Source organism: Lysinibacillus sp. NPDC092081 (genome assembly GCF_044755845.1).
In the GTDB taxonomy this organism is placed as follows: Bacteria; Bacillota; Bacilli; order Bacillales_A; family Planococcaceae; genus Lysinibacillus.
This window is the reverse complement of the sequence record NZ_JBIVRU010000005.1, coordinates 115,344-172,184: the sequence shown is the minus strand read 5'-3', so window position 1 is coordinate 172,184 and position 56,841 is coordinate 115,344. Positions and strand designations below refer to the sequence as shown.

63 protein-coding genes, 1 pseudogene and 1 riboswitch (2 of these 65 running past the window's edge) are annotated in these 56,841 nt (G+C 35.3%); of the genes and pseudogenes, 41 read left to right on the top strand and 23 right to left on the bottom strand.

What is annotated here, in order from left to right; translation table 11 throughout:
* From ACIQLB_RS11110 to ACIQLB_RS11085, 6 genes are all read left to right on the top strand, one after another.
* A protein-coding gene (locus ACIQLB_RS11110; RefSeq protein WP_400725195.1) for an alpha/beta fold hydrolase crosses the window boundary here: on the top strand, positions 1 to 137 show its 3' end. 292 nt of this gene lie to the left of the window's left edge; 137 of the gene's 429 nt are visible here — the last part of the coding sequence; the start codon falls outside the window, past its left edge; the stop codon is at positions 135 to 137.
* A 4-nt stretch (positions 138 to 141) separates the two neighbouring features.
* Entirely contained in the window at positions 142 to 660 is a 519-nt protein-coding gene (locus ACIQLB_RS11105) for a hypothetical protein (protein WP_400725192.1), read from the top strand.
* Between the two features lie 116 nt (positions 661 to 776).
* On the top strand, positions 777 to 1,082 hold the full coding sequence (locus ACIQLB_RS11100; protein ID WP_400725189.1) for a monooxygenase: 306 nt from the start codon (positions 777 to 779) through the stop codon (positions 1,080 to 1,082).
* A gap of 186 nt (positions 1,083 to 1,268) precedes the next feature.
* Positions 1,269 to 1,646: a GntR family transcriptional regulator gene (locus tag ACIQLB_RS11095; protein ID WP_400725186.1), complete on the top strand. Its 378-nt coding sequence runs from the start codon at positions 1,269 to 1,271 to the stop codon at positions 1,644 to 1,646.
* On the top strand, positions 1,646 to 2,503 hold the full coding sequence (locus tag ACIQLB_RS11090; RefSeq protein ID WP_400725184.1) for an ABC transporter ATP-binding protein: 858 nt from the start codon (positions 1,646 to 1,648) through the stop codon (positions 2,501 to 2,503). Before ACIQLB_RS11095 ends, ACIQLB_RS11090 begins: the two co-directional genes overlap by 1 nt.
* Positions 2,504 to 2,507: 4 nt before the next feature.
* A complete protein-coding gene (locus tag ACIQLB_RS11085; protein ID WP_400725181.1) occupies positions 2,508 to 3,125 on the top strand; it encodes an ABC-2 transporter permease in 618 nt (205 codons plus the stop codon).
* Between the two features lie 23 nt (positions 3,126 to 3,148).
* Here ACIQLB_RS11085 and ACIQLB_RS11080 read toward each other — a convergent pair whose 3' ends face one another.
* Together ACIQLB_RS11080 and ACIQLB_RS11075 are read right to left on the bottom strand one after the other, a co-directional pair.
* On the bottom strand, positions 3,149 to 4,783 hold the full coding sequence (locus ACIQLB_RS11080; protein WP_400725178.1) for a hypothetical protein: 1,635 nt from the start codon (positions 4,781 to 4,783) through the stop codon (positions 3,149 to 3,151).
* A 2-nt stretch (positions 4,784 to 4,785) separates the two neighbouring features.
* Positions 4,786 to 5,562: an ABC transporter ATP-binding protein gene (locus ACIQLB_RS11075; RefSeq protein WP_400725175.1), complete on the bottom strand. Its 777-nt coding sequence runs from the start codon at positions 5,560 to 5,562 to the stop codon at positions 4,786 to 4,788.
* Between the two features lie 359 nt (positions 5,563 to 5,921).
* On the opposite strand from ACIQLB_RS11075, the gene ACIQLB_RS11070 reads away from it, so the two are divergent.
* From ACIQLB_RS11070 to ACIQLB_RS11060, 3 genes are all read left to right on the top strand, one after another.
* Positions 5,922 to 6,623 (top strand): class I SAM-dependent methyltransferase, encoded by a 702-nt coding sequence (locus tag ACIQLB_RS11070; RefSeq protein ID WP_400725172.1) that lies wholly within the window; start codon positions 5,922 to 5,924, stop codon positions 6,621 to 6,623.
* A gap of 263 nt (positions 6,624 to 6,886) precedes the next feature.
* Entirely contained in the window at positions 6,887 to 8,335 is a 1,449-nt protein-coding gene (pdxR, locus tag ACIQLB_RS11065; protein ID WP_400725169.1) for a MocR-like pyridoxine biosynthesis transcription factor PdxR, read from the top strand.
* A gap of 4 nt (positions 8,336 to 8,339) precedes the next feature.
* Entirely contained in the window at positions 8,340 to 9,248 is a 909-nt protein-coding gene (locus ACIQLB_RS11060) for a D-alanine--D-alanine ligase (protein WP_400725167.1), read from the top strand.
* Between the two features lie 191 nt (positions 9,249 to 9,439).
* Here ACIQLB_RS11060 and ACIQLB_RS11055 read toward each other — a convergent pair whose 3' ends face one another.
* Together ACIQLB_RS11055 and ACIQLB_RS11050 are read right to left on the bottom strand one after the other, a co-directional pair.
* Entirely contained in the window at positions 9,440 to 10,279 is an 840-nt protein-coding gene (locus tag ACIQLB_RS11055) for a YitT family protein (protein ID WP_400725164.1), read from the bottom strand.
* A gap of 485 nt (positions 10,280 to 10,764) precedes the next feature.
* Positions 10,765 to 11,034, bottom strand: coding sequence for a hypothetical protein (locus ACIQLB_RS11050; RefSeq protein ID WP_400725161.1), 270 nt, complete (start codon positions 11,032 to 11,034; stop codon positions 10,765 to 10,767).
* Between the two features lie 217 nt (positions 11,035 to 11,251).
* On the opposite strand from ACIQLB_RS11050, the gene ACIQLB_RS11045 reads away from it, so the two are divergent.
* The 3 genes from ACIQLB_RS11045 (at position 11,252) to ACIQLB_RS11035 (ending at position 12,436) form a co-directional block, all read left to right on the top strand.
* Positions 11,252 to 11,497, top strand: a complete 246-nt coding sequence (locus tag ACIQLB_RS11045; RefSeq protein WP_400725159.1) for a hypothetical protein — start codon at positions 11,252 to 11,254, stop codon at positions 11,495 to 11,497.
* A 12-nt stretch (positions 11,498 to 11,509) separates the two neighbouring features.
* Positions 11,510 to 11,731, top strand: coding sequence for a helix-turn-helix domain-containing protein (locus ACIQLB_RS11040; protein ID WP_082337327.1), 222 nt, complete (start codon positions 11,510 to 11,512; stop codon positions 11,729 to 11,731).
* A 141-nt stretch (positions 11,732 to 11,872) separates the two neighbouring features.
* Entirely contained in the window at positions 11,873 to 12,436 is a 564-nt protein-coding gene (locus ACIQLB_RS11035) for a cupin domain-containing protein (protein ID WP_400725155.1), read from the top strand.
* A gap of 73 nt (positions 12,437 to 12,509) precedes the next feature.
* Here the strand turns inward: ACIQLB_RS11035 and ACIQLB_RS11030 are convergent, their stop codons facing one another.
* From ACIQLB_RS11030 to ACIQLB_RS11015, 4 genes are all read right to left on the bottom strand, one after another.
* Positions 12,510 to 13,985 carry a serine hydrolase domain-containing protein gene (locus ACIQLB_RS11030; protein WP_400725152.1) on the bottom strand — a complete coding sequence of 492 codons (1,476 nt, stop codon included), beginning with the start codon at positions 13,983 to 13,985 and terminating at the stop codon, positions 12,510 to 12,512.
* A gap of 7 nt (positions 13,986 to 13,992) precedes the next feature.
* On the bottom strand, positions 13,993 to 14,490 hold the full coding sequence (locus ACIQLB_RS11025) for a hypothetical protein (RefSeq protein ID WP_400725149.1): 498 nt from the start codon (positions 14,488 to 14,490) through the stop codon (positions 13,993 to 13,995).
* Complete coding sequence (locus tag ACIQLB_RS11020; protein ID WP_400725146.1) at positions 14,487 to 14,828, bottom strand: PadR family transcriptional regulator; 342 nt, start codon at positions 14,826 to 14,828, stop codon at positions 14,487 to 14,489. Before ACIQLB_RS11020 ends, ACIQLB_RS11025 begins: the two co-directional genes overlap by 4 nt.
* Positions 14,829 to 15,171: 343 nt before the next feature.
* Complete coding sequence (locus tag ACIQLB_RS11015; RefSeq protein WP_400725143.1) at positions 15,172 to 16,902, bottom strand: ABC transporter substrate-binding protein; 1,731 nt, start codon at positions 16,900 to 16,902, stop codon at positions 15,172 to 15,174.
* A gap of 98 nt (positions 16,903 to 17,000) precedes the next feature.
* Between ACIQLB_RS11015 and ACIQLB_RS11010 the strand changes: the two genes are divergently transcribed.
* The 6 genes from ACIQLB_RS11010 (at position 17,001) to ACIQLB_RS10985 (ending at position 22,063) form a co-directional block, all read left to right on the top strand.
* A complete protein-coding gene (locus ACIQLB_RS11010; protein ID WP_400725140.1) occupies positions 17,001 to 18,281 on the top strand; it encodes an MDR family MFS transporter in 1,281 nt (426 codons plus the stop codon).
* Between the two features lie 26 nt (positions 18,282 to 18,307).
* Positions 18,308 to 18,832: a GNAT family N-acetyltransferase gene (locus tag ACIQLB_RS11005; RefSeq protein ID WP_400725137.1), complete on the top strand. Its 525-nt coding sequence runs from the start codon at positions 18,308 to 18,310 to the stop codon at positions 18,830 to 18,832.
* A gap of 31 nt (positions 18,833 to 18,863) precedes the next feature.
* Positions 18,864 to 19,208, top strand: coding sequence for a YunG family protein (locus ACIQLB_RS11000; RefSeq protein WP_400725134.1), 345 nt, complete (start codon positions 18,864 to 18,866; stop codon positions 19,206 to 19,208).
* Between the two features lie 618 nt (positions 19,209 to 19,826).
* Positions 19,827 to 20,420 carry an NADPH-dependent FMN reductase gene (locus ACIQLB_RS10995; protein ID WP_387084601.1) on the top strand — a complete coding sequence of 198 codons (594 nt, stop codon included), beginning with the start codon at positions 19,827 to 19,829 and terminating at the stop codon, positions 20,418 to 20,420.
* 81 nt (positions 20,421 to 20,501) lie between these two features.
* Positions 20,502 to 21,440: a ring-cleaving dioxygenase gene (locus ACIQLB_RS10990; RefSeq protein WP_400725131.1), complete on the top strand. Its 939-nt coding sequence runs from the start codon at positions 20,502 to 20,504 to the stop codon at positions 21,438 to 21,440.
* Between the two features lie 14 nt (positions 21,441 to 21,454).
* A complete protein-coding gene (locus ACIQLB_RS10985; RefSeq protein ID WP_400725128.1) occupies positions 21,455 to 22,063 on the top strand; it encodes a flavin reductase family protein in 609 nt (202 codons plus the stop codon).
* A gap of 44 nt (positions 22,064 to 22,107) precedes the next feature.
* Here ACIQLB_RS10985 and ACIQLB_RS10980 read toward each other — a convergent pair whose 3' ends face one another.
* The 3 genes and pseudogenes from ACIQLB_RS10980 to ACIQLB_RS10970 all read right to left on the bottom strand — a co-directional run.
* Positions 22,108 to 23,043, bottom strand: coding sequence for an aldo/keto reductase (locus tag ACIQLB_RS10980; RefSeq protein WP_400725125.1), 936 nt, complete (start codon positions 23,041 to 23,043; stop codon positions 22,108 to 22,110).
* A gap of 132 nt (positions 23,044 to 23,175) precedes the next feature.
* Positions 23,176 to 23,928 carry an IclR family transcriptional regulator gene (locus ACIQLB_RS10975; protein ID WP_400725122.1) on the bottom strand — a complete coding sequence of 251 codons (753 nt, stop codon included), beginning with the start codon at positions 23,926 to 23,928 and terminating at the stop codon, positions 23,176 to 23,178.
* A 13-nt stretch (positions 23,929 to 23,941) separates the two neighbouring features.
* Positions 23,942 to 24,943: pseudogene (locus tag ACIQLB_RS10970) on the bottom strand (MFS transporter); the annotation flags it as partial.
* Positions 24,944 to 25,001: 58 nt separating this feature from the next.
* On the opposite strand from ACIQLB_RS10970, the gene ACIQLB_RS10965 reads away from it, so the two are divergent.
* Entirely contained in the window at positions 25,002 to 25,583 is a 582-nt protein-coding gene (locus tag ACIQLB_RS10965; protein ID WP_400725119.1) for a TetR/AcrR family transcriptional regulator, read from the top strand.
* Positions 25,584 to 25,941: 358 nt separating this feature from the next.
* The gene (locus tag ACIQLB_RS10960) at positions 25,942 to 27,342 is read left to right on the top strand and encodes an amino acid permease (RefSeq protein ID WP_400725116.1); all 1,401 of its coding nucleotides are present in this window, start codon (positions 25,942 to 25,944) and stop codon (positions 27,340 to 27,342) included.
* A gap of 96 nt (positions 27,343 to 27,438) precedes the next feature.
* Here ACIQLB_RS10960 and ACIQLB_RS10955 read toward each other — a convergent pair whose 3' ends face one another.
* The gene (locus ACIQLB_RS10955; protein ID WP_400725113.1) at positions 27,439 to 27,828 is read right to left on the bottom strand and encodes a RidA family protein; all 390 of its coding nucleotides are present in this window, start codon (positions 27,826 to 27,828) and stop codon (positions 27,439 to 27,441) included.
* Positions 27,829 to 28,264: 436 nt separating this feature from the next.
* Between ACIQLB_RS10955 and ACIQLB_RS10950 the strand changes: the two genes are divergently transcribed.
* The gene (locus ACIQLB_RS10950) at positions 28,265 to 29,317 is read left to right on the top strand and encodes an AI-2E family transporter (RefSeq protein ID WP_400725110.1); all 1,053 of its coding nucleotides are present in this window, start codon (positions 28,265 to 28,267) and stop codon (positions 29,315 to 29,317) included.
* Between the two features lie 362 nt (positions 29,318 to 29,679).
* On the top strand, positions 29,680 to 30,135 hold the full coding sequence (locus tag ACIQLB_RS10945; RefSeq protein WP_400725107.1) for a GNAT family N-acetyltransferase: 456 nt from the start codon (positions 29,680 to 29,682) through the stop codon (positions 30,133 to 30,135).
* Between the two features lie 74 nt (positions 30,136 to 30,209).
* Here ACIQLB_RS10945 and ACIQLB_RS10940 read toward each other — a convergent pair whose 3' ends face one another.
* Both ACIQLB_RS10940 and ACIQLB_RS10935 read right to left on the bottom strand, forming a co-directional pair.
* Positions 30,210 to 31,559, bottom strand: coding sequence for an MATE family efflux transporter (locus ACIQLB_RS10940; RefSeq protein WP_400725104.1), 1,350 nt, complete (start codon positions 31,557 to 31,559; stop codon positions 30,210 to 30,212).
* Positions 31,546 to 32,013 carry a GNAT family N-acetyltransferase gene (locus ACIQLB_RS10935; RefSeq protein ID WP_400725101.1) on the bottom strand — a complete coding sequence of 156 codons (468 nt, stop codon included), beginning with the start codon at positions 32,011 to 32,013 and terminating at the stop codon, positions 31,546 to 31,548. Before ACIQLB_RS10935 ends, ACIQLB_RS10940 begins: the two co-directional genes overlap by 14 nt.
* A gap of 220 nt (positions 32,014 to 32,233) precedes the next feature.
* On the opposite strand from ACIQLB_RS10935, the gene ACIQLB_RS10930 reads away from it, so the two are divergent.
* A complete protein-coding gene (locus ACIQLB_RS10930; protein WP_400725098.1) occupies positions 32,234 to 33,064 on the top strand; it encodes a MerR family transcriptional regulator in 831 nt (276 codons plus the stop codon).
* Positions 33,065 to 33,454: 390 nt separating this feature from the next.
* Complete coding sequence (locus ACIQLB_RS10925; protein ID WP_400725095.1) at positions 33,455 to 34,630, top strand: DUF4272 domain-containing protein; 1,176 nt, start codon at positions 33,455 to 33,457, stop codon at positions 34,628 to 34,630.
* A gap of 105 nt (positions 34,631 to 34,735) precedes the next feature.
* Here the strand turns inward: ACIQLB_RS10925 and ACIQLB_RS10920 are convergent, their stop codons facing one another.
* The 3 genes from ACIQLB_RS10920 to ACIQLB_RS10910 form a co-directional block, all read right to left on the bottom strand.
* Positions 34,736 to 36,160 carry an erythromycin esterase family protein gene (locus tag ACIQLB_RS10920; protein WP_400725093.1) on the bottom strand — a complete coding sequence of 475 codons (1,425 nt, stop codon included), beginning with the start codon at positions 36,158 to 36,160 and terminating at the stop codon, positions 34,736 to 34,738.
* 177 nt (positions 36,161 to 36,337) lie between these two features.
* Positions 36,338 to 36,691: a hypothetical protein gene (locus tag ACIQLB_RS10915; RefSeq protein ID WP_400725090.1), complete on the bottom strand. Its 354-nt coding sequence runs from the start codon at positions 36,689 to 36,691 to the stop codon at positions 36,338 to 36,340.
* A 23-nt stretch (positions 36,692 to 36,714) separates the two neighbouring features.
* The gene (locus ACIQLB_RS10910) at positions 36,715 to 37,410 is read right to left on the bottom strand and encodes a DUF2225 domain-containing protein (RefSeq protein ID WP_400725087.1); all 696 of its coding nucleotides are present in this window, start codon (positions 37,408 to 37,410) and stop codon (positions 36,715 to 36,717) included.
* Positions 37,411 to 37,955: 545 nt separating this feature from the next.
* Here ACIQLB_RS10910 and ACIQLB_RS10905 point away from each other — a divergent pair.
* Positions 37,956 to 38,729, top strand: coding sequence for a Cof-type HAD-IIB family hydrolase (locus tag ACIQLB_RS10905; protein WP_400725084.1), 774 nt, complete (start codon positions 37,956 to 37,958; stop codon positions 38,727 to 38,729).
* 103 nt (positions 38,730 to 38,832) lie between these two features.
* A complete protein-coding gene (locus tag ACIQLB_RS10900; RefSeq protein WP_400725081.1) occupies positions 38,833 to 39,429 on the top strand; it encodes a DedA family protein in 597 nt (198 codons plus the stop codon).
* 56 nt (positions 39,430 to 39,485) lie between these two features.
* On the opposite strand, the gene ACIQLB_RS10895 is transcribed toward ACIQLB_RS10900, so the two are convergent.
* Entirely contained in the window at positions 39,486 to 40,223 is a 738-nt protein-coding gene (locus tag ACIQLB_RS10895) for a cyclase family protein (protein ID WP_400725078.1), read from the bottom strand.
* A gap of 98 nt (positions 40,224 to 40,321) precedes the next feature.
* Positions 40,322 to 40,427: riboswitch (SAM riboswitch) on the bottom strand.
* Positions 40,428 to 40,637: 210 nt separating this feature from the next.
* Here ACIQLB_RS10895 and ACIQLB_RS10890 point away from each other — a divergent pair.
* The 3 genes from ACIQLB_RS10890 to ACIQLB_RS10880 all read left to right on the top strand — a co-directional run bounded on the left by ACIQLB_RS10890 (position 40,638) and on the right by ACIQLB_RS10880 (position 42,652).
* Complete coding sequence (locus ACIQLB_RS10890; RefSeq protein WP_400725075.1) at positions 40,638 to 41,177, top strand: MarR family winged helix-turn-helix transcriptional regulator; 540 nt, start codon at positions 40,638 to 40,640, stop codon at positions 41,175 to 41,177.
* A gap of 105 nt (positions 41,178 to 41,282) precedes the next feature.
* A complete protein-coding gene (locus tag ACIQLB_RS10885) occupies positions 41,283 to 41,780 on the top strand; it encodes a hypothetical protein (RefSeq protein WP_400725072.1) in 498 nt (165 codons plus the stop codon).
* The gene (locus tag ACIQLB_RS10880) at positions 41,777 to 42,652 is read left to right on the top strand and encodes an SDR family NAD(P)-dependent oxidoreductase (protein WP_400725069.1); all 876 of its coding nucleotides are present in this window, start codon (positions 41,777 to 41,779) and stop codon (positions 42,650 to 42,652) included. Before ACIQLB_RS10885 ends, ACIQLB_RS10880 begins: the two co-directional genes overlap by 4 nt.
* 46 nt (positions 42,653 to 42,698) lie before the next feature.
* On the opposite strand, the gene ACIQLB_RS10875 is transcribed toward ACIQLB_RS10880, so the two are convergent.
* Positions 42,699 to 43,109 (bottom strand): YuzC family spore coat inner layer protein, encoded by a 411-nt coding sequence (locus tag ACIQLB_RS10875; RefSeq protein ID WP_400725066.1) that lies wholly within the window; start codon positions 43,107 to 43,109, stop codon positions 42,699 to 42,701.
* Positions 43,110 to 43,281: 172 nt separating this feature from the next.
* Positions 43,282 to 44,466 (bottom strand): MFS transporter, encoded by a 1,185-nt coding sequence (locus ACIQLB_RS10870; RefSeq protein ID WP_400725063.1) that lies wholly within the window; start codon positions 44,464 to 44,466, stop codon positions 43,282 to 43,284.
* A 110-nt stretch (positions 44,467 to 44,576) separates the two neighbouring features.
* Here ACIQLB_RS10870 and ACIQLB_RS10865 point away from each other — a divergent pair, with 110 nt between their 5' ends.
* Entirely contained in the window at positions 44,577 to 44,960 is a 384-nt protein-coding gene (locus ACIQLB_RS10865; protein WP_400725051.1) for a winged helix-turn-helix transcriptional regulator, read from the top strand.
* Between the two features lie 68 nt (positions 44,961 to 45,028).
* On the opposite strand, the gene ACIQLB_RS10860 is transcribed toward ACIQLB_RS10865, so the two are convergent.
* On the bottom strand, positions 45,029 to 45,874 hold the full coding sequence (locus tag ACIQLB_RS10860) for an aldo/keto reductase (RefSeq protein WP_400725048.1): 846 nt from the start codon (positions 45,872 to 45,874) through the stop codon (positions 45,029 to 45,031).
* Between the two features lie 228 nt (positions 45,875 to 46,102).
* Between ACIQLB_RS10860 and ACIQLB_RS10855 the strand changes: the two genes are divergently transcribed.
* From ACIQLB_RS10855 to ACIQLB_RS10810, 10 genes are all read left to right on the top strand, one after another.
* Complete coding sequence (locus ACIQLB_RS10855) at positions 46,103 to 46,381, top strand: hypothetical protein (RefSeq protein ID WP_400725045.1); 279 nt, start codon at positions 46,103 to 46,105, stop codon at positions 46,379 to 46,381.
* Positions 46,382 to 46,809: 428 nt separating this feature from the next.
* Complete coding sequence (locus tag ACIQLB_RS10850; RefSeq protein ID WP_400725043.1) at positions 46,810 to 47,109, top strand: GNAT family N-acetyltransferase; 300 nt, start codon at positions 46,810 to 46,812, stop codon at positions 47,107 to 47,109.
* An 81-nt stretch (positions 47,110 to 47,190) separates the two neighbouring features.
* Entirely contained in the window at positions 47,191 to 47,637 is a 447-nt protein-coding gene (locus ACIQLB_RS10845; RefSeq protein WP_400725040.1) for a VOC family protein, read from the top strand.
* Between the two features lie 269 nt (positions 47,638 to 47,906).
* The gene (locus ACIQLB_RS10840) at positions 47,907 to 48,575 is read left to right on the top strand and encodes a response regulator transcription factor (protein WP_400725037.1); all 669 of its coding nucleotides are present in this window, start codon (positions 47,907 to 47,909) and stop codon (positions 48,573 to 48,575) included.
* Positions 48,572 to 49,924, top strand: a complete 1,353-nt coding sequence (locus tag ACIQLB_RS10835; RefSeq protein WP_400725035.1) for a HAMP domain-containing sensor histidine kinase — start codon at positions 48,572 to 48,574, stop codon at positions 49,922 to 49,924. The genes ACIQLB_RS10840 and ACIQLB_RS10835 overlap by 4 nt, the downstream gene beginning before the upstream one ends.
* A 216-nt stretch (positions 49,925 to 50,140) precedes the next feature.
* Positions 50,141 to 51,052 carry an ABC transporter ATP-binding protein gene (locus ACIQLB_RS10830; RefSeq protein ID WP_400725032.1) on the top strand — a complete coding sequence of 304 codons (912 nt, stop codon included), beginning with the start codon at positions 50,141 to 50,143 and terminating at the stop codon, positions 51,050 to 51,052.
* Entirely contained in the window at positions 51,049 to 51,759 is a 711-nt protein-coding gene (locus tag ACIQLB_RS10825) for an ABC transporter permease (protein WP_400725029.1), read from the top strand. The genes ACIQLB_RS10830 and ACIQLB_RS10825 overlap by 4 nt, the downstream gene beginning before the upstream one ends.
* Complete coding sequence (locus ACIQLB_RS10820; RefSeq protein ID WP_400725026.1) at positions 51,759 to 52,493, top strand: ABC transporter permease; 735 nt, start codon at positions 51,759 to 51,761, stop codon at positions 52,491 to 52,493. Before ACIQLB_RS10825 ends, ACIQLB_RS10820 begins: the two co-directional genes overlap by 1 nt.
* Positions 52,494 to 52,616: 123 nt before the next feature.
* Positions 52,617 to 53,879, top strand: coding sequence for an erythromycin esterase family protein (locus ACIQLB_RS10815; RefSeq protein ID WP_400725023.1), 1,263 nt, complete (start codon positions 52,617 to 52,619; stop codon positions 53,877 to 53,879).
* A 191-nt stretch (positions 53,880 to 54,070) separates the two neighbouring features.
* Positions 54,071 to 54,229, top strand: coding sequence for a DUF1540 domain-containing protein (locus ACIQLB_RS10810; RefSeq protein WP_082172635.1), 159 nt, complete (start codon positions 54,071 to 54,073; stop codon positions 54,227 to 54,229).
* A 45-nt stretch (positions 54,230 to 54,274) separates the two neighbouring features.
* Here the strand turns inward: ACIQLB_RS10810 and ACIQLB_RS10805 are convergent, their stop codons facing one another.
* A complete protein-coding gene (locus tag ACIQLB_RS10805) occupies positions 54,275 to 54,520 on the bottom strand; it encodes a group-specific protein (protein WP_400725019.1) in 246 nt (81 codons plus the stop codon).
* An 80-nt stretch (positions 54,521 to 54,600) separates the two neighbouring features.
* Positions 54,601 to 55,938 (bottom strand): aminotransferase-like domain-containing protein, encoded by a 1,338-nt coding sequence (locus tag ACIQLB_RS10800; protein ID WP_400725016.1) that lies wholly within the window; start codon positions 55,936 to 55,938, stop codon positions 54,601 to 54,603.
* A gap of 115 nt (positions 55,939 to 56,053) precedes the next feature.
* On the opposite strand from ACIQLB_RS10800, the gene ACIQLB_RS10795 reads away from it, so the two are divergent.
* Positions 56,054 to 56,841, top strand: the 5' portion of a protein-coding gene (locus ACIQLB_RS10795; protein ID WP_400725013.1) for a DMT family transporter. The gene runs 124 nt beyond the window's last position; 788 of the gene's 912 nt are visible here — the first part of the coding sequence; it begins with the start codon at positions 56,054 to 56,056; its stop codon lies off the right edge, out of view.

Sequence of the window (56,841 nt, the reverse complement as noted above, 5' to 3'; positions counted from 1 at the left end):
CAGGTTATGGCTTTAGTGACATTACAGATTCTGACCGTGATATTAATACTATTTTACAAGAAACAAGAGATTCTCTATTAAAATCAGGTGTTGAAGGGCCATATATTTTATTCCCTCATTCGATGTCTGGGAATTGAGGCATTGTATTGGGCTCAAGTCTATCCGAATGAAGTTAAGGCAATTATAGGATTGGATATGGCTGTTCCTACTGCATATAAAGATTATGATATAAATATGCCTCTAGTTCATTTAAATGCCTTTGCTGCTAATATTGGTTTTACTAGATGGTTTCCAAGCCTTTCTGAAAGTGATGCTATAAAATATGGGACTTTGACAGATGAGGAAAAAGAATTGTATAAAGTGATTTTTTATCGTAGAACAGTAACTAAAAATATGGTGAATGAAATTAAGCATATTAAGGAAAATGCCGAAAAGGTAGGAGCGGCTGGAATCCCAGATGTTCCAATGCTCTTGTTCTCTTCAAATGGTCAAGGGACAGGTTGGAATGAAGATGAGTGGAATGGATTTCAAAAGGAGTTCATCAGTAAGCATAAAGACGGCACATTAATAAAATTAGATTGCTCACACTATATTCATGATATTGAATTTAAGCGAATAGCTGATGGATCAGAAAAATATATAGAGAGTTTAAATCGTTAGGCTCATGGGATCCCCAGGGAAGCGTCCAGTCGTAACGGAAATCAACCACACGTTATGGTGAAGAGCCATAAAAATTGCTAATTGTTATAGAAAAAATCAAAAAGGGAGTTTTAATCATGAAATATTTATTACAAGTTGATTTTACAATGGACGGGCCATTCGGTGAAGAAATGTCTGAGGCATTCGTTGATTTAGCGCAAAGTATTAACGAAGAGTCAGGTATGATTTGGAAGATTTGGACCGAGAATGCGGCGACTAAAGAAGCTGGTGGGATATATTTATTTGAAACCAAAACAGATGCTGAGCAATATTTAACTATGCATTCAGAACGATTAACAAGTTTCGGTATTACCGATATTCGTGGGAAGATCTTCGAAGTGAATGAAGCATTATCAACAATTAATAAAGCTCCAATTAAGTAGTTGGCTAAAGCTAATTGGCAGTATGATCAACTAAATATTCAGAATTGAAAACATGGGATTGTGATTTAACAGTCTCATGTTTTTGTTTTGTTGAGCTCAATAATAATTTATTGCTTGCAAAATAAGTTTAATGTGTATATATTGTATATAGAGTATATATACAATATGTCACGAAGAGGTATTTGCATGCAAATTATTATTTCAAACAGTTCAAAAGAGCCGATTTATGAGCAAATTTATGCTCAAATTAAAAAACTTATTTTATCAGGTGAATTACAAGAAGGTCAGTCATTGCCATCTATGCGTCAGCTCGCAAAGGATTTAGAAATTAGCGTTATTACTACAAAACGAGCTTATGAAGAGCTTGAGAAAAACGGATTTATTTATTCTATTGTTGGAAAAGGTTCGTTCATCTCTGAGCAAAATAAGGAAATGATGAGAGAAAGAAAAATAAAGGTAATCGAAGAAAATCTGTCGGTTGCCATTCAAAACGCGAAGGAATTGGACATTAGCTTAGCAGAGCTCAAGGAAATACTTACTTTATTGTATACGGAGGATGAATGATGGAAAATGTTATTGAATTACAGCATATTCATAAATCTTTTAAAGGATTTCAGATGAAAGATCTTTCTATTAACGTTAAGAAAGGCTATGTAACTGGATTTATCGGAGGAAATGGTGCAGGTAAATCAACAACAATCAAATTGATTATGAACTTATTACAGCAAGATGGTGGTACTGTTTCATTGTTTGGTATGAATTATAAGGGACATGAAAAAGAAATAAAGGAACGTATTGGTTTTGTCTATGATGAAAATGTCTTTTATGAAAATATAACTTTAAAGGATATGAAAAGGATTATTAAACCAGCCTATAAAAACTGGGATGATAACGTTTTTCAACGGTATGTTGATCAGTTCGAACTACCGCTGAATAAAAATATGAAGACCTTTTCGAAGGGAATGAAGATGAAAGCCTCGTTAGCTATTGCTTTAGCTCATCATGCAGAATTAATTATTATGGATGAGCCAACTGCTGGACTCGATCCGATATTTCGTAGAGAATTACTAAATATTTTACATGAGTTAATGCAGGATGAGGAAAAAACAATTTTCTTTTCGTCACATATTACAACAGATTTAGATCGGATTGCGGATTATATTACTTTTATTCATAATGGAGAACATATCTTTACGAAAGAATTTTATAAGATTGAAGAGGAATATGCCATTGTCAAAGGGACATTGGATTTATTGGATCGTGAAACGGAACAAGAGTTTATTTCAATCCGAAAAACGAACTCTGGCTTTGAAGCATTAACAGCTGATAAAAATCGTGTGGCAAACATCTTTGGGGATTCTGTTATTGTGGAAAAACCAACGCTTGAAGATATTATGTACTATACGAAAAAAGGATGGTAATTGTATGATTAACCTTATACTTAAGGATGTTTTAATACAAAAGAAAATTATATTATTTTATATTGTTACTATAATACTCTACTTATTGTCAGGTATATCCTCCCTAATATTATTAGGATTTGTTTATAGTGTAGTATTCATAATGAGTGCTTTTTCTTATGATGAAAAAGATAACGCGAATATTCTTCTTAATTCGTTACCGTATACGAGAAAAGAGATTGTCAGTTCAAAATATATAGGTTCACTGATATTTGCAACAATATTTATATTCATTGTTTATATCGGTGATTTCCTCTTGAATGGAAAAGAAGTATTGTTTATATGGAAGGAAATGCTACTTATTTTTAGTCTTGTAATGGTTGCTATTTCCTTTATGTTTCCAATCTCTTATAAATTTAAAACGCAATACTTAATGATTGTTTCAGGTGCTTTATTTGGTATCTATTTGTTAATAATTAATACCTTTATTCCTAATTTTAATGATAAATTAAGAGAATTAATACAAAGATTCCTGACTTTACAAGAAACGGAAATGTATCTCATAGCTATCCTTACAATCATTATTTTATATATAGGGTCGTGGTTACTATCTATTCGTATATATGAGAGAAAAGCTTTTTAAAATAAAACGGCTTGAGCTCAGGCTCAAGCCGTTTCCGTACGCTTAAAAGCAAGCTTCCATAGAATGAAATTCGTGATGACAAGCACGATTAAGTAAATGATTGCCCCATAAGTAGTATGAGTAGTCAGGAAGTAATGTAGTCCCGCTAGAGCACCTAATGGGATAAGCAATATAAGAGTTTTCCAGCTCTGGGCATCGCCAACTTCGTTATAGGGCTTTGTGAAAGGAATCTTGCTTCCCATGCCGATGTAACAAATGACGGTGAACATGCAGCTTGCCACTAAAACACTCAGTAAATCTGGGATAATTCTCGTACCAAAAATGAAGCAGAAAATGATGCTTAGAACAATATATAACGGACTATACAACTTAATCAAAAATGCTTTTAAGCTACCTTTTTTCAAGTCTGTATAATCTTTGAGTGGAAAGACTTTATAGATCCAAGCGGCTTTATATTTTCCCGAATATCCGAGCAAAAGCACAGCTGACGGAATAATTAGCATGCTGAAATAAATATTTAGATAACTCATGCTAACGGAATAATCAACAACTTCGGACCTTGAAAAAGAATACATAAAAATAAAAGGGATGACAAAAGAATAGCCTAAAGACGGATATACTTTCAGTTTAAACTCGCGCTCTTGTTTCATCATAAGAGAGGAGAAGCGATAGAAAGCTCTTTCTTCATTAGTTCTACAAATGATTGTTAACAAAAGGGTCTTAAGTCGATTGTTCTTCTCTTTTTTCGATTTGCTTGTGTTTAATAGTTTTTGTAGATTGCGTTCAAAGGTTGGAATCAGCTGTAGATAAAGCCATATCGAAATAATTGGCATGACAACAGCAAAGCTACTACATACCACTGTAAATAAAGATCCGTTACCATTTAGCAGCAGCTCATAAGGAGCGGCAAACCACATAGGAATTAGAAAAATACTCCACCAATGAAACGTGACTACCATATCAAAATCGACAAGTTCAAAGGACCTAATAAGAACTTGATAGCCAATCATCAGCATTAATGATAAGCCAATTTGCACATAATTGATGATATCTTTCAGCTTTTCTCCATCAAAGAATCTTAAAATAGCAATATATAAAATAGCGGTTAAAACAACAATAAAAATATTAATTAAAATTAGTAAGAGCACAGTTAAAATAAAAAATACAATTCCTTGATTATATAGGCCTACCATAAGGGGGATGGCCGTAAATGCAATCGTTAAATACGTCAAGTAGATGAAAATATGCATAAACTTGGCCGCATTGATCGTTCTAGCAGAGATTGGCTTGGTAGAGAGGATGCTTCTGTCTCGTACATCCAAAAGTACGGAAGAAAAATCAGAAATCAATGATGTCATGATGATAAAAATGATCATGGCATAAGCGATACTCATCTGGAAAAGATAGTTTTGACCGAATCCAATAAAAGGAATTAACATAAGCCCGAATAAAACATAAATCCATAAAGATTTGATGTAGCCGTATTTTTGTCCTTCCTTATTTTTCTTTGATGATTGGTTAAATAATGTCGGTACTTTACGCTCATCCATTGTTAGTTTAATATGGAGGATATTTCTCATGATTTCGTAATCGATGCCCATTTTCACAAAAATAAATTGAATCTTATCAAGCAGTTGTAGAGTTTTGAAATCTTTCATCATTATACCTCTTGTACAATAGAAACAAATTTCTCACCAATTTCCTGATGATCATGGAAGCCTGTCAATTGGTTGAAAATCTTTTCCAGAGTCCCTTCGGTATTGTCTGCTTGAAGCTGGGTAAATGTCCCATCTGCAGCAATTTTCCCATCATTCAACAGGATGATCCGACTACTGATTTTTTCGACAACATCCATGATATGAGAGGAATAAAATATCGTTTTTCCTTGGGCAGCCAGCTGAGTCAAAATTTCTTTGAAGATCATCACACTATTCGCATCTAATCCATTGATCGGTTCATCTAAAAATAACAAATCGGGATTATGTATAAGGCTAGCGATAATTAATAGTTTTTGCCGCATCCCTTTTGAATAAGAAGATATCCTTGAATGATACGCTTCTCCAACACCAAACAATTCCATTAAGGATTTTGATTTATCCGCAGCGACTTCTAATTCAAGGCCATAAAGCTGGCCGATAAAGGTTAAATACTCATAACCAGTTAAATTATCATAAACATCTGCTATTTCAGGTACATAGCCAATTCTTCGTTTATATTCAATGCTGTCTTTTCCGATATTCTCTCCGAACAGCTTAATTTCCCCAGCGTAATCGCCCTCAAGCCCTAAAATAATTTTGACTGTTGTACTTTTACCAGCACCGTTCGGACCGATATAACCAATTATTTCTCCTCTCGAGACGTGCAAGTCGATTCCTTTTAATATTTCTTTGCTACCATAACTCTTCGTCAAATTCGTAATCGTCAAGATTTCTTCCATGTTGCAACCCCTTTCTGTTGATCCCTCATGAACGGGCAGTAATTTATCTGTACCGAAAGTGAAGAAGGTAGATAGGAAATTAACTGCCCGTAAAAGACCAATTCGTGAAAACTAATAAACGATGGAGGATGAAGAAAACCCCACTGATTAAAGTTTCAATTTATCTTATGTTTAGTGTAAACGATTTAGATAAAATATCCATAAATATAATATAACATTTAAAAATGTGGAAATATCTCTTTTTAAAATGAAACTGGTTCATTTCCTGTCTTGCCTAACTTTAAAAGAGGGGAGGTAATGCCTTATAATGAAGAGATAGAATATTTAGTTTTTGGACAGATGCAAAATGGCGGCGTAAAATGCTAATCAAATCAAATGAACAATTGCTAGTTGTATTAGATAAATTATTACGTGAACCGCAAAATTTTTGGGATGGATTTTATGATCAAACATTTAAAAAGGTACCTTTTTTTGTTAATAAACCTGATGAAAATCTAGTAAGCTATTGTGAAAAAAAGGTGATTCGGCCAAATAGAGTTTTAGAGTTAGGTTGTGGCGCAGGACGAAATGCCATTTACTTAGCAAAGCAAGGTTGTTCAGTTGTTGGTGTTGATATATCGGATCATGCATTGCAATGGGCACAAAAAAGGGTTGATGAAGCAGATGTTAATGTAGATTTCATTTGTGCTAATATTTTTGAATTAAATCTACAAGAAGAGAGCTTTGATTTTATTTATGATTCAGGTTGTTTTCATCATATAGCACCTCATCGTCGTGTGACGTATATTGAATTGATTCATAAATTATTAAAGCCTAATGGTTATTTCGCTTTATGCTCATTTGAGGAACATGGCACATATGGTGGTTCTGCCATCTCAGATGAAGAAGTCTATATAAAACGTAGCTTAGAAGGAGGATTAGGGTATACCAAAAATCAACTAAAAGAAATATTTCAATCATTAGAAGAAATTGAATTACGGAAAATGATAGCCATGTCTGATGAAGATCAATATTTCGGTTTAGAAGGATTTTTAGTAGGTTTATTTAAAAGGAATTTATGAGGAGGTAAGGGAGGCTAGGTCCTTTCAATTATTCCCGGGAAATAAATACGTTTAACTTCTTAAAGAACTGGCTGATAGAAAGGACTTCAAAATGTATTTTAATCCTCAATTATAATTAGCCTATTATAGGTGCAATTCTTCATTTTGAAGGATTGCCTTTTTTGAGAGCTAGAAACCATACCACTAGGAATGAAAAATCGATAAACTGTGGACCTTTTGAGTGAGATACAGTTATGCAAAAATAAAGCAAGGGGGTCAAGGAAGTGTTTAATGATTTTAAGCTTATAGGTAATCATCCAGTTTATATTCAATTAAAAGATTATTTAAAAGAAATGATTATGAAGGGACACCTGCTGGAGCATCAGAAGCTTCCATCTACCCGTGAACTTAGTAAATTATTATCGGTCAGTAGAAATACGGTACTGAATGCATATGCAGATTTAGAGCAAGAAGGCATGATCTATGCAGTGAAAGGAAAAGGGAATTTTGTAGGGAAAGTCGAAACGTTGAAAGCTTCCACTGTCGAATTTAATTGGAAGGAGAGGCTGAATAACGTTACCTTGTTGGCTGATGAATTAGATTTAAGGAAGCAAGATATTCACTGGGAAAAAGGCATGATTTCCTTCAATAGCATTGCCCCCGAAGAAAAGCTTTTTGATGTTGAAAATTTTAAAAGAGCTTTTTTGTCCCGGATGTCCCTAGAAGGAGATATCGTTTTGAATTATGGATACGCAAAGGGCTATAAACCTTTAATCGAGTACCTTCTTCACTATATGGAAATGAAGGGTGTAGATATTTCCAATAAGGATATTTTGATTACGAATGGCTTTACCGAGGGACTGGATATTTTATTATCTTCCTTAGCAAAAAGATCTGGACGTGTTATTTGTGAAAATCCTACTCATCATGCAGCATTAAAGCTTTTTCGCTTACATGGATTTGACATCCACGGAATCGACATGAAAGATGACGGTATCGATATTGAACAAGTTGAGAAAAGCTTATCGGAAAAGGAATTTGATTTTGCCTACTTAATCCCGTCCTATCATAATCCGACAGGCATTGTTACATCCTCTGAAAAAAGGGCTGAAATTATTAGGCTTTTTTCACAATATCAAATTCCGATTGTGGAGGATGGCTTTAATGAGGAATTACGTTATTCAGGCTCGCATTTAGCGCCGTTAATGACTTTTATCGGTGCAGGTAACAATGTTATCTATATTAGTAGCTTTTCTAAAATTCTTTTTCCAGGCTTACGTGTTGGGTGGATATTAGCAGATAAGGAACTCATCCACTGTTTGGAAAGTATGAAAAGAGCCCGTACAATTCATACATCGACATTAGATCAGGCAGTACTTTATCAATATTTACAGGATGGTTATTTTGAAAAATATTTAAAAAAGGCCAAGTTCGTATATAAGAAAAAATATGAACTAGCCCATCAAGCCTGCCATCAATACATTCCTTTTAAAAGAATGACAGGAGATGGTGGACTTCATCTCTTTATTGAGCTAGAAAAAGGAATGAATGCTCGTGCACTATTGGAAAAGTGCTATCAAAAAGGAGTCGTCTTTTATCCTGGTGATGTTTTTTACAGCAATGGCGAAGGTAGTAACACATTTCGATTAGGATTTTCTCGGCTCAAAGAAGAAGATATTGTGCGTGGTATTAAGATTATTGGTGATACTTTGAAAAATGAAATGGGGAGTTGAACATATGAGAGTTGGCGTTATTATGGGGGGCGTTTCCTCGGAAAAGCAGGTCTCTATTATGACAGGTGAAGAAATGATCGCTCATTTAGATAAGAGTAAATACGAAGCGGTAGCTATTAAAGTAAATGAAAATGACAAGGCAGAGCTTATTGAAAAGGTGAGAAATATCGATATTGCTTTATTAGCACTACATGGCAAGTTTGGAGAGGATGGCACGATTCAAGGTGTACTAGAAACTATGGGCGTTCCATATACAGGTAGTGGTATACTTTCAAGCAGTATTTGTATGGATAAAAATATTTCAAAAAAAATTCTACGTTATGAAGGCATTGAAACACCGGATTGGCTCCATCTTTCGAATATCGAGGAGCTTCAGTTCGGTGAATTAGACAAAATGGGATATCCGTTAGTAGTAAAACCTAATTCGGGTGGTTCCAGTGTAGGGGTAAAAATAGTAAACGATAAGGATGCCTTACTAACAGCACTTGCGGAAGTATTCAAATGGGATGCTGAAATCATTATTGAAAAATATATAGAAGGTGAAGAAATAACATGCGCCATTTTGGATGGGAAGATATTACCGATTATTTCAATTCGACATACAGCGCAGTTCTTTGACTATAAGGCGAAATATGAGGATGCCGCTACGATAGAGGAGGCTGTAGAACTTCCACCTGCCGTACATGAACGTGTCGCTGAAGCCGCAAAAGCCTGCTACAGCGCATTAAAATGTAGTGTTTATGCCAGAATCGATATGATGATCAAGGATGGAAACCCATATGTCATGGAGGTTAACACGTTGCCAGGGATGACAAAAAACAGCTTACTACCAAAAAGCGCATTCTCGGCAGGAATGTCTTATACACAACTTTTAGATACGATTATAGAAACTTCCTTACAGGTTAGGGAATAAAGGGTTCATTACTAAAATTTAGAATGAACCGTGCATATAAGTCGGAACGGAAATCAACCACTCGATATGGTGATAATCGAAAATGGATAAGTATGAGTAGCTCATAGTTTCAATAGAAAAAAACACCTCTATGTTGATTTTTAAAGGGAACATCCCCACTTTCAACAAAAGGTGTTTTCTCAGTTTCTTAATTAAGCCTTAGATAATTCAATAAATCCATGTCCAAAAACATCTCGTACATCATGAATAGCAATAAAGGCATCCGCGTCTATTTCTTTGACGATTTTCTTTAGTTTGACAACTTCCTGTTTACTAATGACAATATACAGAATTTCTTTTTGTTCCTTCGTATAATGGCCATGGCCTGATAGGACCGTCACGCCTCGATTCATAAAACCATTCACATGACTGGCAATCTCTTCTGGCTTTTTCGAAATAATCGTAACTGCCTTTTTCGGGTTTACACCTTCAATAACAAACTCCATCACCTTTGTTCCAACATAAAGCATAATGACAGTAAGCATTAATGCTTCTGCTCCGATAATAAAGTAAGATGAAAAAGCAACTATTAAATCAAAAAACAATAAACCGTAACTAATACTCCAGCCTAAATATTTGTTCGTCATTCTAGCTAAGATTGTTGAACCTGCTGTTGTTCCACCAACTCTTATAATTAGGCCTATACCAACTCCAGCAAACACACCGCCAAAAATAGCATTCACAATAATTTCATTTGAAGAAATCGACCACGATTCTGTTAAATGTAAAAACAGTGAATGAAGGGATACTGCGATAATCGTATAAATAGTCGTTTGCCTACTTAAAAACCTATAGCCAACTACTAATAAAGCTGCGTTTAGCGCAAAGCTCACAATACTTGGCGACCATCCAAACAAATAATAGGAGATAATTGTTAAACCTGTTACGCCACCTTCACCTAAATCATTAGGTATAACAAATAAGTTTACAGCCAGTGCAAAAAGCAGCGCTCCGACCGTAATCATTAAAAGATCCATAATGAACTTCTTCATATATACACCACCAAAACAAATTGATTTTTTCCTAAATACATACTATATCAAGTTCTAAACATTTTATATACTTTTTGGAATGTTCGTTTATGATAAATCTATAATTGTTAGTATGTCCTTAATTAGAGCAAAAGTCGAATAGAAAAAATAGTTCATGAAGCTGCTATTAAATTTGTTATGTGGAATCATGCTGAAATCAGCTTATAATATATACTATATCCGAAACTTAAAGTTATTTAAGAAGTAATCTTTAAAAACAAGCGCGTGAAATAATTGGGGAAGGAATATCTTTAAAGAACAAATAATAAGGGGTGTTAGAAGCAGTTATGGATCAATCGTTAGCAATTCGTAATATTAAAATGAGTTTGAGAATAATCAATTATGCCTCGGCATAATTGCGTCCGGAATCGGCTTTGTGCTTGCACAAAGCACTCCTTTCCGATTCCGTGACATCCGCCGGAGGCTTTAGGCCAACACGAAGTTGGTCACTCAGTCGTTGCCACAGGACGTGGCGCTCTTAGACTGAGTTCCTCTATTTCAGCGGATGTTTGGACACCCACTGAAAAGGGACTTAAAACCGCATTCATCTCACCACCTATAGAGGTGGAAGACTTCTGCTGAAAGAAGTTAAATGTATTATTAATATCTACTATAGTAATCATTTCTTCATTGATCTTATTACTTTTTGGTTTATTCGTTGTAGCTTTAACAGTCTCTGGTGAGAAAATTAGTAAACTAGTTTTAAATTCTAACATTGACATTTCTTTTAAATTTAATGGAATAACTATTTTTTTAAATAAAGATATAATGAGTAATTTTGTTTATGATAAAAGTGAAACAATCGTATTAATTTTACTCTTGAGGATCTTTACTTTAATTTTCTTGTCAATTTTTATTTTACTATGAAAATTTGTAAAATCAGTAATTGAAGGGAATGTATTTACTCTTAGAAATAGTAAAAGAAGAGAGTTAATGGGATATAGTTTATTAATTTTAAGTTTTTTAAGTAATACGGTTCAAGCATACTTAATTTCAACGGTATTACATATGTTTTTAAACAATAATGAATTAGACAATATTGAATGGATTCAATCTGTTTCTTTTAGATTTTTTGATATAAATTGGAGCATACTACTATGTAGTTTTATAGTTTGGACAATTGGTAGGATATTTAGATATGGCTCTTTTTTACAAGAAGAGTATGATGCAACAGTATAGGAAGTGAAGAAATTGGCGATTATCGTAAGATTGGATCGTGTATTAGCTGATAGAAAAATGCAATTAAGTGAGCTTGCAGAAGCGGTAGATATATCGATTGTCAATTTATCGAATTTAAAAACGGGAAAGGTAAAGGCAATACGCTTTTCCACGTTAAATGCAATTTGTAAAGTATTGCATTGTCAACCAGGAGATATTTTAGAGTATGCTGAGGATGAGGATACCTTTGAGTAAAAAAAATATATTGTTTTTTCTAAAATGGCTTCAGTATTTTACTGAGGTCATTTTAGATTTTATAGGATGGAAATGCGTATACGTACATTTTTTGAACAAGTTGCATAGGATAACCTTATAATGTGTGAGGGGATTGAGAAAATGTACTACATTCCTTATTACGAAAATATGCCTATGTATAACTATGGAGATCAGCTTGTTTATTGGACACCTCCTTATCAGATAGGGTATGCGAACAGAGCTGAACCTTCTCGTTTTTCCAATGGTGGAAATATTGTATTAAAAGATTATGGAGCTCAGCCACTTGTCATCAATCTTGAAAATGCGGCTAAGCAAAACGATACGTATCGTACGGCTCTGTGGACGGGAAAGAACTCACAAATTACTTTAATGAGTATAAATGTTGGTGATAATATCGGATTGGAAGTACACCCAAATGTGGATCAAATTTTATATATTGTACAGGGTGAGGGATTTGCTCAAATGGGCCCAAGTAAAGACAATCTAAACTATGAAAAAAATGTCTATGAAAATTATGCCGTTGTAGTGCCTGCTGGAACATGGCATAACGTTACAAATACAGGGAATGTGCCATTAAAGCTTTATTCGATATACGCTCCTCCAAACCATCCATTCGGTACAGTACATGTTACAAAAGCAGACGCTGAGGCCTCGGAGGCAGGCTACGGTCAGGGCAATCAATAATAGATTTTAGATATTTTGAAAGGTTGAAGCATTTCCTTTAAAATGCAACCATACCAGAAAAGACAACTCCTGCTTAGAGAAGTTGTCTTTTTTGTCGTCGTTTAAATGAAATATATATAGATAATAAGCCATTCAATGTTAAAAGAGTAACCAGTGATATCGCTAAAAATGCAATATCAGGAGCAAAATATCTAATAGTGTGCCAAGGTGATCCTGTACTATAACTTAATAATGGAATGGAGATAGTGGCCAAAACTAAAAGTATAAAACCGAAAATACCCGACATATCCCTTTTATTAGCTTTTTTAGCTTTAACTTTTATTAAAAGATAAATAAACATCACAAAAAGTAAACATAAAATAGCAATTGCTATGACTTGAAATGTAGGTTTATATTTAGGTGCGTCAACGGGCTCTTGTCCATTTAAAATGTTGATAATCCCTTCTTTCAAGTAAAGAAGTGACTTTTCCTCTAATATATGACTTTTGTTAGTGAGAATCACACCGCCCCAATCGGTTTCTGGTAGATAAAATACTTCTGAGCGTGCGTCAGGATTTGAACCAGAATGCCATATCATTTCTTCTTTAGATTCTGGATAGGAGATTCGTACACCAAGACCATAATATCGATGTTTACTAGTTTGAACAAACGGCGATATATAAAGGTTCATCGCATTTTTACTTAAAAAATTGTTATGTTCAGGGTGACTAAGAAGTTTAATGTACTGCACCATATCTGATGCACTTGCAGTAATGTATCCATATGGTGTCCCACCATTATCATATGTGACTGCGCTTTTTACAGGGTGACCAAGCCAGGATTGATAGCCAGATAAGTATCCTTTTTCATAGGCCATGCTACTATTAGCAGCTGCATTTTTCATTCCTAATGGAGAAAAAACTTGTTCCTCCATATATTCAGAAAATGTTTGATTGGTTACTTCTTCGATGAGAGCCCCAAGAATAGAAAAGTTAGCATTGCTATACTGATGCTTTTCTCCAGGAGCAGCAGTCAGCTTCACATCCGATAAACTTTTTACATTTTCCTTTATAGCACTCAAATCATTAGATTCGTTATCCGATATAGATAAGCCAGAATAAGTGCTTATCCCACTTGTTTGCGTAAGAAAATGTTTGATCGTTATTTGAGAAGCGGCTTGTTTATCTTTCAGGGTAAACCACGGCATATACTTTTGAACTGGATCATCTAATTGAATAATACCTGCATCAACTAATCTCATGATGGCTAAGCCTGTTAGTGATTTACTAATAGAGCCGACTACAAATGGAGTTTCAGCAGTTACCTTTTCTTCAGATTCTCCCGTTACGCCCCACGATTTGGAATAAAAGATAGCATTTTTATGAACAATAGCAATAGATGCCCCAGGAATTCGCTGCTCTTTTAAAAAGTTTTCAACATACTTATCTATAGTACCCTTAACGTCTTGTTCTGCGGCTTCTGCGGAGATTTGTGAGATTGGTTGAAATAGATAGAACGGAATTAATAATAAACAAACTAATATAGCTTTATATATTGGTTTTTTTTTCATTGTTGTTTCACCTATTTCCTCCGAAAATTTTTATTGCAAGTATAGACATTAAAGAAGAAATAGAAATACTAATTAAAATCAGTAAGAAATTCCACCAAGCAACATTAGAAATCTGATAAACAATATTATAATCGAATGTTGCAATAGTTTTTTGCGGATTAAAGGAATCCGTCAAAAACATCGATAGTATTAGCTGACAAGCTAGGTAGGCAATAATAAAAGTGCAAAACCCAATAACTAATGATATTCCAGGTCGACTTTTTCGCATGTGTTTTATTTCCGAATAAAGATCTATATCTTTAATCTCTAAAAAATCTTTAATAAATGTAGTAGTATCTCCCAAATCATTTATACTATCAATTCCACTATCACGAGATTCTTGAATATGCTCTAAAAGTTGTTGTTTTATATTCTTTCTTTCTTTTGAGCTGATACGATACTGTTTTAACTCCTTTAGAACTTCGGTTAAATATTGTTTTTCTGCTAAACTCAATTCCATACTCATTCAAAAAGTTCTCCTTTCAGACCGCTTTGAAGTAGGGATTTTATATCTTGTTGCAACTCCAACCATTCATCGATTTTTTTTTGAAGATAAACTTCTCCTTTTTCATTGATTTCATAATAAACTCTGACTTTCCCGTTTTCTGTCATTTCACGGTAAGTATCAACCCATTCTTGATCTTTTAGCTTAGTCAAGATGGGATAAATGCTTCCTACTCCCTTCAATTTTAAATTGTGTTTTTCTAACTCCTTCATAATTTCATAGCCATAACTTTTTTTCTTTGACAATATAGACAATACGCACATTTCTAAATGACCTTTTATTAAACTTGTTCTATCCATAGGATAAATTTAACAAAAATATATACTTCTTTCAAGTATATATTTTTGTTATGAATACTTTTGAGAGGATATTGATGAAATAACATATGATACTTTACAAATGATGATCATATTAAAACCTATAGCAGAAATGTAAAATTTATACCAATATCTTTGAACGTCCTAACACATTTGTTAAAGCAAGATTGGTTGAATCTAGGCTCAATAGGGGATCTAGAATTTCGAAAGCATCTTCAATAAAGGCTTCAGCTCAATTAATCGATATGGAGCTTTTTTTAGTACATGAAGATTTTTATAAAAAAAGCTCCATTTTGATTAATATTTAACCAAAATGGAGCTTTCACTATTTAATCCAAAGCTTTCGAAAATCTACATAGCCGAATGAATCAAATTGGATATCCTTAATCATAGGATGGAAGATACGGCTCTTAATAGGATGATTTAAATATAAAAATAAATTCTCTTGTCGTATATAACATTCAGCCTCGTCAATCCAAAATTCTCTTGTCTGCCAGTCTGTTGCTTGCTTTATTTTTTCAAAATAGATATTCAAATTTTCTAAGTGAGCATTAGATAAAAAACGATTAAAAATAAGTGCTTTATTTAAAAATGCACCTAAAAAAGATAAGTGATGATCCATTGAAGCAACTTCACCCATCATTAATAAATCGGCTTCTTCAAGTGAAGGATCGTAGTAATCTGATATCGAGTAGGCTTTAACATCTAAATGAAGACCAAATTTACGAGCTTCTTGTTTGAACCACTCGGCTTCCTCAACGCAGTTTTGTTTGTCCAACGTATATACGGTTATTAATTCTCCTTGATATCCGGCATCTTCTAGTAATGATTGAACACGTTGAATATCCTTTTTCTGGTGTTTAAATTTCCAAAAGAAATAGCTAGAAGCTTCTTGAAGATTGCTACGGCCTAAATCAGTCCACAATTTCTGTACATCCATAAGATGATAAATAGCCTCTCGAAACGCAGTGTTATGAACAATAGTATGGCGATTAAAATTGAATGCCAAAAAGCGAAAGCCCACTTCAATGTCTTGTTTATGTTGGTAAGTTGTAATCGTTTCATTTTGATTTTGCACTTCATACATAGCTGAGTGAGCTGTTTCTATTGGTACACGATAAATTTCAATTTCATCTAATAAGGGTCTAGTATGAAAGTAATTGTCGAACGCTTGGAGGACGAGTAAGTTATTCGTCCGTTTCTTCATTTGAAAAGGACCTGTTCCTATCCACTTATTTTCGTCGAATGGCTCATTGACAGGCAATATAACGAGATTGTGGAAGCTCAGAAATCTAGGGAAAAGTGCATTTGGTTTAAATAGCTTAAAACGAATCGTAAAAGGGGAAAGACACTCTATTTGGTCTATATCCTCCACAAGCCAAGAATGTGGTGAAGAGCTTGTTTTAAAACGATCAAACGTATAGCGCACATCTTCACTAGTTAATACGTGCTGATTATGAAAGCGGACTCCTTTTCTTAAGTAAAAAGTCCATGTTTTCCCTTCATTTTCACTTTCCCAGTTGTGTGCTAGGTGAGGGATTACTGTGTCTTGTTCTTGATTATAGGTTACGAGTGTATCCCCTAGTTGATGAATAATAACGGTCTCAAAAGTAATAGAGGTATGTAATGGATCCAGTGTTGTTAATTCTCTAGTTCGAGCAGTCCGTAACACATCCCTTGGTTGTCCGGAGGATTGAATACCGAATAAACTTTGAATTTCTTGTGATACATTGGAGATCCAGGTTTTCGGAATAGGCAATTGCAATAGTAAAATAACGTCCTCCAATTGATCGCGTTGAACTAGCTGCTTTACGGTATCCTCTATTTCTTGCTGAAAGGGTTTATAAAATACAATTTGTGATGGATTTCCTCTCCCTTTACCCGGAGTATAGATTAACTTGCCTTCCTCTCCGAACTGCTTTAGCCTGCGTTTAACACTTTTTTGTGTACAAAACCATAAGCTCTCCATTTCATAAAGTTTGCATGCAGCACTCTGTTGCTCTTCTCTAGGATATAAAAAAGCCCTCATCTGGAAATAAGAATAATTCTTCATCATCAGTCTCTCCTTATCCACTTAAAAGGGGACATTTATGATTGGATTATACCCTTTTTTTCCACTTTTGAACAAAGCATAATGAGGTGGGGGTGGAAGTAATGTTCAAAAATTTACATCGTAATATTCAAATAAGAATCTACACATCTTTTTTGAGCCGAGTTGTCGGTTCAATGGTTTTTCCTTTCATGGCTATTTATTTTGCAAAAGAACTGAATGCTGTCTATGCAGGAATTCTTCTTTTAATCCAATTGATTGTTCAATTTATCGCAAGTTTATATGGGGGTTACTTAGCTGACTCAGTAGGCAGGAAAAAAATGATGGTCATTGGGGAATGGATGAAAGTCCTAGCATTTGCAGGTATGATTGTTGCCAATTCACCAGTCTTTACATCTGCTTGGGTAGCTTTTTTAATGCTGTTGGTAATGAGTATTTCTACTGGCTTTATTAATCCTGCAGCTGAAGCAATGCTGATTGATGTCAGCACAAAAGAAAACCGGGCTTTAATGTACTCCATCAATTACTGGGCTGTAAATTTATCCATTATGCTCGGATTAATTATTGGCGGTTGGTTTTTCCAAACACACTTTTTTCAACTGTTAATCTCATTACTGATTATTTCCCTTGTAACGTTGTGGATGACGAAGGCGTTGATCCAAGAAACTTTCAATGTCACAGCAGTTGAGGAAAAAGGAAGAGAAAATTCCTATGACATAAAATCTATTATACAAAGCTATCAAACTGTTATTACCGATGTGCCTTTTGTGTTATTTACGCTCGGAGGTATTGCTATTCTTTCAATTGAATTTCAACGTAACAATTTTATCGCAATAAGATTGGAAGAGGAATTTCCTACACGGGTTGTGACATTATTGGGTGAGATGAATATTGCACTGGATGGGGTAAAGCTTTTAAGTCTATTAACAGTGGAGAATACGTTGATAATTGTATTTTTTACAGTAGTCTTCACAAAATGGCTTAAAGGAAAATCAGTACAAAAGGTTATGTATTTCGGATTTTTATTATTCGGATTAGGCTATTCAATTCTTGCTTTCTCAAATAATTTGACGCTTTTGTTTATTGGTGTTGTGGTGCTTTCAATCGGTGAATTAATGTATGTACCTACAAGGCAATCCTTGTTGGCGGAAATTGTAGATGATTCTCGTCGAGGTGCTTATATGGCTTTTAATGGATTTGTCTTTCAAATTGGAAAAATGGTTGGTGTTCTCGGAATCATGGTAGGAGAAGTATTGAACGGGATTGGAATAGGGATTGTCTGTGTACTTTTCGCTTTTCTTGGAATGGTCTTTTCTCGATGGGCACTGATGAAGCGTGATAGTAAGCAACAAGTAATTTTAAGTTCTACTGAGAAGTTTACTTAAAAAGATTGCATTGGAGGGTAATATGAATGGACTATAAACTATTCGATGATGAAATTGAAGATTTGGTGGAATTATTAACTCAAAACAAGCGGAAATATCATATCGACCAAAATTTAAAAGAGGACTCCATTCGAAAAGCATATACAGAAGGATACTATCACAGCGATCGCGAAACACATTGGATAATTGATAATGAAGGAAAGGTCGGAATTATTATCATTCATGACATAAGTGATACGATCCCGTTATTCGACATCCGTTTAGATACACGTTTTAGAGGAAAAGGATACGGAGTCAAAACACTCCTTTGGTTACAAGATTACCTGTTTGGAGAAAAAGGTAAGATTCGTATCGAGGGTTATACGAGAGTTGATAATATTGGAATGAGGAAATGTTTTGCGAAAGCTGGTTTTGTAAAAGAGGGCTATTTAAGAAATGCTTGGGAAAACACAGATGGTACTGTAACAGATAGTGTCGTTTATGGTGCAATCAAAGAAGATTGGATTTTAGGTAGAACAACGCCTATTAAAATCGATGACATCCCATTTTAAAGACAACTATGGTAGAAAAGGGTGCTGAGGAATGTATACAGAAAATGATCTATTAAGAGCTTTAAAAAAATCCTGGTCCATTCAATCTAGCTCAAAATGGAGTATAGATAATCCTGCAAACGGACAATGCGGAGTCACTGCATTAGTTGTAAATGATATTTTTGGAGGCAAAATTTATAAAACGTGGCTTGATGAAGGCTGGCATTTCTACAATATCCTAGATGGGGAAAGAAAGGATTTTACACAAGAACAATTTACATACAACCCTGAATATCAGGATGTTCGTTCAAACAGAGAAGAGGCTTTTCAAGATACGAACGATATTCAATATAGCTATCTAAAATTACAGGTTCATGAGAATTTAGGAAAAAGCTAAAAGGAGTTAAAGGCAGAAATGTTGTTATCATAATATTGCTCAACTGTAGTTATCCTCTGTATGGTGATTTAATCGTGAGACCCTGACATTCATTTTGTTAGGAGCGTCGGAACCATCTCGTTATGGTGAGGTTTGTCTTGGGTGAATAATAATCAAGTATATTCCATTATAATTTAGACTGGATTTCTTTGGCGTTTTAATCATAGCTTAATACTCTTTTGTTTTAGCCTGTCTACCCATAATAATGATGAGGAGCTGTTGATTTTTCACGGAGAGTGGCGACTCCTGCGGGATTAGCTTGCGCTGAAAGCCCCGCAGGAACGTAGTGACGAGGAGATTGAAGCCAAGCCCACGGAAAGCGCCAACTCGGAGTGAAAATCAACCTTTGTTTATTGATATGCATTATTTTATAGTTATTTTTTTATCTACAAGCTGAAGCAGAGATGTTGATACTATAACATCTCTGCTTTTTTTAAAAACAATAACAAACATGTTGACGTAAATTAAATCATCGTGTTATTATTATCTCGAATTCAAGATAACTAAATTCAAGATAAACGAATTCGAACCTTTTAATCCATGTAGAAAGTTTTTTTACATCATAAGGAGGTAATCATAATGGGTTTTTTAAATAAATTATTTGCTTCAAAAAAAGAGGAGGAAAAAACAATGGCAGAATTAAATATCGGGATTATTATCGGATCAACACGTGAAGGTCGTGTAAGTCCACAAGTAGCACAATGGGTAAAAGAAATCGCAGATCAACGAGGAGATGCAAACTATACAATTATTGATATCGCAGATTACAAATTACCTTTACTAGGTGAACCAGGACAAGACGCTTCAGGCGCTCAAGCTTGGTCAGAAATTGTTGCAAAACAAGATGGATTTGTATTTATCGTACAAGAATACAATCACTCTATTACAGGTGCTCTAAAAAATGCACTAGATTATTTACGTGAAGAATGGAATAACAAAGCTGCGGGTATTGTATCTTATGGTTCTGTAGGTGGTGCACGTGCAGCTGAGCATTTACGTGGTATTATGGGCGAACTTTTAATTGCAGATGTACGTGTACATCCAGCATTGTCACTATTCACAGACTTTGAAAATGGTACTGATTTTAAACCAAAAGCAGTGCAATCAGATTCTGTTAACCAAATGTTAGACCAATTAATTCCTTGGTCAAAAGCTTTATATACAATTCGTTAACCCTGTTCAAAGATTGAGCTAGAACGGTATTGGGTAAAGTATAGGTGAAAAAAACATTTAGTCATGAAGGGGCTTGTTAACATGAAAAAACATACTGCGGGTATTCACCATATCACAGCCATTGTAGGGCATCCACAAGAAAATATTGATTTTTATGCAGGTGTATTAGGCTTGCGTTTAGTTAAACAAACAGTAAACTTCGATGACCCAAGCACATATCATCTTTACTTTGGTAACAAAGGTGGTAAACCAGGGACTATTATTACATTCTTCCCATGGGCAGATGCTTATCAAGGTCGCATTGGTGATGGCCAAGTTGGTGTAACTACTTATGTTGTACCAGAGGGAGCACTACCTTTTTGGATTAATCGTCTTGCGAAACTCGCTATTCCATTCCAAAAAGCTGAACGCTTTGGTGAACAAGTAATACAATTTGATGATCCACACGGACTTCATATTGAATTAGTTGCACGTGCAGAAGGCGAATTGAATGAATGGACATTTGGTGAAGTAACTCCTGAGGTTGCGATTAAAGGATTTGGCGGTGCAACACTGTATTCAAGTCATCCTGAAGAAACAGCAAAAGTCTTAACTGAAGTTATGGGTCTTGAAAAAGTTGCGACGGAAGGCGAGTATACTCGTTACAAATCCAGCGCAGATATTGGCAATACAGTAGATTTAAGAGTTGTTCCTGGTATGCGAGGTCAAATGGGCGTTGGAACAGTTCATCATATTGCCTGGAGAGCCCAAGATAATGCGGATCACCTAGAATGGCAAGAGTATGTCATGAATCATGGACAACATGTAACCGAAGTGAAAGATCGTAATTATTTTAATGCGATTTATTTCCGTGAACCTGGTGAGATTTTATTTGAAATTGCGACAGATCCACCTGGATTCGCTCATGATGAAACACCTGAGACAATGGGTAGCCAATTAATGTTACCATCTCAATACGAACAGCATCGTGAACAATTAGAAAGAACATTAATTCCGATTGAAGTGCGTGTGCTTGATTAAGGAGGATGAGTCGTTTGATTTCGATTGATCCTACGAAAAATACTGAGCGTGAAAACTATAAATTATTAATTGGCAGTATTATTCCGAGACCAATTGCCTTTGTTACGACGAAGTCAGAGCAAGGAGTCATCAACGGCGCACCCTTTAGTTATTTTAATATCGTGTCGTCAAATCCACCGATGATTTCTCTAGCCATTCAAAGACCACAGGGGCGCTTAAAAGATACCGCTCGACATATTCATCATCAGCAACAATTTGTTGTGCATATTGTAGATGAGGATAATGTTAAGCAGGTGAATGAAACAGCCGCTTCCTTACCTGTAACTGAAAGTGAAATTGATAGAGCACAATTTACATTAACTGATAGCCAACTGATATCTGTACCAGGTATTCAAGAGGCAAAGGTTCGAATGGAGTGCCGTTTAGTACAGACAATTCCTTTAATGAATGGTGAAGATCAAACAGGTGATTTGTTTATTGGTGAAGTCGTACAATTTCATATAGATGAAACCATTTATAATGAAGGTCGTATTGACCCAAGGAAATTAAAAGCGGTTAGCAGACTAGCTGGCTCAAATTACGCAAAAATTGGAGATATATTTGCGCTAGAACGTCCTCAATAAAAAATGCGAAAATGCTGATATAACAGCATTTTCGCATTTTTACTTTATTCTAAAATTCTTTCAATATTCACTAAATCTTCTTTAGTTAATAGGATATCGGTTGCTTTCACATTGGTAGCCACTTGGTTTTTGTGTTTTCCGCCTGGGATAACTGCATCAATGCCATCTTGAGCTAATAACCAAGCAAGCGCTAGGTTTGGTAATGTCGTTTGCTTTTCCTCTGCAATTCCTTTTAATCCATCTACTTTTATTAATGTATGTTCAAATAATTCACCTTGGAATAAAGAATCCGAAATTCGCCAGTCTCCAGTACCTAGCTTAAAGTCTTTTGTATACTTTCCACCAAGTAGGCCATATGCAAGTGGACCGTATGGAACAAATGAAATATCATTTTTTACACAGTAGGGTAATAATTCTTGTTCTGCTGAACGGTTTAACATATTGTACGGAGATTGTAACACTGAAATATCATTGTGCACATTAGCTTCTATAAGTTGATCTAATGTTACGTTTGAAATGCCTATTGCTCGGATTTTCCCTTCTTCTTTTAAGCGTGATAATTCACCAATCGCCTCTGCAAGTGGGGTCTCGTTGTCTGGGAAGTGTAAATAGTATAGGTCTACATAATCCATCTGTAGTCGATTTAAGCTATTTTCAAGTGCGCTTCGTAAATATTGCGGGTGATTATTTGTTTTTACTGAACCATCCTCAAACCAATGTCTACCTCCCTTTGTCGCTAAAACAAAATCTTCTCTGGGATATTTATTTAATACTTCGCCAACAAGTTCTTCTGAACGCCCTTTACCATAGATATCTGCTGTATCAAAAAAATTAATTCCTAAGTCAAGGGCAGCGGAGACTAGCTCCTTCCCGTCTTGTTCATTTAAGTTTTCATATAAGTTATGGCCACCTACAGCATTCGTCCCAAGACCAATTTTGGAAATCTTAATATGTGCTTTTTTTAATGTATGAAATTTCATATTCCTACCTCCTCGTTTTTCTGTAATCAGAATAGAGTAAAAAAAATATTTTACCAACATACATCGTTATAGTTTCGTATATAGAAACAAAAGCGTTTTAATTGCAATTAGAAGACTGATTGAAATTTCCCATTATGCTAACAAGTAATTGATTTCTTCCGTCAATTGCTGACTGGCCTCTTCTAATTTTTTTACAAATGATCGAATGGCAGTTTTCTTAATTTGATTCGTCGAACCGTGCAAAGCAATTGCCCCGATGACTTCTTCATTCACATAAATCGGAACGGCAATACAACATTTACCTTCATTCGTTTCTTCATTATCAACAGCATATCCTTGAGCTTTAATGACCTGTAAATGAGGAATCAATAGACCATAATCATAGAAGGTTTTTGTTGTAAAAGTATTAAGTTCAATACTATTTAATAGTTCACGTTGTTTTTTAGGTGATAGATGAGCTAATACTACTTTTCCGAGCGCGCTTGAATGCATAGGTGTCCGAGTATCGATTGCTTCATAAGCAGGCTGTTCAAAAGGCTCCCTAATCACATTTTTTATCACCATCTCACAGTCTTCCAAAATACCAATATAAGTAGTTATTTCTTCTTGGCGGGCTAATTGATATGGCGCCACGAGAGACGTCCATTGGATATCTTTGTGCCAATATAAGTGCTCATCTCTAAAAATATGCGGATTTAATTGATAATACTTATTATATTTAAGAACGTAATTCATTTTTTCTAGCGTATAAAGCATGCGAAAAACAGATGTCTTATTCATCGATAATTCTTCCATAATTTCAGTTAAAGTAAGAGAATGCTTTTGACGTAATACATCCAAAATCAAAAGGCCCTTCTTTAATGTCGATACTTCATAGGAATCCATTTTGCCCTCTCTCCTAATTTCTAAAATAACTTAACCTTAAGATTACCTTTTCATTATAAAGGTAATCTTTAATCTCTTCCCAGTCATAGTGTGCATACATTTGAGTCGAAGCAATTGATCCACTAGCACTACCAATAGAATAGAACACCATATACCCAGCTGTAAGCCTACTCTGTGCTTCTGTCCGCAAGGGAAGGATCATGGTTTGATTAGTGACATGTACAGCCTGAACGGCTAAATCAAGTAGGACAATACCTATAATTAATGCTAATAGTGACTGCTCTGTAAAGCTGATGAATAACCATGAAATCAACAAGAGTGCTAAAACAATGCCTGTCGTTCTTTGTCCGAAACCTTGATCGGCCAGCTTTCTCGCTCGTGCTGCAGCTAAAGCTCCGGCTACTCCTACAAGACCAAAAGCCCCAATTGCACTGTGCGATAAAGCTAATGGCGGTGCACTAAGTGGCAGGACAAGTGAAGTCCACAAAATACTGAAATCAATAAAAATCAGCATAGCTAAAATTGAGCGGATTCGTAATGTTCGTTCTTCAATAAACAAAGCAAGCACCGATTTAAGCAATTGAGGGTAGGAAAGTGATTTTACCTCACGCTCAACATTGGGCAATATCTTTAAAAATATACAAGCCATAATAAGCATGAGTGTAGCAGAGACTAGATAAACGGAGCGCCACCCCGCTAGGTCTGTTAATATACCTGCAATGGTTCGTGCTAGAAGTATACCAATAACTATTCCACTTGTTACAATGCCAACGACACGTCCTCGTTCTGTAGGCGCGGCTATATTTGCAGCAAACGCCACTATAGTTTGTGTAACAACAGCTAGCCATCCTACTAAAGCCATTCCTATGAAAAGTACAGTGCTAGAGAATGCAGTACCAACTATTATCAGAGCTACAGAGGATAATAGCATCTGACCGATAATCAAACGGAGTTGGTTCAGTAAATCTCCGAGTGGTACTAATAGTAGTAAGCCGAAACCATATAAAATATGCGTGTTGAGATAACTACGCTTTATGTAATAAATAAACTTATGTGTAAAGGTGGATTCCTTAATGGCAAGAACTCGTGAATTTGATGAAGAACAAGCATTAGATGCAGCGATGCAGTTATTTTGGGAGAAAGGATATGAAGCAACATCATTAAGTGATCTTACTTCTAGAATGGGTATTCAACGCCCTAGTATTTATTCGACCTTTGGGGACAAAAAGGAATTGTTCGAAGTCGCACTTCGTAGATACACTACGTTCCATGCCTCTCATGTAAGATCTAGACTTCAAAACTATCCATCAGTAATAGAGGCATTTTCTACTTTCTTTGCAGAACTAATAGCCGAGGAGTATCAAGAAAATATTAGTAGAGGATGTTTTTGTATCAATACAATGGTTGAACTTGCACCTCATGATGAGAGGTTTGAAATTATCACAAGAGAACATCAAATGTATCTAACTGTTATTTTTCAGGAGACTATTGAACGAGGAATTCAATCAGGTGAGCTGGAAGAAAACACAGACGCCAAATCTTTAGCACAGGCACTGATTGTAGCACTAATTGGGCTAACAGTTATGATGAAATCTCGGCCACAGCGTTCATTTATTGACAACGCGATAGCATCAACGCTTACATTGCTTAAGTGAATGAACTGAAACTAAGATAGGAAAACTCTTCGCAATTGAGTAATTACAATAACCCCAATTCTCCTTTTCTAGGGAGAATTTTTTTATGCCCATGTTTTTTCATTCGATTTACATATTTACAGCATCTAACATATAGAAATTATGGTGAAAAAAGTAAGCCGATTCCGGACGCAATTATGCCGAGGCATAATTGATTATAAAAGAATGCGTCGATTAACTCGGTTGCTAGTAAAATATAAATTGCTATATTAATCTAATTGTTGACTCGATTCGAAAATATAGCTAATATACTGATTATTGATAAAAATGCATAAAAATGAAAGTTATTACCTTTTTCGTTGGAAATGGAGTGGTTATTATGGCGAATTTTTTACGAAAGAAGTCAATCGAACAAGCCAATAAAATAACTGAAGTCGAACGTTTTAAACTAAAGCGTGAACTAGGGTCGTTGCAATTATTGCTATATGTACTAGGGGCTACAATAGGAGCTGGGATTTTTGTACTGCCAGGAACTACAGCTGCTCTACATGCAGGTCCTGGTGTCGTGGTTTCTTTTTTAATTGGGGGTCTTGTAACAATTGCAGTTGGATTAGCCTATGTCGAATTCGCAGCGATGGCACCTGTCGCCGGGAGCGCTTACACCTATTCTTATATTGCGTTAGGTGAAATTATTGCTTGGATAATCGGTTGGGATTTATTATTGGAATTTATCGTTATTTCTAGTACAGTCGCAGTTGGCTGGAGTGGCTACGTCAATTCGTTTTTACACTCTGTGGGAATTCACTTGCCAGAAGTATTAACAAAGGATATTGCTCATGGTGGGGTTGTGAATCTACCTGCTGTGGCTGGTTGGCTTATTGTAGCTTGGATTTCGATGAGTGGAATTAAAAATGTGGGTCGATCAAATATGTTATTTACAGCTGCTAAGGTTGGCGCGATTATCTTATTCCTTGCTATAGGGGCTTTTCACGTTAACCCTATAAACTGGACACCATTTACACCGTTTGGCTGGTCAGGTGTAATGGCGGGAGCGGCATTAGTGTTCTTTGCCTTTACTGGATTTGATGGTGTAACAACAGTTCTTGAGGAAGTAAAAAATCCCCAAAAAACAATACCAAAAGCTTTAATTGGTGGTCTAAGTATACTAACGCTTATTTATGCAATTGTTGCCCTAGTATTAACAGGTATTGTACCATCCCCTGAGTTGGATGTTCCAAATCCTACTGTATATGCACTAGAATCTGTTGGGATTCAATGGGGAGGTGCGATCATTGCAGTATCAGTTATTTTTGGATTGCTTGCTACGATGATTGCAAATACAACAAGTGCGACACGCGTGCTGTTTGCAATGAGCCGAGATGGACTTCTACCAGAACGTATTGCACAAACAAATAAAAAAACAGGAGTACCTGTATTATCAACTTTAATTGTTGTTGTAACAGGCATTCTCTTATCAGGATTTTTATCGATCGGAGAATTAGCGGAATTTGCTAACATCGGCGGTTTAACTGCTTTTGCTTTAACAACAGTTAGTGTTGTTGTTCTTCGCTATACACGACCAGATCAACCACGTGTCTTCAAAGTACCTGCGCTATGGCTTGTAGCAACTGTAGGTATTGGAGGATGTATTGTATTAATTTTTAGTCTACCGCCATTTACTATAGTGCGTTTTTTGATTTGGTTAGCGATAGGTTTAGTTATTTATATAGGCTATGGACACAAGCATGCTAAAATAAGCTCTAAAAATGAAAATCTATAGTTATTTAACACCCCTTCAGAGTTGAAGGGGTGTTTTTATAACTAAATTAAATCAGATCTGGACGCACACTCTTGTTAATTTCAACATAGTATAAGTTTACATTTCCTTACAAGCCCAGGCATCAATCTCAACCTTTAGGGAAGGAGCTGCAAGCGCAACTACATACATTAATGTCATACATGGAAGGTGATCACCAAGAAAGTCGTTTATTATTTGCTTTCTTTGATCTACATTAATTTCCCCAACCAAATAAAGGGTTATCTTCGTTAAATCTTGAATATCCATATTCGCACTTTCAAGATTCTTCCTGATATTCTCTAATGCCAATTTCATTTGAGCTAATGGCTCTTCAGGTATAGTCCCGTCTTCTTCCATTCCTATTTGTCCAGATAGTGTTAACCATCTCTGTGGTCCTGTTACTTCTATTTGGTGTACATAAGGAGCAACTGGTTGATGAATGTCCTTCGGGTTTCTTGCAACTTTCATATAATCAATCCTGTCTATATAATTTTAGTTTAAAATTTTTATAAGAATATCATACTAAGATTAAAGATAATAAATCCAATTTTAGTACTATCATAAAAGAACTTACATTGGCTATGATGGCGTTCAAAGGGTTATAATAGACTAATAGAAATAAGGCTTATAACGCTGATACAGCTTTCAAAAATATTGTTATTAATTTGATAAGGCATACTATTCTTTTCGCTCCTAGGATTCATTAATTTCTTATGAGACTTATAAAGCGCAAGCATCTAAGTCTTATTCTAAGTATTGATGGGAATAATAATCCAATGAGGGAGGCGTTTACATAAGAATGATACGTAATGTTTTACATCAATTTATTAATTGTTTTTGTTCATTTGATAGCGAAACCCAGGCAGTAAAGGCAACAAAGCCGTTTTGTAGAAGGAGTGAATACATGAGTAATTTCTTTCGAAGCAATGGATTTAAACGTTTTTTAATCCTAGCTGGGATCGCTATTGCACTATACATGATGCGAAGTATGATCAATCTTATTCTTCTCACGTTCATTATTACTTACTTGATGAATCAACTTACCACGAAGACAACAAAAGAGATTAAAAAGTACGTACGGATGGGCGAGAAGGCTGTGACAGTTACCCTCTATCTTTTACTTGTTGCAGGTATTGTTGCAATTATCTACAAGTATTTACCTATCGTGACCCAACAAATTACACAGCTCTTTGATCTTATTGCTAGCTTTAGTCTCAATCCAAATGATAACGAGATTGCGAGGTATTTAGCTCCAACCTTTGATAAGATTGAACTGGGTAAATATTTAGAGCAGGGTGTAGACCTCACTCTGAAAAATATTACGAATATTGGTAAAATCATTTTGCATATTTTCATCGCACTAATTTTGAGCTTGTTTATTTTACTTGAGAAGAAACGTATTATAGAATTTACAGCAAAATTTAAAGATAGTAAAATGAGCCATCTCTACGATGAACTACATTATTTCTCAAAGATATTTATTCGTTCTTTCGGTAAAGTTATTGAGGCGCAGTTCATTATTGCCGCTGTTAACTGTGGTTTATCTGTTATTGCATTATACATTATGGGCTTCCCGCATTTAATTGCGCTAGGGATTATGCTCTTTATACTGGGATTGGTGCCAGTTGCAGGGGTCATCATGTCCTTGATTCCTCTAAGTATAATTGCATACAGTATCGGTGGTCCTATGTATATTGTCTATATCTTGATGATCGTTATGGTACTACATGCTATGGAGGCATACTTCTTAAATCCAAAGCTGATGTCTGCCAAGACAAATCTTCCAATTTTCTATACATTCATCGTCATTCTCTTCTCAGAGCATTTTCTCGGTGTATGGGGATTAATTATTGGTATTCCATTATTCATGTTCCTTCTCGATATTCTAGGAGTTACGTCCTCAGAAGATGAACTGCAACAGGCAATGGAAATACAAGAGGATAAAAAAATTGAATAAAGTTTTCGTTCAAAAAGGAATCTAGTGTGTTATGATTCCTTTTTGTTTTTTTCTTAGTTGATTTTGGGAATTTGGTAGTCTATGGTTTGGCGGTATTTTGCTTTCAGTGTATGGAGGGACAACTAAGTTTTATTTATGGCCATCATATCCGTTTCAATAGGTATTTCTTTTATTCTAGGAAAAAGGAAATGTAATAAAAATTTTATAATAAATGGAAGGTGCGATATACTATTAAAATAAATCATTGTTAAAGGAGGCGGTCATTATGACAAACAAAACTTTTTTTATCTTTAAATACTGGGGGATAACGCCTAATTAACAAATGATAAGCGTTTCCCTGAATTCGGAAGGGGAAAAATGATATGAGTAAAGATTCTGTGAAGATTGTAGAAGTTAATGCAGAGAATTGGCATGAGTGTTGTCTATTAGAGATTTCTAAAGAACAAAGAAATTATATTGAACCAAACGCTATTTCAATAGCACAATCAAAGTTTGAGCCAACATTAAGACCATACGCTATTTATTTTGAAAAGAAAGTAGTAGGTTTCTTAATGTTTAATTCTGTAAAAGAAGAGCTTGATGGCTATTGGATTTATCGAATTATGATAGATAAGCATTTTCAAAGTAAGGGTATAGGAAAAGCAGCTACTAAGCTAATGATTTCAGAAATAGCAAAATTGCCAAATGCACGAAAAATTATAGTAGGTTATCACCCAGAAAATAAAGGTGCACATAATTTATACAGAAGTTTAGGATTTGAAGATCGTGGTAATCGCTTTGGTAAAGAGATGGCTGTCATCAAATATTTAAATGAATAATAGTAATGAAAATTAAACAGTTTACCCCCTTACAATTATTATATTGAAAGGGGGTAAATTTCATTTATAGTGCCTTAATTTAAGAAACTTCCTTCTGAGAAATTTGTTTGTGTTTTTTTCTTCATAAATATAAAAATTAGCAATGCGGTAATGCCTTCTGCGACGGGGAATGTCCACCAAATCGCTTGTGGGCCAAGGAATTTAGGCAATAATACGAGAGCAGGGATAAATAATATAATACTGCGAAGTAACATAATGATTGTTGCAAGACGTATTCTTTCAATTGATTGGAAGAATTCCGCAAATACCATGTTCACTCCAAGGAATACATACCCAATTGCAAAGTGTACAAAGCCTTGTGTTGCCATATTGCGAATTTCAAACGTACTATCACCGAACAATGCTATTAGCTGAGAAGGGAATAACGTAGCAATGATGACAGTAATTAAACCCATAATAAATGCAGAGGCAATCCCGATTTTCAATAACGCTGTTAATCGCTCTATTAATCTCGCACCGTGATGATAACTTACTAGTGGCTGTAGGGCCATACCGATACCAAGGAACACTGTTAACAGTACAGTATGAATATAGTTAACCATCGCGTAGGCAGTAACTCCATCTGAACCCAAATAGTGTAAAAATGTCACATTGTATAAAACGACCATTACAGCTACGGAGGCTTCAACGATAAAGCTTGGTAGCCCAATAGCAAATATTTTCTTTAAATCTGATAGGCTGAAAAATGTACGGACAAATTTTAATTCGGATTGCTTTCGGAAGAAGTGTAGGCATAGCACCGACATACCGATTATCGTGGAGAGTGCTGTAGCTAGAGCACAGCCAGTTACGCCGTAATTGAGCACGAAAATAAAGATGTAGTTTAAAATAATATTTAACACAGATGTAGTGATTAAGCCCATCATCGCAAGTTTTGGATTGCCATCATTTCGAATAAATATGCTTAGTAAGTTTTCAATTGTATAGAATACACCGAAAATCAAAATAACATGTAGGTACTCTTGAACATAAGGAAAAGTAGCATTACTTGCCCCAAAGATATAGGAGATTTCTTTTAAATTTAATAAAAGGATTAGAATCAGTGTCATGGCGACACCAATCATTGTTGTAAATGCTAATGTAAAGAGCTGATGCGCTCGTTTTTTATTGCCCTCACCGAGAGAAATTGAAAAAAGTGTAGCTCCACCCATACCAATCCAAAGGGAAATGGATAGTAAAATCGAGAATATTGGTACGGCGATATTTACTCCTGCTAAAGCGGCTGGTCCAACCCCGTGACTAACGAAAATACCATCCACTAAAATATTGACTGACATCAGCAACATACCAATCATAGCCGGGAATAAATATGATAAAAACAAGGGCTTAAGAGGTCTTGTTTCAATTGGATTAATGGTAGTCATGAGTATGTACCTCCTTTACCATTACCTTTTCGCCTTTTTCATCTAGCTCACCGTTAAAGACGAACCCAAATTTTTTATATAGCTGAATCGCTACTATATTGTTGTCATAAACGCTTAAATATATATTTTGACAGCTGTATTTAGCTACTAAATAATTGATAAGCTGCTGCAAAAAGTATTTTCCCAAACCTTGGTGCTGATAGCGCTCGTCGATGAAGTAGCGATCTAACCAAACACGCTGTGTATTGTTCTCATGTGGGAATACACCATACATAGCGAAGCCGACTGCAATATCTTCCTTATACAATCCAACAGGAATAAAGCGTTGATCTATATCTGCCTCCGCTAAGCATTGCTGTGTACTTTCGATAAAATCTAACTGATTATTAGCAATGCGTAATGCTAATACTTCTTCTTTGTTTAAAGCTGTAATGTCACGAATTTCCGTGAACATAATGTCAAAACCCTTCTATTTTTAATTTCTTCCAGCAGATGTCACGGAAATCGGAAAGAGGTTCTTATAGGATGTTAGCCTAAAACATCAAAATGACCGATATCACACCGGCCTAAGCACAAACTGATTCCGGACGTAATTATGCAGTGGCATAATTGGTTGTGAATAGCTACAATCTAATGTATATAGTAACTATATAGTCAAGGAGGTAAACTTAAAAATGTTTAATAAAAATGTAAAATATTTTACAACTGGAGAGTTCGCTAAAATTTGTAAGGTTAATAAACAAACGCTCATTTACTACGATCAAATCGGTTTATTATCACCAATTATGAAGGATAGTAAAGACTACCGTTATTATTCCATTGCACAATATGAATTTTTCAGTGTGATCGAGCTATTAAAGGAAGTTGGTATGTCTTTGAAGGATATTCAAAAATATATGGCAGAAAAATCACCTGAAAATTTTTTAGACTTAATGTATCAGCAGAAGGAAATTGTAGCGAAAAAACGTCGAGAGCTAGAGATGATTGAAAGCATTATTGATGTAAAAATTGATTTAACAGAGGAAGCTTTACACCTTGATTTTGAAAGCATTACAATTGAACATCTGCCAGAGGCAACGTTGTATTTAAGTAAAAATATCGAGGATTCGACGGAAGAACAGTTTACGAAGGCTGTGTCAGATTTTATAGATGAATTAGATCACTCTCAATTAGACACAGGTTATCCTATTGGAGGGATTACAAGAAGAGAGCAAATATTAGCAGGAAGCTATGATAATTATAGTTACTTGTATATAGAGCAGCCACACCCACGAGAAGGTCATCCTTATTTCGAAGCAATTGAAGGAGATTTTATTGTTGGATATCATATAGGAACGTCTACTACACTTGGTGAAACTTACGAGCGATTATTTAAGGTTATGCGGGAAAAAGGTTTTGAATTAGGGCAGTACGTATATGAAGAATATATTTATGATGCCGTTATTAAAAATCGTGAAGAGGATTATGTAACAAAAATTATGATAGAAATTGAAAAGGATTGTTGATCAGTAGTATGTACTCTAGGTATTAAAAAATATCTCCTTATAGTGACATTCAAATGTTCTAGAAGGAGATATTTTTAATGGCCAACAAAATACTTTTATCTAAAGTAACAAGTGATGCCAATGAAAAAAGATCTAGGAAATAAAAATGGTAAGGTAATTTATCATATATTTTGAGCCTTGAAGGAAGTAAAATTTTAGTGTTTATACATAAATTAAGTATTGCCCTAATAAGTAAATGATTTCCTGATGATACAATAGTAAATAAAGAAAAAATGAATCTAAAAAGGTAACCTTTTATCCGAAAGCAAGTGATGTTTAGCTAAAAATCTTGATGTAGATGATTTTATAGGGAAGCATTTGGATAGTTGGTGAATAAAAGGGGAGAGAAGATTGAACTATTTCACAATATTTGCATCTAAGAACAACATCGATGATATTGAGTTTAAAATTTCAGATGCTTTTGCAAAAGGCTTTGCTATCGGTAAAAATGAAAATGAGTATTTATTAAAGTCCAAAGCACTGTTTAAAAAACATAAATTAATCATTCGAATCATGTCTGAAGATACAAATCCAGATTACTTCGCAAATAATATTCCTGGGATGATGGGATATTACGATAACATTCCTTTTGAAGATGACAATTTAAAAGAATTAGTTTTGACTCAAATATCTGTTTTAAATACAGTGATTGCGATTGAATCGGAAAAAGAGATAAATGAAGATCAGCTGCAGTTATTTACGAACTTGCTATCAAGTATAGGGGGGATTGGCTTTTTACCGAATGGCACTTTACTAGATGATGAAGGGATCGTTATTGTTTATCCTGACGGGCAATCAGGACCATCAAATTTCAGACCTCATGCATGTACACGCAAGGTAATGGGACAAGAGGTGACATCAGAAGAAGGCGAGCAAAGAAAAAATAACACGATAGCCTATTTAAAGGAAAGAGCTATTCCATATACAACTTCACTCCCTCAGCTCCCACCAATGGAGGCTTGTCAGTTTCAAACTCAAGAGGACATAGCTAGAAGAGCTATAGCCTTGTTAATAGTTATCCAATTCGCCTGTGATGTAGCACAAGGCGAAAATGTAGATGAATCGAGAGAGTTTTTCGTCAATATGTTGCGTAAATTTGATGTGGATAATTATCTAACTAGCAATGAAAGAGACTTTTTACATACGTCAGAACCAAATGGGAAAGAAGCTATTAATATTTCTTGGCAATATGAGGCTTATTGGACACTTATTTGGGCACTTGGATTTGTTGAGAAGCTTGATTTTCCTGATGAAGTATGCGATTGCGAGTATGCAATTCAAGTGGTTTCTAACTACGAATCGTTTGAACAGTTTTATTTACAAACTACTATGCGTAGTCAGGGAGAGGTTTTGGATGAGGCCGACAAAAATTACAGACACCATTGGGCTTGCGTAGATAGCCGTATACACGAACAACCAGCTCCTGCAGGGATGAATGAAAGTATCGTTATGGAAAGACGTAGGGGTTTGTTCTGGATGATAGGGTATCGCAATGAAGAATGGGATACAATTTCGATGGATACTTGATAAATTGATGGCCGAACCCCATGTTATGGTTTCGAGTCAAACTTATGGCGCTTAAAGGAAAAATAGCAAACTAGAAGTAGAAACTAGTTTGCTATTTTTACATTATTATTTTATATAATGAGGTTTACTCACTTTATCAATCAGAAGAAGGCCATCATATTGATCTCGTGGAACAAGACTTTCCTGAATCACTCCCCAGCTATACGATAAACGTGGCTCAAACATCCATGAGTTTCCTCGTTCATTTTGACGGTTTCGCATGTCGATAAATGTGTATGGTTTATTTGAAGATGAAACAATATCTTCGATTGATCCTTTTACTGTCGGTAAAACGGCCATAGGTTCACCCATATTGTTTGCTGTTTCGCCACTAGTCATATAAAGACCAAGGACATAACTATATTTCTTGTAGATATCTGGTAGACGTTCACCCATCAATTTTACCGGATAAGGAGAACCCATTACTTCGGATTGTGCTTTACGAATATGGTCATTATGCGCCCAGACGATAAATTTTTCAGTTGGATAAATCTCCTCTGCTAACCAAAGTAAGTTTTCCATCATCGATTGGTCACGCCATTCCATTGTCTTTAAAAAAGAGTCATATTTATTTTGTTCAATTTCAATATTTGCTTGAATTGATAGTTCTACATACTCGTTTGCTAAACGGATACGGTCAGCTAAAGTACGTTCCATAAGCTTTACAATATGAGGCTCGCTTGGATAAGCCGCTTGTAACTCTTTTTCTTTTAGCTGTACTTGTGATTTTACTTGTTTATACACTTCGATAATGCTTGGTTTCGCCTTTTGGAAGCCTTTTAGATCCTTACCGAAGCTCCAGTTTACAAGTTGTTCCTCTACTTCATTGAACTGTTTTGCAAGCTTACTATTTTGTAGCCAGTCACCGTTCGTAAATACACCTTGCTGTTGAATATCAAAGCCTGCTAATTTTAATGGCTTATCGGTATTCTGTGTTTTTTTCGCATATTCAAATAACGGTAGTGTTTCTTTCGCCCACCATACGCCAAAAATAGAATCCTTCATCGTTTGTAGTGCTGCTTGTTTGTCAATTTGTCCTTGAGCATTCATAACGTTTCCCATACCACTTTCGAAGGCTAGGACATTGTAGCCCATCTCTTGGTGTAAAAACTGAATTAAACGTGTTTTCGCTAGACTATATTCTGCTGCGCCATGTGAACTTTCTCCTAAAAAAACAATGCGCTTATCATGCAATAAAGGTTTTAACATCTCTAAATCTTCAAATTTAGTAGATGGGATGTTTTGTTGACCAACTGCTTCAGGTTGAATGGATGTTAAGCTGTAAGCATGGTCGCTTGTCCACTTTTTCCAATCTTGAAGAGTTTCATTGGATGTGCGAGCTTGCTTGACTTCTAAATTGTTCTCTAAAGCTACGCGTTCTTCTACCGCAGGAATTGCTGCGGATGCATTTGAATTTCCGTTGAACGCTACAAAGCTTGTTAGTGCAATACTTAATGATAATAAAACCTTACGTTTCTTACCTTTTGTCACTTTCTATCAGTCCTTCGCTATATGTTAAAACCAATTATAAGCAGTAAAGTTTAAAGTAAAGGGGGGCTTTGTTTAAATTTTGTTTAAATTTGGTTTGGTGACATTATTTTGGTTTATTTGAGCGAAGACAGTAAAAAACATCTCCAAAGTGTAATTAAAATTGGAGATGTAAATTATTTATTTATAGTGATACGTACTAGCTCGTGGATTATTCCGCTGTATTTGATTGAACCATGCACGATCTTTTTCCTCTTGTTTTAATGTATTAACGATGGTTGATGAGCAGCTAACACAGATTTTTTCCTGGGTAACTTGTCCACAGCGTTCACAAGGTGCACCTAAATTAGGGAAAATCGATTTTTTCAATTTTCCTGCTTTTACCCATTTATAAAGTAGCTCTGATGAAATTCCAGTTAATGCAACTACTTCATCATTCGTTAAATAGCGATTATTTTTCCTCAGTAAAAAATGATGTAGTTCTGAAAAAATATCTTCTTCTCTCACATCAATCCTTTTAGTAAATAGCTGCATGTTGATTACTCTCCTCGTTTACTTCAATTGATGACTTCTTCTATATTTTCATTTGCGTTGTTAGGTTGCTCGTCATATTTATAGTTTTCCCAGCGATTTCGTGCTAGTTTTCGATATTTATTGGAAACATTTCGATCTGCTATTAGTCGAGAGAATCCTTTTTTCGCCTCAGCAATATCTCCGAGTCGAAGGCTTAATTCTGCATGTAAAAATTGAATTCTCTCTCCGCCCTCTTGATTGGATGCAAAAGATTTGCTGTAAAAGTCCCTTGCAGCAAAAAGGTAGCGCATTTCCGATTCATCATCATTTTTTAAGCGATATAGCCAGGCTATTTTTAACGCGAAATTGGCCATAAGAAGTGACTCTTCCATTGAGGCTCTTGATACAAGATAAGCTAATTTAAAGCTTACAATGGCATCATCGATCGTACGTTCCTTGCACATATCCATTGGTTTTTGTAGCTCTTTTATGTACAGTTCATCAATAAGAAGCAAGAAAGGACCGTATGTTCTTGTCATAGATTTGTGGTAAGCATAGCCACAATGTGGACAAACGGCAACCTCATACAATAACGGGTTTAAACCCTCATAAACTGGCATGAAGTCCGTTTGTTCTTCGATAACTTTATATCGATTAGGGCGTACTTTATATGTGGTAAAATGCTTTTTGCAAAACTTGCAATCCACACTACTTTCATAGTAGTAAATATTAAATGCCATAAGAATCAACTCCTTTACATCCAAATAATTATCTTCATTCAGTAGAAGACTCCCACCTTTGACGGTGATGGGATGAATGTGGATATATTTCTTTTGTTCTATTTATACGATGGATAATATCGTTCAATATATTTAATTTAATTTCTTTTATTTTAACAATTCTATGTTCTTTGGTATACTCCTTTGGAATTATTAAAATAAAAATGTTCAATACTTTCTTAGTTATTTGAAATATCGATATGTACCTGTAATAGTATTTATCGGTGTAGGTGAAGGAAGTTATACATTTGTTTTAGTTTGTCAAAATACGTACAATTGTTTAATTAAATGGCTACTGATTTTCGTATTATAAAGTTATTTTTATAGGTAATAATACCTATAATTAATTTTGATATAAAGATGTTACTTAATGTAAAATTACAAGTATATTGACTAGGGAAATATTTGATTGTTGTTTACCGATAAAAAGGAGTCAACCCAAGCTTTATGATGTTTCTCTAATGGATATACCTAATGAAATTATGTAAAACGATAAGGAGCGAACGATGGATTATAAAATTGTATTTTTTGACGTAGATGGGACGCTTGTTAATTATGAAGATGGTCGTATTGAAGAGAGTACAAGGAACGCTATTGAGCAATTGAAAAACAAAGGGATTCATATTGTTGCTGCTACAGGAAGACCATTATCAATGTGCCAGGATTTAAGAAGTATAGGCATAGAAACGTTTATTACAGCTAATGGTGCTTATGTTAAGCATCAAGATCAAGTAATACATAAAATACCTGTTGCTAAAGAAATTGTCCAGGTAGTTAAGGCTTTTGCTGATGAAAATAAACAAAGTCTATCGTTTTTTACAGAACAATTGTCAATGAATAACGTCCAAGAAGAAAAGACATTAAAAGCTATGCAAGAAACATTATCTTTGCTAGAGTTCCCTGATATTAATGAAGATATTTTAGCGCAAGAGGTTTATTTAATGTGTTTATATGGTGATGAGGATATAGAGAAAAAGTATACTTCAAAATTTCCTCATCTATTATTTAAAAGGTGGCATCCTTACATTACAAATGTTTTGCAACATGATGTTTCCAAATCTATTGCTGTCCAGGCTGTACTAGATTATTTCGACTTGAGTCCTGAGGAAGCACTTGCTTTTGGTGATGGAGATAATGATATTGACATGCTGGAGCAGGTTGGCTTTGGTATTGCAATGGGCAATGGTAGCGAAGCATTAAAAAATGTCGCTGATTATGTAACAAAGAAATCAGCTGAGGATGGTATTGATTATGCTCTACGTGAGTTACAAGTAATTTAGTGGAGAAAACTGTATTAAATCCTTAATACTCATAATGTTGTCTCCTTTGAGTTATTATAAAGCTAACTATTAAAAATTATTACGCTTTAGGTGGGATGGATTTATGGCGCATCACGTGCAATCTCTTATTGAACATTACGGATATTTTGGCATCATTCTTATCCTAGTTGGAGGGATTGTTGGGCTGCCACTTCCAGATGAGATATTTTTAACATATGTAGGGTATAGCGTTTATCGCGAAACTCTCGCACATATCCCAGCTTTAATCAGCGCTATCGTAGGTGCGGCAGGGGGAATTACCCTGAGCTACTATATAGGCTATAGATTCGGACTACCTTTATTGCAAAAATACGGTTCGAAAATTCATATTACTGAGCAGAGAATTGATTTTACTAAAAAGTTGTTTGCAAAAATAGGGCCGGGATTATTATTAATAGGATATTTTATTCCTGGTGTGCGTCATCTTACAGCATATATTGCGGCTATTAATAATTATCCTTATAAAAAATTTGCTTTCTTTGCTTATACGGGAGCAACTATATGGACATTTACTTTTATTACCTTAGGGAAGGTACTTGGAGAGAAATGGCATTATGTTGGGTTATATTTATCCCGCTACAGTATTTATCTCATAGTATTGTTCATCATAATTATGTTGATCGTTTATTTTGTTTTCAAAAGAAAGAATTCATCTAAATAAATTTTAAATTAAGAAAGGTCTGATTCAATATTTATTGAATCAGACCTGTTGCTATATTAAGGTAATATTGCAAATGAACGGACAGGGAATCCAGATGCTTTTTCAGGCTTTGGCACAATATTGAATATAGCAGCGCCTTTTGGAGGTAACTTATCTAAATTTGTCATAAGCTCAATTTGGTAAGTATCTTGCTCTAGCACAAAATATTCGCTGTCTAATTTACCATTTTTACGAAAATCAGCTGCTGAATCTGTATCAAAAGTTTCGTGGCCAATAGCACTCACTTTTCGTTCGTTGAATAAAAATTGTAACGATTCTAATCCCCAGCCAGGAATATGATTATTACCATCAGCGTCCTTGTTGCTGAAAGACTCCTTATCTGGCCAACGTTTACTCCAATCGGTACGCAGCGCAACAAAGGTACCTGCTTCAATTTCTCCATATTCAGCTTCAAAGTCAAGAATATCTTGAACACTTAACGAGTAATCGTTATTAATTTCAGCTTCCTTCGATTTATCAATAACGATTAGTGGTAGCACTAGTTCTTTTAGATCCAAATCTTCTAAATAGCGTGTATCTCGCACAAAATGGATAGGTGGGTCGATATGTGTTCCGTATTGCCCAGTGAAAGTGAATTGCTGTGCAAAGAAGCCATCATCGTGCGAAAATAATGTTTCAAATTTTGCATCATCCAACATAAAGAAATGTGGAGAATTTGGACCAAATGTATGTGTTAAATCTACCCATTCTTTTGATTTTAATAGTTGAATCGCTTGTAAAAGTTCGTTTGCCATAGTAGTTCCCTGCTTTCTTTTAATTATTTTGAATGCAACAATAAAAAAGAGTCCTCCTTAAAGAAGAGGACTCTTGTGCAAAGCAACTGAAGTAAGTCTTCTCATCTTCAAGGCTAAATTTTTGCCAATTGGAATTAGCACCATACCTATAGGCTGGTTGCTGAGACTTCATAGGGCCAATCCCTCTGTCTCTCTTGATAAGAAAATGCGATATAAGAATTTTCAGAAATAATGTTTACGAACACTTTAACATATTTGTTTATAGTTTACAAGTTCAATAGGGATACAAGGTTAAAAACTCCGGTTGTAAAAATTTTTATAATGACGCTAGCTTTTATATCTCTACATGTAACTATACGGGAAAAAAATAAAAGATTATTTGACACAAAAGTAGTTAGGTGCCATACTATTCTCATGATTAATGATAAAAATAAAGTGAATGATATGAATGCAGTTCCTTCGTTTATCCAATCTAAGCGTCAAATAGAACGCTATCAACTAGATGTTGATGCACAGTCTATACTTGTCGCATCTAGATTGATGGCAGCTGGAGCTATGCTTGGAAATGCTGCAGAGAACCATTTCTCTAAATTTGATTTATCTACAGGACGTTATCGATTATTAGCAGATCTTGAAGACCATGGAGGGGAGGAATTACCTTCACAATTGGCAGAGCATCTTGGAATTACAAGAGCTACGGTTACAGGCCTTATTGATATTTTAAAAAGAGATGGCCTAGTTTCTCGACGATTAAGCCCCGAAGATGGCCGTCTAAAATTAGTAACTCTAACTGAGAAGGGGAGAGAGAAACTTATAGAAATGGCTCCGGAGCATTTTGCCTGGTTGGAATCAATAGTTAGCTTATTAAGTATCGAAGAGCGTAAAGTATTCCTTGATTTGTTAGATAGAATTACACAAGGAATTGTAGTAAATGAAGATAGTTTAAACAAATAGAGGTGCTGTTGAAAGGTTAGCTAGAAAAAGCTAGCTTTCCTTTCTGCAATATAGTTAGGTGCCTAATTATATTGTTGGGTGAAAAAAGGAGGTTTTATATAAACAATGAAATCTGTTAATGGAGTGGAGAACATTCATTGCAAAAATGCTTCTGATAATGGTCAAAAAGCTTTCGTTCTTTGGCAAGAAGTATTGTTAGCGTATGTGATGCCTTCCATCATGGCTGGTATTGGTGGGCTATTTACTAGTGATGTTGCATTATCTATAAGAGCTTGTACCACTATTGGAGGGGCTTCAGCACTGTTTGCTTTGCTAATCGGATTATGGTTACAAAAGCGTGGGAATTTTAGAAGTTGGATTGTGTTTGAGCACAAAACTAGAGTGGTAGGCTTATTTTCTGTCATAGGATTTTTATTCGGTCTAATAGCTGCCAGTATATTATTTGGTTTATTAGAGTTTTTTATTCAGAGTCAGCAAATTAGTGCTTTAAATTTTGTTTGGATTGACTTACCTCTATCTGCAACAATCGCTTGTACACTAGTAGCGTGGAGATGGAAGTGTGTCATTCATAATAATGTTCAAAATGGAGGAGATAAAAAATGATAGTGGTTATTGGAGCAACAGGAGCAATTGGTAGTGAGTTAGTAAAACGTTTAATGGAGCGGGGGGTGCCTACACGAGCAGTTAGTAGAAATCCTGAAAAGTTAATAAATGAAGTTAGAGATTTAGATTCTTCTAGCATTGAGTTTGTATCAGAAGATATCTCCGATCTGAATTCGTTACACCGTGCACTCACTGGGGCTAGCCAACTTTTTCTGGCGCTATCTAATAGTCCTGAACAAGTTGAAATTGAAAAATCAATTGTTCGCAAAGCTACAGAAGTTGGTATTAAGCACATTGTGAAAATATCTAGTCCACTGTATCAGGAAATTAGTCCGGTAACTGTAGCGCTTTGGCATCAAGAAATTGAACAAACATTAATAGAATCTAATTTACAATATACTATTTTACGTCCATATGCATTTATGCAAAACCTACTGCGATTGGCGCCAACAATTTCTTCACAAGGGACGTTTTTGGGTTGCATGAAAGAAGCACAATGTAATTTTATTGATTGCAGAGATATTGCAGATGTTGCAGTAGAAGTTTTAATGAACAAGAATTTGGCTGGACAAATATATACACTTACAGGTGAAGAGATGTTTAGTTATGCAGAAATAGCAGAAAAAATATCTACACTTCTTAATCGCCCAATCCGCTATATTGATATGAATCCAGATATATTACGGCAAAATTTAATAGAATGTGATCGAATGCCTTCTTGGCTGGCAAGTCATATTGTAGAGATTCAGACAATGTCTGTAGCGATACCAGAGAAACCGACAGACACTGTTCATCGTTTGCTAGGGAAAAAGCCTCGAACTTTAGATGCATTTTTATACGAGTTTTGGGAGAGGTTTCTTTACGGTCAATAAATCTGAAAGAGGCCCTGCTTTATAGGGCCAATTCTTCAGTTAAACTTCACCAACCCAAAATTAATGTTAGCTTACAGCAGCTACTTTCAGTAAATGTTATACGAAATCCATCTGGTGTATAGTTTGTTTCGAATTTTACAGTAATGCCTGCTGACGCAATTAACTTTTCAACTTCTGTTTTATTTGATTGTTGTGCAGCGTTCATAAGATCATGTGCAAATTGCTCGGATTCATCAATTTTATCCGTAAGTAATTGTGCTTGCTGCATAATAACCTTGATACGTTTTGCGGAAGTTTTCAATTTATTTGTATTGACGATTGGAAATGGACTTCTATTCGTTGGGTTTGTCGGCATTGCTAGATGTCTAGAAGGTTGTTGAGTAGTTGGTTGATTTGCCATTACCCATGTTGGATAAAAATTAGGATAGACAAAATACGGATAAGGATTGTAATACAACTAAATTCCTCCTATCCTATAGCTGATACAGTATCTTATGTACAAGAAAGACTTTCGGTGTTAATGGCTGATTGGGCGCTTTCCTGGGGGCATCCGATGAAGGGTATCATCTGTGACTGATCCCCAAGGAGTCGCCGTAGTTGATAAAAGCTAAAATTGTTCCGATGAATCTTCAAAGTTTGTTTTTATCAAAGATTAACCATAGGAACGTAGTAGCTGCGGCAAGCATCACCATACCGAAACCGTATATAGGAGTATAAGCTAATGATTGGTAGCGAACGATAAACCCTCCGATGTATGATCCTAGAAAAATGCCAATGTTAAAGGCCGAAATATTTAATGCTGAGGCCATTGAAATAGCTGATGGTACATATTTTTCTGAAAGCTGAACGGCATAAAGCTGTAATCCCGGTACATTCATAAACATAAATAACCCCATCATAAAGACCATCATTAATCCAATGATTGATGATTCTAAAAAGAAGCCGATGCCGAGTAGTGCTAATGCTAAGCCGATAAAGATAATAAAGATAGAACGTAATGGATTATTGTTAGCAAAATGACCACCCAATGTATTACCGATAGCAACACAAATACCGAATACAACTAAGATAATGACAATTGCTTGAGGTGAGTAGCCCATATATTGCTCTAATATAGGGGAAACATATGTGTATACTACAAACACGCCGCCGTATCCGATTGCAGTAATAAAGAGAATTAGTAGCATTTGTATGTTCCCTAATACTTTCCCAATATCGCGAATAGATATTGGATTGCCTTTAGATAACTGACTAGGCACAAGGAGAGCATTACTAATTAACCCGATAATACCAATTATAACAATGAAAATGAACGACATTCGCCAGTCTGTTACTTGTCCAATAAAAGTTCCTAGCGGGACACCAGTGACAGTTGCTAATGTTAGCCCTGTAAACATAAAAGCTATTGCACTTGCTCGTTTATTAGGTGCCACAACATCTGCGGCTATGACAGAGGCAATGGACATAAACACACCATGTGCTAATGCTGAAATAACACGCCCGGTTAGTAGTAATGAGAATGAGGGTGCTAAGGCTGCAAGTAAATTACCGATAATAAACAGCACCATAACAAGCAGTAACACGTTTTTGCGACTAATGCGCGATGTTAATGCTGTTAAAAGCGGTGCACCAATCGTTACCCCTAATGCATATATGGATACAGTTAAACCAGCGGTACTTAATGTTATGTCAAAATCTTTTGTAATTAACGGAAGAAGTCCTACGCTTATAAATTCTGTAGAGCCGATACCAAATGCACTGATTGCAAGTGCGAGTAATGTTAGTCTAGCATTCGGCATTTTTGTATCTTTCATTCTATTAATATCTCCTTTGATTTTTTATATAGTGTATAGTAATATTCATACATGCCAGAAAGTAATGTAGGGTACTTTTAGTTACTTTTGAATATTACAGGGGGTTTACAATGAAAAAAGTTTATAATATTGGTGTAGAAGCCACTCTTGAAGTCATTGGGGGCAAATGGAAACCTATTATTCTTTGTCATCTTAACCACCATGGTCAGATTCGTACAAATGAATTTCGCCGATTGATTCCAGGCATTTCACAAAAAATGCTAACAAGCCAATTGCGAGAATTAGAACAGTCTGGATTAATTAATCGCAAGGTTTTCAATCAAGTACCGCCAAAAGTTGAATATTCGCTAACGCCTTATGGTCAAGAGATGGACCCTGTGCTGAACATCCTTTGCACCTGGGGTGAAAAACATATCGAAATGATGCAAGATAAAGGTGAAGATGTACTGTTAATGCAACGTGATGAAGATATCGCGATGATGCATACATCTTAAATAGATTGGAAAGAGACTGTCTAAGAGAAGAAAATTAGACAGTCTCTTTTACGTTTACAAGCTATCGTTTACATGACAAAGTCAAACTCATCTGGGTTTGGTCCAACACGTTGTTCTAGATTCATAGCGTTAATGATCGCCATCTCTTCATCAGTTAGTGTGAAATCAAAAATATCAGCGTTTTGAATCATACGTTCTTTACGCACAGATTTTGGAATTGTGATGATACCGTTTTGAATATCCCAACGTAAGATCACTTGAGCATTTGTTTTCCCGTATTTTTCAGCTATTGTTGAAATAGTTTCGTTATCAAGCAGCCCACCTTGCATTAATGGTGCCCAAGCTTCCATTTGTATATTGTGCTCTTCGCAGAATGAACGTAGCTCAGCTTGTTGTAATCGTGGATGGAATTCCACTTGGTTAATAACTGGTGTGATACGAGCTGTTTTAAGAAGATCCTGTAAGTGTGTCACATGGAAATTACATACCCCAATAGCTTTAATCTTTCCTTGCTCATATAAATCTTCGAGTGCTCTCCAAGCTTCTGCAAATTTATTTTTACCTGGCCAATGAATGAGATAGAGGTCTAAATAATCTAGCCCTAATTTTTCTAAGCTGTCCTCGTATGCTGCAATTGTCTCTTCATAGCTCAAGCCATCGTTCCATACTTTTGATGTAATAAATAAATCCTCACGTTGTAAACCAGTAGTTGCTAGTGCCTGTCTAATACCTTCACCAACCCCCGTTTCATTGCCATAAATGGCTGCAGTATCGATGCTACGGTAACCGACCTCAATCGCATTTTTCACCATTTCTGCTGTAGCATCATTCTCTACTTGAAATACGCCTAAACCCATTCCTGGCATTTGTAAGCCATTATTTAATGTGATTGTATCTTGTAAATGATTGATCATTTTTCTGTCCTCCGATTTTTGTTAGTGCTTTGGTTGCTTTCTTATTATGCTTTCATGCCATTGCAAAAAAAAGTACGCACTTTTTGGTTTCATAGAAACGTGGAGGTAACTTTTGTGAGATATCAATGGTCCACAGGAAGAAACTTTTTATTAGTTTACGTGGTTCGTCCTCTGATAGGTTACAATTAGTGGTAGAAAAGTAAATTTTGTAGAGTAGGTGAATAATGCATGGTAATAACGAAAAACTTGGCAGATCACATTGAAACGACGGAAATCAAGATGTTTGAATCGAGGCTGAATGCAATTAAGGAAATTGAGAACAATGCAATGGGAGTAGAGGTTGGTCCATTTGACGGTGCCTATGCTTTTTCCATTAAAAATATCCCCGGTCCTTCTTACAATGTGGTAAAGGGCGATAGCTTTAGTTCAGAGGATACCATAGATAAAATACTTAGCTTTTATAAAGCAAGAGAAATACCTGCTCGTTTTGATTTAGCTCCTCAGTAAGTTAATGCTACTTCACTACAAAAATTACATAGCGCTGGTTTTTTTCAGAGTGACTTTCATGCAACGTTATATTGTGAGCTAAATGGAGAGAGGGCAGGGAAGACAAAGAACTCTTTAATTAAAATAAGACAAATCGATGAAGCCGAATTTGATCGTTACGGAAATATCTATGTTGAAGGGTTTGGTATGCCATCATTTATAGCAGAAAGTGTCACAGCAAATAATCAATTTCGCCTTGGCGTAATTGCGTCCGGAGGCTTTGGGCCAACGTGATGTTGGTCACTCAGTCGTTGCCACAGGACGTGGCGTTCTTAGACTGAGTTCCTCTATTTCAGTAGGTGTCTGAACACCCACTGAAAAGGAACCACAACCGCATTCATTTCACCACCTTCAGAGGTGGGAGTCTTCCACTGAATGAAGATAAAGTTTTGTATGACAAGCCTGGTTGGTCGTTTTATATCGCTACTCTTCAAGGTGAGGATGTTGGCATCGGCTCCTTGTTTATAAATAAAGAGATAGCTATTTTAGCTGCATCTGCCGTGAAACCAATTGCCCGTAATCAAGGGATTCACCAAGCGTTAATACAGTTTCGTATCAATGAAGCCTTGAAACAAAATTGTATTTTAATGATAGGTCACGCAAAATTTGCATCCATAAGCCAAAATAATATGGAGCGCTGTGGATTAAAAATGGCTTATACAAAGAGTATATGGACAGAGACAATATGAATAGTTTACAGAATCTCCAGAAGGGGAATTAATACTTAAGATAGAATAAGTAATTGAATCTTTTATAAAGGAGAGAGTGGGATGAATCGTTTAAATTTAATTACATTGGGTGTAAAAGATATGGTGGAGTCTCTAAGATTTTATGGAGAGGGTCTGGGGTTTGAAGTGATTGTTTACGGCGAGGAAACAAATCCGGATGTTATTTTCTTTAATAATGGAGGGACGAAAATCTCACTGTTTCCGCTTGACCGTTTAGTAAAAGATATTAACGAAGCAAATCCACCAGCGATTGGCAATGGCTTTAACGGGATTACGCTTGCTTATAACGGAAAGTCTAAAGAAGAAGTTGATCAAGTGTTTGATTTAGCTAAAAAGGCAGGAGCGAAAATTGTGAAAGAGCCAGAAACTGTATTCTGGGGTGGCTATAGTGGCTATTTCCAAGACCCAAACGGCTACTATTGGGAAGTTGCTTATGGGGACATGTGGCAGTTCGATGATAATGATATGTTGATTATTACAAATAACTGAAAAGATAGACGTATTTGGGGAATCCAAATACGTTTTTTTGATGGTTAGCTTGTTTTATCGAGAAATAATTTGATTTTATCGATGAAATTTTAAATTTATCACCCAACTTTTTAATTTTATCGACATACCATGCTTTAGATGTGATTTATTAAATGAATCTCTCACTTTACGGACAATGATTGAGTACAAATCTATGAAATCGTATAATACGAATATGCTTCAAAATAACATTTATTTCTAAAATCTAATGTAGATTGGGAGGATTACCATTGTATCGCATATTGTACATAGAAGACGAAAAAGAGATTGGCCAATGGGTAACAAAGGATTTAACAGAAAGAGGATATGAGGTTACGTGGCTTGAATCTGGTGAAGAGGTCGACCAGCATATTGCCTCTAAGGATATCGCTATATTGGATGTGATGCTACCAGGGTTAGATGGCTTTTCAATTGGCAAAAGAATTAAGCGAGAAAATAAAGAAATCCCGATTTTAATGCTGTCAGCACGAACTGCTGTAGAGGATAAAATAGAGGGGCTCAATTTCGCGGATGATTATTTGACAAAGCCATTCCATCCAGATGAACTTATAGCTCGTGTGGAGGTTTTACTAAGAAGATATCAGAAGAATGATGATGTACTAGATCTTCAGCATTTAAAAATTTATACGAGAGATATGCGGATTATCAATAAGCAGACGGATGAAGAAATTCAATTAACTGGTAAGCAGTTCTATCTATTACAGTATTTTATCCGCCACTTAAATCAAATTTTAACGAAGGAACAGCTTTATGAAGGCATTTGGGGTGAAAGTTACATAGAAGGCGATAAAACATTAATGGTACATATTCGATACTTAAGAGAAAAAATAGAAGTAAATCCAGCCAAACCGACGATTATCGAAACCATTAGAGGCATTGGATATAGGGTGAAGCTATGAAATTTTTCCGATCATTATTAGCAAAGTATATGCTGATTATTTTTTCAGCCATTTTTATTGTTCAATTATCTTATTTTGCTATTGCCGCTTTTGTGTTTGGAATCGGAAAAACTGATTTTTCAAGTGAAGTTCTCATGGAAAGCGAAGTAGAGGAAAAATGGCTTGTAGAAGCTAAAAGTATAAAAACTTTCACAGAGGAGACAATTGCTCAACACTTTAAAGATTGGAAGGATCAATACCCTAAATCATCCATGTTCTGGGTAAGCGAGGACGGTACATTACTTACAACATTGAATGTGACGGAGCAACTGCCATCAAAATGGACGCCAGCATTTACGACAAAATTTATAAAAGATCATTATGGGGAAGATCCGTTTACAGTTATAGCTTTTTTAGGACAGGACGAATCGAATGGGTTTATCGTTTTTGAGATTCCTAGAGAAGTGTTTAATCCACCTCTTAAAAATGTTTATGAACAATATGGGAACCTTTTAATTGTTGGCGTTATTGCGATTATTTTATTTTTCATTATAGTCTCCTTATTATTTTTCAGAGGGATTCGAAAACGACTATTGCACCTACAGGAAGCAATGGAAATTCGTGATGTAGATGGCTTACCTATTGAAACGAAGGTCAAAAAGAAGGATGAAATAGGTCAACTCGAACAAAGCTTTAATCGCATGGTATGTGAGCTTAGGGAAAGTAAGAATCGCGAGCAGAAGGAAGAACAGTTAAGACGTGAATTGATTGCTAATTTATCACATGATTTACGAACGCCATTAACGAAAATACGGGCGCAATCCTATTCTATTAATAAAGAGGCATTATCGGAGGATGGGAAACGGGCGATTCAGGCAATGGAAACGTCGATTGTTAGTGTTGACGCTTTAATAGAAAATTTAATGTCTTACACATTGCTGATGGCTAGTAAATATAAATTTGAGGCAAAAGAAATCAACGTTATACGTTTTGTGCGTGAGCAAATGACTACATGGTATCCAGTGTTTGAGAAGGAAGGCTTTGAAATCGATATTGATCTACATTCATTTGAGAAAAATGAATGGCAAGTTGATCCGATTTGGCTTGGACGTATACTCGATAATTTATTTCAAAATATATTACGCCATGCGAATAGCGGGAAATATGTTGGCGTGGAAACCGAATCGACGGAGCACTATGATGCATTTATCATAAAGGATCACGGAAACGGAATGAAAAATGAATCCAATGCCAAAGGTGCAGGTATCGGCTTATCGATTGTTGATATTATGGTGAAGGGCATGAATTTAGACTGGGATATTGAGTCATGCGAATCTGGCACAAATATTAAAATTAAACATTATAAATAGAATAATTCGTGAAGCATGTTAAGGCATGCTTCATTTCAGTAATTGTCCAAACAGTATGTCAGCAAAGCTTATGGCATGCTGTTTTTTAGATTACAGGTGAAAAATTGTGCTGATTCCTGTGGAAAAGCATAGAGAGCCTTTTTTAAACAAAATTTAAACTTGGACCTTACCTGTTTTTAACCTTCATTACTTATGATAATTACAGAGGTGAGGACAATGGAATATATCGTACAAACAGAAAATTTATCAAAGAGTTTTGGTAAAGAGCAAGCTGTATCAAATATAAATTTAAAAATACGTAAAGGTGAAATATATGGATTTTTAGGACCTAATGGAGCGGGGAAAACTACGACGATTCGTATGCTTCTAGGTCTAATGAAGCCATCTTCTGGGACAATTAAAATTTTTCAAAAAGATTTAATGAAGGAACGAATTAATATTTTATCAAAGGTTGGTTCATTAGTAGAGAACCCTTCCTATTATCCACACTTAACGGCCTATGAAAATTTAGAAGCGTTAAGAAAAATTTTAGGTGTACCGAAATCGCGCATCGATGAAGTATTAGATATTGTTCGTTTGAAGGATGCTGCAGATAAAAAAGTAAAAGGCTTTTCTCTTGGGATGAAGCAGCGTTTAGGTATTGCTGCATCTTTGTTACATAATCCTGAATTACTTATTTTAGATGAACCAACGAATGGTCTTGATCCATCGGGTATTATTGAAATTCGTAATTTGATTAAACGACTTCCTTCAGAGTATGGAATGACGATTATTATTTCAAGCCATCTATTATCAGAAATTGATCAAATGGCTACGCAAGTGGGCATTGTGACAAAGGGGAAAATGATTTTCCAAGATTCAATTGAAGCGATGCGTAGATTTGCTCAGCCAAAGGTAGTAATTAAAGTAAGCGACGGTGAAAAGGGCTGGCGTTCACTAGTAGCAAATGGCATTAAGGCAGAACATAAGGGTGACCTCATTTTATTCGATGAATGCTCAGATGAAAAGGTAGCACATATTGTACAAATCCTTGTACAAGAAGGCATTTCGGTTTATCGAGTAGAGGAAGAGAAGCGATCATTAGAGGAGATTTTCCTTCAAATGACAACAGGAGAGCAAGCGCTATGATAGGAAAACTGTTAACTGCTGACTTTTTGAAAATTAAACGCAAAGGATTATGGTTTTTAACATCTTTAGGACCAATTGGTGTTGTTGCCATGCAAATGGTGAATTACGGTGTAAGGAAGGACTATTTATTAGAGCAAAGCGAGGACGATTGGGGTTACTATTTATCAAATGTTCATTCATTTACACCACTTGCTATCGTTTTAGGGATTGCTATTTTAACTTCATTTATGGCGAGCATTGAAAATGAAACGAACGCTTGGAAGCAATTAATTGCACTACCTGTGTCTAAATTAACAGTGTATTTATCAAAATTCACTGTTCTAGCAATTTTACTGTTCTTGTCTTCTACGATTTTAATGCTATTGTCAATGGCTTATGGAGTGTTTTTAGATTTAGGCGGTAGCATACCATATGCGGAACTTGCTAAATTTGCTTATTATCCATATTTAGCTGCGGTGCCAATATTGGCACTTCAGCTTTGGATTGCAAGCGTTTGTCAGAATCAGGGGATACCGATTACAGTAGGTATTTTCGGCGTGATTTTTGCTTATTCTTCTTATGTATTGCCGGATTGGATGATTTGGAAATGGCCATCGTTAATGAATCAATGGGATGAGCCCGTTATTAATGTCATGCTTGGATTGGGTATTGGTATTTTACTGTATATTATCGGAATGATAGATTTTGCTAGAAGGGATGTAAAGTAATGGGGTCTATACTGAGCGCTGAATGGTTTAAATTACGTAAATCAAAAATGGTGCCATTAATTGTGGCAGGACCTATAATCGGACTTTTTATAGGATTAACATCGAATTTTGGTGATATGGCGGATTCTGGAATTAATGAATGGTATAGCTCATTAATTTCTATGAATTTATTGTATGCATTATTATTTCTACCTTTAATTTCAGGAGTGTTTGCGAGTCTTATTTGTAGATATGAACATCAATCTGGTGGCTGGAAACAACTTTTAGCACTACCTGTAACAAGAGGGAAAGTGTTTGTCGCAAAGTATATATTAATTATGCTTCTTGTGATGGCGATGCAGATACTATATTTATGTTCTATATATGCAGTAGGTCTTATGAAAGGCTACTCAGATCCTTTCCCAATGGAAATTGTGTGGAAAAGTATTTTTGGCGGATGGTTAGCGACAATGCCATTAGTCGCGTTGCAGCTTTGGACATCCATTATGTTTAAAAGTTTTGCCGCTCCATTTGCAGTAAACGTTGTATTTACTTTACCGTCTATACTAGCAGTCAACTCAGCACGTTTTGGACCTTACTATCCATGGGGTCAGCCCTTCTTGATGATGAATATAGGCGGCAATACAGGTGATGTATTCTTCGTGCCTTGGGATCAATTATTAACAGTTGTAGGAGGAGGGTTTTTACTGTTTTTCCTTGGAGGGTATTTATATTTCCAACGAAAAGCTGTATAAAGTGGAACTTTAATCAGAGGGGATTTACGTCATCCCCACTGATTATTAGTCTTCACCGATTAGGCGATTACTGCCTGTTATGAGGGATACACTTTTTCTATAGATAAAGGGAGATTTTTATAAATGATATTTGTTAAAAAGAGTTTTTTATTAATTTCAGCATTATTTCTTTTGTTATCTCTAGCGGGCTGTGGGAAGGGAGAAGCCATTAAGGATGCTTCAAAATATACATCTGCAGTTGAAGATATCGATATTCCAAATGATGTGAAAGTAATAGGTTTTGGAGAAGCAACACATGGGAACGTTGAATTCCAAACATTAAAGAAGGATGTATTTCAGGCTCTAATTAAAAATGAAAATGTTCGTGTTTTTGTATTAGAAGGAGATTTTGGTGGCGCTCAGCAAATTAATCAGTTTATTTTAAATGGTACTGGCACAGCTGAGGAAGCGGTAAAAGCTTTGGATTATGGTATCTACAAAACGGAGCAAATGATTGAGTTTGTTCAGTGGATGCATGATTTTAACATGACTGCCGATGAGAAGGATAAAATTTATTTTTACGGTAACGATATGCAACGCTATGATTATAGTAAAAAAGGGTTATTAGAATATTACGAAGTGGTTAATAGTGAAGGTGCTAAGAAATATAAGGCACAGCTAAAAGATGTGACGAATAAAACAATGAGAGATTTATCAAATAGTCAGCTAGAGGAGCTTGACCAAAATATGGATGCAATCATAAAGGATTTGCAAACAAATAAAGATTCTTATGAAAAGCAATCCTCGAAAGAAGCTAATTTATTTGCTGCTCAATATGCACAAATTATGAAGCAGCGAACGCAACTATTTTTAAATGACAGTAATTATATGAGTCTTCGTGATGAATATTTAGCGAACAACTTACAATGGATTGTTGATTTTGAAGCGTCTCAAGGTCATGATAAAGTACTAATGTCTGCTCATAATGGGCATATAGAAAAAACTTCAGCGAATATGGCAGGATACAAATCTATGGGCCAATACTTAGATGAAGTGTATAAAGATGGGTACTTTGCTATTGGCACTGACTTTGTTAATAATACGTTTCAGGCACAAAATGGGTCTGGTGAAAGAAAAAATTATACAATTGAGCATCATAATGCATTAATAGATGCTTTCAGTGAAGTGAAGGAAAATATATTCTATGTAGACTTTAAAAAGGCTAGTGAATCTCAAGAGTTAGCTGACATCTTAGCAAAAAAACAAAGAATGGGTAATATCGGAGATGATTTTAGCTTTTGGTACAAGTTTACACAGATGCTTTATACGATTAAAATGACACCTGCTGAGGCATATGATGGCATGATAATTGTTCAAGAGGCAACACCGACAAAAATTATTGAATAACATGCGGGAAAAATGCTATTACCTAAACGAAGGAAATAGCGTTTTTTTGTAATTATGGAACTTGAATTTCTTTGCCAGAAGACAATAAACATCCATATAAGATGTATATTTCCGTTTCATTACACCTTCTATAAATAAGTATTAAAATACCTCGATTTTGTTAATGATAAAAAAGAGGAGGTGTGGAAACAATGGCACAAGAAATTCTTTGTGAAGTCAATAACTGTACATTTTGGAACTCTGGAAACAGATGTGGTGCAGAAAAAATTTATGTTGTAAGTCAAAAGGGACAACAAGCATCAAATAGTGAAGAAACAGATTGCAAAACTTTTAATCCTGAAACACATTAAATTTTTTAAGGGTAACCATTAAATGGTTACCCTTTTCCCATAGCTTTATAAATAGACATCGACTTTTACCTTGCTAAATAAAAGCGCATGAGCATTTTTCACTTTCTCCTCTACATAATCTAATGAATACTGTCCATAGGCATCTGTTAAATCGCCAATGGCACGAGATAAATTATCAATAACGGGAATCAATGTTTCTAAGTGAGTAAGTTCTTCACCTTTATTCATTTCATCAGTAATTTCATGAGCAAGATGTTGAATCTTTCTTAGTCTCATTTTTTCCAAGTGCATATAATCCTCCTTATTGAACCAAATGATGATGTCTAACTATATGTCTAGCTACAAATTTTCATGAATGAATCCATTCCCATTTAAAAGTAGTTGTTAGGATTGCTAAGGGCATGAGCAACTCCCTTTATACCGACTTCAATTTTTTGGTCAGCAACATTCGAAACATTTAGTTTTAAAATGCGTTCTCGGTAAAATCCATTTAAATAATTACGATCAATTGTATCTAAATAAATGTCCTGTTGTGCTAAATGCTGTATAAGCATATTTGTATTGACTTCCCTTGGCAATACGATATGACTATGCATGCAAATTTCTGTAGATGCTTGATATTTTGGCAAATAAGTTTTTATGGATTGTTGAAGTATATTGGCACGTATTGTATAGGATTCGCTCAATTTCTTTTGGTAGCGTTCAAACATACCACTTTTTAAATATAGCTCTAGCGCAGCTTGTGAAATCATGGAACTATCAATATCTGTGGTATTTTTATGTTTCTGAAAACTATCAATGAATGCATTTGGTAATATAGCAAGTCCAATACGTAAGCCTGGAAACATAATTTTAGAGAAGCTTTTTAAATATATAACATGCTCCTCAGTATCATCTGTTAATATTGGATCATTTTTTGTATTTTGATCGAAATCCGCTAAATAATCATCTTCAACGATATAAACATTATATTTATAGGCAAGCTTTCGAATATCATCCTTCTCTTTTTTACTAAAGGAAGTACCTAGAGGATTGTGCAGGCGTGGCATTGTATAAAAAAACTTAATGTCATGCTGCTTAAAAATAATTTCTAACTCTTCTAAATCTAGGCCATTTAATGTTCTTTTAATGCCCATTACTGGTATTTGATATGTTTTTAAATAATCCATGTATAGATGGTAGCTAGGCTGTTCTACTAGAATTGTTGTCCGATTATTAGGAAATGGCATAACACTTAACAAGAAGAGAGACTGCTGTACACCAGAAGTGATAAAGATATTATCTTCCTTTGTGAATATTTGATACGATTCTAATAATTTTTTTGCTTCTATAATTAGCGAAGGCAATCCTTTTGCTGTGCCGTATCGAAATAAGTCTGCTTGATATGTCTCAATAGCTTTATTAATGCAATGCTGAAAATCCTTGTAGGGGAATGCATGCCAACTAGGTGATGATGTCGCAAAATCTATACAATTGTCCTCTTGTGGCTTATCCGGGAGTTGATTGTCAACAACATAGTAACCACTTTTGGATAGAGCATAGATAAGATGCTGATCTTCCAGTTTCCTTAAGGCGGTCAAAATGGTGCTTTTACTACAAGAAAATTCTTGTGATAAATTACGAATAGAGGGAAGCTTTGCACCAGACTGTAGGGCACCTGTTTGTAATTGGTTCAATAGCTTGGAATAGATTAATTCATATTTAAGCATATACATCCTCCTACGCATCTGTATCGGTACAGATGCGTGTTTTTTATATCGTGCGAGTCTTTACTTTTTATTATTATAGCTTTATCGGCCGGAATGAAGAGAAGGAGTACATTATATGACAGTAAAAAGAAAGGCGTATTTGGCAGCAATTATTTATGCTTTTGTCATTGGGCTATCATTTATGTTTGTTAAAGTTACATTGACAGTGGCAAGCCCTATTGATACACTTGCACATCGATTTACTATCGCACTTATTGGTATTGTCTTTTGTATAGTCATTACACAGAATAAGTTAAAAATTAACAAACAAGATGTAGCCAAAATTCTACCTTTGGCCCTATTATATCCGATAGCATTTTTTACTTTTCAGGTGCTTGGGCTCGCAAGAATTTCCTCCACAGAGGCTGGAATTATTCAAGCGACAATTCCTATTTTTACATTAGTGCTTGCAAGTGTACTTTTAAAGGAAAAAGCTACACGTGAACAACTTATTTTCATTAGTTTATCAGTATTTGGTGTTATCTATATGCTTTTTATGAACAATGGAAGTGCTAGCTCAGGAAATTTAATCGGTAGTGGATTTATATTACTGTCAGCTTGCGCGGCTTCGCTATATAACGTTTTAGCAAGAAAGCTTACAAAACAATATTCATTACTGACATTAACATATGTGATGACATTATGTGGGTTTGTCATTTTTAATGGAGTAGCAATTGGAAATCACTTAATAAATGGTACGCTTCTTCAATTTTTCAGACCATTTGTTCATGTAGATTTTGTTTTAGCTATTTTATATTTAGGCATTCTATCCTCCCTCGTTACTTCTTACTTGTCAAATTATACTTTATCGATATTGGAAGCTTCCAAAATGAGTGTTTTTAGTAATTTTGCTACGCTTATTAC

Bases quoted from the DNA above. Each gene is read 5' to 3' on its own strand.
- ACIQLB_RS11100 (WP_400725189.1), top strand. From the start codon at position 777: ATGAAATATTTATTACAAGTTGATTTTACAATGGACGGGCCATTCGGT.
- ACIQLB_RS11095 (WP_400725186.1), top strand. From the start codon at position 1,269: ATGCAAATTATTATTTCAAACAGTTCAAAAGAGCCGATTTATGAGCAA.
- ACIQLB_RS11090 (WP_400725184.1), top strand. From the start codon at position 1,646: ATGGAAAATGTTATTGAATTACAGCATATTCATAAATCTTTTAAAGGA.
- ACIQLB_RS11085 (WP_400725181.1), top strand. From the start codon at position 2,508: ATGATTAACCTTATACTTAAGGATGTTTTAATACAAAAGAAAATTATA.
- ACIQLB_RS11080 (WP_400725178.1), bottom strand. From the start codon at position 4,783: ATGAAAGATTTCAAAACTCTACAACTGCTTGATAAGATTCAATTTATT.
- ACIQLB_RS11075 (WP_400725175.1), bottom strand. From the start codon at position 5,562: ATGGAAGAAATCTTGACGATTACGAATTTGACGAAGAGTTATGGTAGC.
- ACIQLB_RS11070 (WP_400725172.1), top strand. From the start codon at position 5,922: ATGCTAATCAAATCAAATGAACAATTGCTAGTTGTATTAGATAAATTA.
- ACIQLB_RS11060 (WP_400725167.1), top strand. From the start codon at position 8,340: ATGAGAGTTGGCGTTATTATGGGGGGCGTTTCCTCGGAAAAGCAGGTC.
- ACIQLB_RS11055 (WP_400725164.1), bottom strand. From the start codon at position 10,279: ATGAAGAAGTTCATTATGGATCTTTTAATGATTACGGTCGGAGCGCTG.
- ACIQLB_RS11050 (WP_400725161.1), bottom strand. From the start codon at position 11,034: ATGTTAGAATTTAAAACTAGTTTACTAATTTTCTCACCAGAGACTGTT.
- ACIQLB_RS11045 (WP_400725159.1), top strand. From the start codon at position 11,252: ATGGGATATAGTTTATTAATTTTAAGTTTTTTAAGTAATACGGTTCAA.
- ACIQLB_RS11035 (WP_400725155.1), top strand. From the start codon at position 11,873: ATGTACTACATTCCTTATTACGAAAATATGCCTATGTATAACTATGGA.
- ACIQLB_RS11030 (WP_400725152.1), bottom strand. From the start codon at position 13,985: ATGAAAAAAAAACCAATATATAAAGCTATATTAGTTTGTTTATTATTA.
- ACIQLB_RS11025 (WP_400725149.1), bottom strand. From the start codon at position 14,490: ATGAGTATGGAATTGAGTTTAGCAGAAAAACAATATTTAACCGAAGTT.
- ACIQLB_RS11020 (WP_400725146.1), bottom strand. From the start codon at position 14,828: ATGGATAGAACAAGTTTAATAAAAGGTCATTTAGAAATGTGCGTATTG.
- ACIQLB_RS11015 (WP_400725143.1), bottom strand. From the start codon at position 16,902: ATGATGAAGAATTATTCTTATTTCCAGATGAGGGCTTTTTTATATCCT.
- ACIQLB_RS11010 (WP_400725140.1), top strand. From the start codon at position 17,001: ATGTTCAAAAATTTACATCGTAATATTCAAATAAGAATCTACACATCT.
- ACIQLB_RS11005 (WP_400725137.1), top strand. From the start codon at position 18,308: ATGGACTATAAACTATTCGATGATGAAATTGAAGATTTGGTGGAATTA.
- ACIQLB_RS11000 (WP_400725134.1), top strand. From the start codon at position 18,864: ATGTATACAGAAAATGATCTATTAAGAGCTTTAAAAAAATCCTGGTCC.
- ACIQLB_RS10995 (WP_387084601.1), top strand. From the start codon at position 19,827: ATGGGTTTTTTAAATAAATTATTTGCTTCAAAAAAAGAGGAGGAAAAA.
- ACIQLB_RS10990 (WP_400725131.1), top strand. From the start codon at position 20,502: ATGAAAAAACATACTGCGGGTATTCACCATATCACAGCCATTGTAGGG.
- ACIQLB_RS10980 (WP_400725125.1), bottom strand. From the start codon at position 23,043: ATGAAATTTCATACATTAAAAAAAGCACATATTAAGATTTCCAAAATT.
- ACIQLB_RS10975 (WP_400725122.1), bottom strand. From the start codon at position 23,928: ATGGATTCCTATGAAGTATCGACATTAAAGAAGGGCCTTTTGATTTTG.
- ACIQLB_RS10965 (WP_400725119.1), top strand. From the start codon at position 25,002: ATGGCAAGAACTCGTGAATTTGATGAAGAACAAGCATTAGATGCAGCG.
- ACIQLB_RS10960 (WP_400725116.1), top strand. From the start codon at position 25,942: ATGGCGAATTTTTTACGAAAGAAGTCAATCGAACAAGCCAATAAAATA.
- ACIQLB_RS10955 (WP_400725113.1), bottom strand. From the start codon at position 27,828: ATGAAAGTTGCAAGAAACCCGAAGGACATTCATCAACCAGTTGCTCCT.
- ACIQLB_RS10950 (WP_400725110.1), top strand. From the start codon at position 28,265: ATGAGTAATTTCTTTCGAAGCAATGGATTTAAACGTTTTTTAATCCTA.
- ACIQLB_RS10945 (WP_400725107.1), top strand. From the start codon at position 29,680: ATGAGTAAAGATTCTGTGAAGATTGTAGAAGTTAATGCAGAGAATTGG.
- ACIQLB_RS10940 (WP_400725104.1), bottom strand. From the start codon at position 31,559: ATGACTACCATTAATCCAATTGAAACAAGACCTCTTAAGCCCTTGTTT.
- ACIQLB_RS10935 (WP_400725101.1), bottom strand. From the start codon at position 32,013: ATGTTCACGGAAATTCGTGACATTACAGCTTTAAACAAAGAAGAAGTA.
- ACIQLB_RS10930 (WP_400725098.1), top strand. From the start codon at position 32,234: ATGTTTAATAAAAATGTAAAATATTTTACAACTGGAGAGTTCGCTAAA.
- ACIQLB_RS10915 (WP_400725090.1), bottom strand. From the start codon at position 36,691: ATGCAGCTATTTACTAAAAGGATTGATGTGAGAGAAGAAGATATTTTT.
- ACIQLB_RS10910 (WP_400725087.1), bottom strand. From the start codon at position 37,410: ATGGCATTTAATATTTACTACTATGAAAGTAGTGTGGATTGCAAGTTT.
- ACIQLB_RS10905 (WP_400725084.1), top strand. From the start codon at position 37,956: ATGGATTATAAAATTGTATTTTTTGACGTAGATGGGACGCTTGTTAAT.
- ACIQLB_RS10900 (WP_400725081.1), top strand. From the start codon at position 38,833: ATGGCGCATCACGTGCAATCTCTTATTGAACATTACGGATATTTTGGC.
- ACIQLB_RS10895 (WP_400725078.1), bottom strand. From the start codon at position 40,223: ATGGCAAACGAACTTTTACAAGCGATTCAACTATTAAAATCAAAAGAA.
- ACIQLB_RS10890 (WP_400725075.1), top strand. From the start codon at position 40,638: ATGATTAATGATAAAAATAAAGTGAATGATATGAATGCAGTTCCTTCG.
- ACIQLB_RS10885 (WP_400725072.1), top strand. From the start codon at position 41,283: ATGAAATCTGTTAATGGAGTGGAGAACATTCATTGCAAAAATGCTTCT.
- ACIQLB_RS10880 (WP_400725069.1), top strand. From the start codon at position 41,777: ATGATAGTGGTTATTGGAGCAACAGGAGCAATTGGTAGTGAGTTAGTA.
- ACIQLB_RS10870 (WP_400725063.1), bottom strand. From the start codon at position 44,466: ATGAAAGATACAAAAATGCCGAATGCTAGACTAACATTACTCGCACTT.
- ACIQLB_RS10865 (WP_400725051.1), top strand. From the start codon at position 44,577: ATGAAAAAAGTTTATAATATTGGTGTAGAAGCCACTCTTGAAGTCATT.
- ACIQLB_RS10860 (WP_400725048.1), bottom strand. From the start codon at position 45,874: ATGATCAATCATTTACAAGATACAATCACATTAAATAATGGCTTACAA.
- ACIQLB_RS10855 (WP_400725045.1), top strand. From the start codon at position 46,103: ATGGTAATAACGAAAAACTTGGCAGATCACATTGAAACGACGGAAATC.
- ACIQLB_RS10845 (WP_400725040.1), top strand. From the start codon at position 47,191: ATGAATCGTTTAAATTTAATTACATTGGGTGTAAAAGATATGGTGGAG.
- ACIQLB_RS10835 (WP_400725035.1), top strand. From the start codon at position 48,572: ATGAAATTTTTCCGATCATTATTAGCAAAGTATATGCTGATTATTTTT.
- ACIQLB_RS10830 (WP_400725032.1), top strand. From the start codon at position 50,141: ATGGAATATATCGTACAAACAGAAAATTTATCAAAGAGTTTTGGTAAA.
- ACIQLB_RS10825 (WP_400725029.1), top strand. From the start codon at position 51,049: ATGATAGGAAAACTGTTAACTGCTGACTTTTTGAAAATTAAACGCAAA.
- ACIQLB_RS10820 (WP_400725026.1), top strand. From the start codon at position 51,759: ATGGGGTCTATACTGAGCGCTGAATGGTTTAAATTACGTAAATCAAAA.
- ACIQLB_RS10815 (WP_400725023.1), top strand. From the start codon at position 52,617: ATGATATTTGTTAAAAAGAGTTTTTTATTAATTTCAGCATTATTTCTT.
- ACIQLB_RS10810 (WP_082172635.1), top strand. From the start codon at position 54,071: ATGGCACAAGAAATTCTTTGTGAAGTCAATAACTGTACATTTTGGAAC.
- ACIQLB_RS10805 (WP_400725019.1), bottom strand. From the start codon at position 54,520: ATGCACTTGGAAAAAATGAGACTAAGAAAGATTCAACATCTTGCTCAT.
- ACIQLB_RS10800 (WP_400725016.1), bottom strand. From the start codon at position 55,938: ATGCTTAAATATGAATTAATCTATTCCAAGCTATTGAACCAATTACAA.